Source organism: Streptomyces sp. NPDC005141 (assembly GCF_053599975.1).
In genome coordinates, this window is record NZ_JBSFYW010000011.1 from 117,646 (window position 1) to 175,316 (window position 57,671).

Consider the following 57,671-nt stretch of genomic DNA (forward strand, 5'->3'; position numbering starts at 1 on the left):
TCCTCGGACCACTCCCGGGGCGACGCCGCCGAGCTGGCGCGGCGGACGGGCCTCAACTTCCGTACGGTGTCGATCGAGCCGATGTTCGACGCGTACATGTCGTCGGTGGGGCTGACCGGTCTCGCCGAGGAGAACCTCCAGTCCCGGCTGCGCGGCACCCTGCTCATGGCGCTCTCCAACCAGGAGGGCCACATCGTGCTGGCCCCCGGCAACAAGTCCGAGCTGGCGGTGGGGTATTCGACGCTGTACGGCGACTCGGTGGGCGCGTACGGGCCGATCAAGGACGTGTACAAGACGTCGATCTTCCGCCTCGCCGAGTGGCGCAACCGCTCGGCCGCCGAGCGGGGCCAGACCCCGCCGATCCCCGAGGCGTCCATCACCAAGCCGCCGAGCGCCGAGCTGCGTCCCGGGCAGGTCGACACCGACTCCCTGCCCGACTATCCCGTCCTCGACGCGATCCTCGAACGCTATGTGGACCGGGACGAGGGTGCCGACACCATCGTCGCCGCCGGCTTCGACCGCGATCTGGTCGTGAAGACGCTCCGGATGGTCGACACCGCGGAGTACAAGCGCCGGCAGTACCCGCCGGGCACCAAGATCTCCGCCAAGGGCTTCGGCAAGGACCGTCGCCTGCCCATCACCAACCGCTGGCGCGAACACGCCTGACGGTGATCGTCGGGCGCCGGCCGCGAGGCCCTTCCGGCGCCCGGACAGACGTACGCCCGCCCCCCGACCGACCGGGGAGCGGGCGTACTCGTGCTGACGGGTCGCGTCAGCGGCGGCTGTACGAGTCGACGTAGCCCGGGGCGGGGGAGCCCACACCGGTGACGTCGTCATAGCCCTTCACGGCCTTCAAGGAGCTGTCCTTGCCGAGGCTGCGGACGGAGGTGAGGACACCGTCCGCGGCGTCGAAGCCGTTCGCGAAGTCGACACGCGCCACGGCGAGTCCGGAGCCCGTGGGCTTGTCCGTGACGTCGTGGTACGCCTTCGAGCCGATCTTGGAGTAGATCGACGGGTTGGCGAAACCGATCGCCTTGCCGCCGCGCGCCTCCTGGGCGAGCGCCTGGACGGCCGCGATCACCGGCGCGGCGAGCGAGGTGCCGCCGATCCGGTACTCGCTGTACTGCTCCGTCCCGTCCGGGAAGGTCTGCGTCTGGCCGACCTTGAAACCGGTGTTGGGGTCGGCGATCGCCGCGATGTCCGGGACGACCCGGTTGCCCGCGGCGTTGTTGGCCTTGGCCAGCGCGTTCGGGACGACACCCTTCTGGTAGAAGGGCTCCGCCACCGTCTTGCTGGTGCCGCCGCCCGCTCCCGAGGTGAACGCGCCCGGGAACCCGGTCCAGCTCTTGCCGTCCTCGGACAGCGAGGCCTTCTCAGTGCCCCAGCCGGTCTCCCACAGGTACTTGTCGCCCTTGCCGACCGCCAGCGAGGTGCCGCCGACCGCCGTCACCCATGCCGAGTTGGCCGGGGTGTCGACCTGCTTCGTCCCGGTGTTGGCGACCTCGTCGCCGTTGTCGCCGGAGGAGAAGTAGAAGCCGATGCCCTCGACCGCGCCGAACTGGAAGACCTGGTCGTAGGCCGCCGCGAGGTCCGGGGTCTGGTTGGCCTCGATGTCGCCCCACGAGTTGGAGACGATGTCGGCCAGGTGCCCGTCGACGATCTTGTTGAGCGAGTCGAGCAGATCGTCGTCGTAGCAGGAGGCGGCACCCACGTAAGTGATGCTCGCGCCCGGCGCGACCGCGTGCACGGCCTCGACGTCGAGGGTCTCCTCGCCGTACCAGCCGGCCGCCCCGCACTCCTCGGTCTTCGTGTACGTCGCGGGCAGCACCTGACGGAGCTGACCGCTGGTGTACCTGGCATCGCCGTGCTTCGCGGCGTAGGTGGCCGCGTCGAAGGCGATGGTCGGCGAGGCGTACGCGTCGGTGATGGCGACCCGCACGTTCTTGCCGGTGCGCTTGCCCGCGCCGTAGGCGGCGCGCAACTGCTTGCCCGTGTACCCCTTGACCGCGTACGGGATCTTCTTTCCGTTCGCAGTCGGCAGGGTGCTCGCGACGTTCGAGCCGTAGTACGAGGAGAACGGCCCGGAGTTCTTGAACACCGCGTCCGGAGGCGGCAGTTGATCGGCGTGCGTCGCCTTGTGCGGGGCGTTGTCCAGGCCGGTGACGGTCAGGACGGCGCCGTTCAGGGCGGCGGGCGCGGAGGCCGTCTTCGACGGCGCCCGGTAGGTCTTCTTGCCCTTGCTGTAGTTGTGCAGCTGCGTGCCGAACGCCTTCTCGGCGGCGGCCACGTCACCGGTCACGGAGACGTAGTGCTGCGTCGTCCCGGTGACCTTCAGACCCGCCGACTTCAGCCACGAGGCCACGGCCGTGACCTGGGCCTTGGTGGCGCCGAAACGTGCCTGCGCCTTCTTGGCGCTGAGGTATTTCCCGTACGAAGCCGAGTGCGGGTCGGACACGGACCTGGCGTACGCGGCCAGTCCCTTGGCGTCCCGTCCGGCGAGGTACACCCGGGCCGAGACCTGGGAGCTGTCGGACGCCGCTCCCTTGTCCGCTTTGGCCGTCGCCCACGCGGGCCTGGTGCCCGCGAGGGTGTCCCGGCTCGGGCCGTCCGCGGCGTGGGCCGCGGGTATGCCGAGCGCCAGCGCACCGGCGAGCAGAGGCAGTGTCGCCGCCATGCTCACTCCGGCGCGCACGGTGGCGCGGTTGGATCTCATAGAGCCCCCTGCGATGCGGTTCGTCGCATGTAGTGGTTGGTCGGTGATCCACGCGAGACCCTCGGGCCCCACCAGGGCGGGAGGAATGGATCACGGATGGGGGTCACTCTTTCGGTGAACCGTTCATGCCAGGGGAATGAACAAGCCAAGGAAAGCCCAAGTGGCGTCGTTCGGCGATCATTTGGGATGGTTTGAAGTGGGTCGTTGCCCACAATCGAGGGTTTTCCCTCTATCTCGTCCCGGGCTCTGTAAAGAGGTGCCCGACTTCTGTAGGCGGATCGAGTCCCCAGGGCGTGTTGCCGGTGTGAAGCAGCTGGTGTTCGAGGCAGCTGGAGTTCGAGGGGTTCTGCCGCCCACGCCCAGCTCTTCATCGGCTGCCTGAACCGGGCTCAGCTCGCCGTCACCCGGGGACGGCCCGGCTCGGGGGAGCCGCTCGTACCGACCGGCGTCCACCTGACATGCGGTACGGAGTGGTGCGGCTGACCACACGGCGGCGGAGGGGGCGGCGGCGGGGGCGGGGGTGAACGGTCCGGGGCGCCGCCCCGGACCGTTCCACGTACCCGGCACCGCCGCCCACCCCGGACAGGTCCTAGTCGCCCGCCTTCGCGCCCCGTTCCTCGAGCATGTCCGCCATCAGCCTGATCTCCGACTGCTGCGCGTCGACCATGCCCTGCGCGAGCCGCTTCTCCACGCCGACGGTGCACTTGGCGGCACAGCCCTCGGCCATGTGGATGCCGCCCTTGTGGTGGGCGGTCATCAGCTGGAGATAGAAGACCTCGGCCCGCTTCCCGTCGAGCGTGCCGAGCCGCTTCATCTCGCTGTTGGTGGCCATGCCCGGCATCAGCGAGCCGTCCTTGCCGGACGCCATGTCCCCCATGCCCATCCAGGTCATCGGCGCGTCCGAGGACACCTTCGGCAGCTCCCACAGGTCGAGCCAGCCGAGCAGCATGCCGCGCTGATTGGCCTGCGTCTGGGCGATGTCGTACGCGAGACGCCGTACCTCCACGTCCTTGGTGCGGTCACGCACGATGTACGACATCTCGACGGCCTGCTGGTGGTGGACCGCCATGTCCCGCGCGAAGCCCGCGTCCGCCGAGTCGGCGGCGGGTACCCGCGTCCCGGAGTCGTCGCCGTCGGCGACCGCGTAGGTGATCGCCCCGGCCGCGACGAGCACGGTCGCCGCGGCGCCCGCGATCCAGCCGACCTGCCTCACTGGGCCAGACCGTTGGTGCAGGCCGCGCCCGGTTCGGGCGTCTGCTTGCCCTGAACGAACTCGGAGAGGAACGCGTCGACGCTCTTGTCGCCCGCGCCGGTCACCGTGCGCTGCTTGCCCCAGGCGCTCAGCATGATCGGGGCCTTCTGGTCATCGACCGGGCTCATCAGCGTGTACGGGGTCTTCTTGACCTTCGCCGCGAGCGCCTTCACATCGGCGTCCGACGCCTTGCTGTTGTACGTGATCCAGACCGCGCCGTGCTCCAGGGAGTGCACGGCGTTCATGTTGTTGACCGCCTTGGCGTAGACGTCGCCGTTGCAGTTCATCCAGACCTGGTTGTGGTCACCGCCGACCGGCGGCTCCATCGGGTAGGTCACGGTCTTCGTGACGTGGTTGCGCGCCAGCGTGCCCTTCCAGGTCTTCACGCCGTCCGCGCCCGTGACGAAGTGCCCCGACGCCGCCTTCGAGTCGCTCGCCGTGTCCTTCTTGTCCGACTGCGACCGGACGAGTACGACTCCACCGGCGACGAGTCCGGCGACGACGACCGTGCTCGCCGCGATCACGAGGATCCGGTTGCGCCGCTCACGATTGCGCTCGACGCGGCGCAGCTCTTCGATGCGCGCCTGGCGCGAGGCGGTGCTGGTGTTCTTGGCGGAACCCATGGTGAGTCCTTATGAGGATGGGACGGTCGGGTTCGCCGATCGTAATCGGGAAGGGAGGGGCGTAGGCACGGAGGGCACGGGATTGGCCGAAGAAAGGGCGGGTGGGGAGGGGCAGGGGCGCGCGGCGACGGCGGAGGGATGCGGGACGGGGACCGGAGGGAAAATTTGAACCTGAGATGCGCATTACCTACGCTGTCGGGCATGCGGTTGTTGCGATCCACCGACCTGGCCCTGCGCGTCCTGATGCGACTGGCCGTCGTCGGCGACTCGACGCCCACCACGCGCGAGGTCGCGGCCGGCATGAGTGTCCCCTACACGCACGCCGCCAAGGTCGTCGCGGAGCTCCAGCACCTCGGGCTGCTCGACGCCCGGCGCGGCAGGGGAGGCGGTCTCGCGCTCACCGAGAAGGGGCGCGTCGCGTCCGTCGGCGCGATCGTGCGCGTCTTCGAAGGGGACGGCGAGGTCGTCGAATGCGAGGGGGACGCACCGTGCCCGCTCGCCTCCGCGTGCCGGCTGCGGGGTGCCCTGCGGCGCGCCCAGGAGGCCTTCTACGCCTCGCTGGACCCGCTGACCATCGCCGACGTCGTCGCCGAGCCGACGGGGCCCTTGCTGCTGGGCATCAGCCGGAGACCGTAGCCTGGCCCGGTGGCCCGGTGGCCCGGTGGCCCGGTGGCCCGGTGGCCCGGTGGCCCGGTGGCCCGGTGGCCCGGTGGCCCGATGGCCGTACCTGGTGCCCGTCTGTTCCCGCCCTTTGGCTGTTTCCGCGGCCTGGCCGTTCCCGCCGCCCGGCGACCCCTCGTCGGGCTCCGCCTCCGTGCCCGGCCGGGCGCAGGGCCTTGTGGGACTCAGGGCCCTGCGGGGCTCCGTGCTCTGCCGTGCCGGGCGTCCGACGATCTGCGGGGGCGTTGCCGGCCCCCCCGCTTCCGCGACTGGATCCGCCGGATCTGCTGGACACGCCCTAGTCCTGGGCGAGCCAGAGGTCCGGACCGAACACCTCGTAGTGGATGTCGGCGGCCGGTACGCCCTTCCCGAGGAGCTGGGTCCGTACAGCGCGCATGAAGGGCAGCGGACCGCACAGGTAGGCCTGTGTGCCCGGCCGCACGGTCACTCCGGAGAGGTCGACCAGACCGGTCCGGCCGGCGGGGTGGCCCGGCTCCGGGTGCTCGTACCAGAAGTGGGTCTCCGCGTCGGCGAGTTTGCCCGCGAACGCCCCGTGGTCGGCGCGCAGCGCGTGTTCGGCGGGGGAGCGGTCGGCGTGCACGACGGTGACGGGCGCCTTGTGACCGGTGACCACCAGCTGTTCCAGCATGGCGATCATCGGGGTGACGCCGATGCCCGCGGAGACGAGAAGGACGGGGGCGTCCGTGTCGTCGAGGACCAGGTCGCCGTACGGCGCGGAGACCTCGAGGACGCTGCCCTCGTGGACGTGCACGTGCAGATGGTCGGAGACCTCGCCCCCGGGGCTCGCCGCGGCGCCGGGGTTCTCCTCCGCGGGCACCCGCTTGACACTGATCTGGCGTACCGGTGAACCGGGCGCGCTGGAGAGGCTGTACTGACGTATCTGGCGGGCGCCGTCCGGGAGCCGGACGCCGACCGAGACGTACTGGCCCGCCCGGAAGTCCGGGAGGGGGCCGCCGTCGGCCGGACGGATCCGGAAGGTGGCGACGTCGGCGGTCTCCTCGACGCGCTCGGTGACCACCCAGGGGTGCAGGGCCCCGTCGTCCGCCCGCTCTTCGTACAGGCGCTTCTCGATGGCGATCAGGGCGTTCGCCATGAGCCAGTAGACCTCGTCCCAGGCGGCGGCGACCTCCGCGGTGACCGCGTCGCCCAGCACCTCGACGATGGCGGCGAAGAGATGCTCGTGCACGACCTTGTACTGATCGGGCGCGACCCCCAGGGAGCCGTGCTTGTGCGCGATGCGGTTCAGCATCGCGTCGGGCCGCTCGTCGGGGTGCTCGACCAGGTGGGTGGCGAAGGCGGCGATGGATCCCGCCAGGGCCTGACGCTGAGTGCCCGCGGCCTGGTTGCCGCGGTTGAACAGGTCACGGAGCAGCTCGGGGTGGGCGGTGAACAGCCCGGAGTAGAAGCGCTCGGTGATCTCGCCGATGGCGGCGCCGACGACGGGGAGAGTGGCGCGCACGGTCGAGGCGGACGGTTCGGACAGCATCAGGACTCCTCAAAGCCAGGGCGGAAACGGTGGGTTGCGGCCCCCTTGTACGCACCGCACAGTAGTAAAACTTGCATCTGAGATGCAAATTAAAGGCCGTGGGGCGAGAGAGTGAGGGTCGGCTATTACGGGGGCGGGCGTGAGCAGGCAGTATGTGCAGCAGAGCAGGACACCTGCCGTACGCGAGGCGTTCAGACCGAGGTCGCCCGGCCGATCAAGGTCCGCAACGCGCATGAAATGGTGTTGTGGTGGGATGCTCAGGTGCGCCGATCGTCTTCGAGGCGTGGAAGCAGGCGGCCTGACCAGCAAGGATGGGTGGAAGCGGAAGATGGACAAGCAGCAGGAGTTCGTGCTCCGGACGCTGGAGGAGCGTGACATCCGGTTCGTACGTCTGTGGTTCACGGACGTACTCGGCTTCCTCAAGTCGGTGGCCGTGGCCCCGGCGGAGCTGGAACAGGCCTTCGACGAGGGCATCGGCTTCGACGGCTCGGCCATCGAGGGCTTCGCCCGCGTCTACGAGTCGGACATGATCGCCAAGCCGGACCCGTCGACCTTCCAGGTGCTGCCCTGGCGCGCCGAGGCCCCCGGCACGGCCCGCATGTTCTGCGACATCCTCATGCCGGACGGCTCCCCGTCCTTCGCGGACCCGCGGTACGTCCTCAAGCGCGCCCTCGCCAAGACCTCGGACCTGGGGTTCACCTTCTACACCCACCCCGAGATCGAGTTCTTCCTGCTGAAGGACCGCCCGCTGGACGGCTCGCGACCCACCCCCGCCGACAACTCCGGCTACTTCGACCACACCCCGCAGAACGTCGGCCAGGACTTCCGGCGCCAGGCCATCACGATGCTGGAGTCGATGGGCATCTCGGTCGAGTTCAGCCACCACGAGGGTGCCCCCGGCCAGCAGGAGATCGACCTGCGCTACGCCGACGCGCTCTCCACGGCCGACAACATCATGACCTTCCGGCTGATCATGAAGCAGGTCGCGCTGGAGCAGGGCGTGCAGGCCACCTTCATGCCGAAGCCGTTCTCGGAGTACCCGGGCAGCGGCATGCACACGCACCTCTCCCTCTTCGAGGGCGACCGCAACGCGTTCTACGAGTCCGGCTCGGAGTACCAGCTCTCCAAGGTCGGCCGCTCCTTCATCGCCGGCCTCCTGAAGCACGCCGCGGAGATCTCCGCCGTCACCAACCAGTGGGTCAACTCCTACAAGCGCATCTGGGGCGGCTCGGAGCGCACCGCGGGCGCCGGCGGCGAGGCTCCCTCGTACATCTGCTGGGGCCACAACAACCGCTCCGCCCTCGTCCGCGTGCCGATGTACAAGCCCGGCAAGACCGGTTCGGCGCGGGTCGAGGTCCGCTCGATCGACTCCGGCGCGAACCCCTACCTGGCGTACGCGCTGCTCCTGGCCGCGGGCCTGAAGGGCATCGAGGAGGGCTACGAGCTTCCGCCGGGCGCCGACGACGACGTCTGGGCCCTCTCCGACGCCGAACGCCGAGCCATGGGCATCGAGCCCCTCCCGCAGAACCTCGGCGAGGCGCTGGCCCTCATGCAGCGCAGCGAACTCGTCGCCGAGACCCTCGGCGAGCACGTCTTCGACTTCTTCCTGCGCAACAAGAAGTCGGAATGGGAGGAGTACCGCAGCGAGGTGACCGCCTTCGAGCTGCGGAAGAACCTGCCGGTGCTGTAGGCGCGGGTCAGGGACGCTTTTTTCTTGTCCAGCCCCGGGGCCCACGGTCGGTGACCGTGGGCCCCGCGGCTGTCTTCAGGATCCCTGGGCCGTCTGTGGGCCGTCCGCCCCAGAAACGCTGCCCTCGTCCATGCTGTCCACGGCCCGCCGGGCGCGACCAGCCAATACAAGTCGCCTCGACCTGCGGGAATCCGCGTCTTCGGATCTGTGCGCGTACGCTTTCCGCGCTCTGATCAGGCAAGATTCTCTGGCTCATTTTCACCCGACCCACGGCGCCCTGCTCCCAGGTGGAAGCCTTGGCGCTACTACTAGTGTTCCAGAAGCCACTGTCAACGCTGAATGGCTGTCGCTCGGGGCGGTAGCTAGCTGCGTGATCGGCGCCGAGCCTGCTGCCGCAGTACTCGATTCTGCGACCCAGCTGGTCACAGTGATCATCGTGCTGCTGCTTGTCCGAGCCCGGTTGGGGAGCCCGATCACTGCTCCGGAATCGGATTGTCAAGCCCGCCGCTGAGGTCTGACATCAGCGGCTGACACCAACAGAGGCGAACAGCCGCAGCTAACGCCGAACCTCACCGGACCAGCAATCCGGCTAGAAGGTCGATCGGCACTCCGAACCGCCGTGATCGACCTGATAAAGATGAGGCCAAACTCCAAAGTTGGCCTCAACCCCGGGGCGCCATCCTCAGCCGAGGGGTGTCGCCCCGTCGGCTTGACTCGAGGCCTAGGCGCAGGAGCGGTTGGCCGACGTTGGCAGATCCCTGTGATCGACCCGGGTGGGATGGCGCTGGCATGGGGCAGCGCTGAAGATCACCAGAGGGGCCCACGGGGCTCTTATGCCAACTTCGCCCCGATCGACCCACCTGTCTGAAATTCTTAACTGAGCTATACGGCGCCATCGCCGAGGGGGGGAGCGGCCATGGAGTGGACGATGTCCATCACATACGGCGCACTGGGTGGCCTTGTCGTGGAGATCGTCGTCCTCTATGGCCGGATAGCGGCATGGCAGACGGCTCGGCATCGCGCCTTGGCAGGGAATAAGCGGCGGAAGCAACTTCCGCGGCTCGACAAATACGTCGATCCCCCGTCCGACATGCTGGCAGCCGTGACTCGTCTTTCCCTCGGCGCCGTGGCCGGATGGATTTTCTCCCCACAAGTAACGGGAGCCTTGGCCACAGTCGCTGTGGGAGCCACGGCGCCAGCGTTGCTGCGCCAGTTAGGCAGCGCGCGCACCGTGCAGGCAGTGTTCGGGGGTGGATACTCCGGTCCCGAGCCAGCCGAGCACGTCGGTGTACCGCCGGGCGGCGCGGAGGTGATCGAGCCGTGAGCAGACTGGTACGGCGGTACTGGGCGTCACTGACGGATACTAACGTCGAATCCGTGGAGTTGCTGATCGAGTATGGGCGGCAGCGGAATGCGACGCTGTGGCGAAGGTACGTGGCTTCCCTGCTTGACATGCCAGTGACTTGCGGAGCCACCACAGAGACGAAACAGATCGAGGGTCCGACACCAGCACCGACGTCAACGATCTTCTACGACATGGAGACAGTCGTCGACATCGGGACCGCTCCACCGAACCGCGGGAGTTGGTGGCGTGGCGCTGGCCTCGCATTTGTGACCCTGCTCGCATTGGCCGTAGCCTTCGGCGTTTCGCGTTTACTGCCACCTGCTCCGGGGGTCGCGACACCTGCCACGTCGGTCGATGCTGTGTACCACAAGGTCAATGACCCGGCTGGCTACGTGATCAGCATCCCTCGAGGATGGGCACGCAAGGAGACGCAGGGGAAGCTGCAACCCGTTGTCACCTATACGGCCCCGAACAGCCTGGCCAGGTTGATGGTGTTCGAGGTCAAGGAGAATTCCGTGACGGAGTCCTCGGCGCAGGCTCAGTCCATCGCAGAGGGGTTCAAGGGTTACCAATACCTCGACCGGCGGACCGGCGCCGACTGGACTGAGTTCAGCTACCGCTACGACAGCAAGCAGTACGGGGCCACCCAGACCGTCGACCACCGTTTCCAGGCCGCCGGCGGGACGCTGTACGCCATCATCGTGTACTCACGGCCCGGCACGGACATGACGGAGCCGCTCACGAAGGCCGTGAACTCCCTCTGCCCGACGGGAGCACACTGCCCCGAACCGGGCTGATGAGCTTGGCGGATGCCTTGGTTCACAGGGACCAGATGCGAATGGGCTCGCCCCCGTGGCTATACAGCCGCGGAGTCCAGCAACCACCGCGACCGCAGCCAACTGGCATCGACCCCAGACGCCCAAGTGACCGGCCCAGCAGATTTCAAATGACCAGCCCGCCCATAATTCCGGATGAAGACGTTCCCCTGTCACACCCGTGCCATATCGTGCGGTCAACGACGCTGCGCAGCAGTCGAGACGTGCTGTTGATCTGGGCTGGCGTGAGAGCCGGAGCAACCTGGGCGTTCCCACCTATGACCATGTCCGCCCTTACAAAGCGGCGGTGTTCGGTATGCGGCTAGGGCCGACGCAGTCGTCCAATAGCCTCCGATCAGCAGCCGTTGCCGACCTTGGAGGCTCCGTGGCCCATGCCGCTCTCACCGCACCGGATCGGCTGTGGTCGGCGCAGGAGGTCTTGTCGCGTCCCAACCCGGTGCCGGCGGTTGCTGGGGTTTACGGGTGGTACTTCGAACAGGCTCCCTGTGTAGACCTCGATGCCGGGCGCCTGCTCTACGTCGGTATAGCCCCGAGTTATATGGCGAATCGGACCAGCACGCAGAACCTGCGTAAGCGCGTGCGGAATCACTACCGGGGCACTGCTGCCGGATCGACGCTTCGCCTCACACTCGGTTGCCTGCTCGGGATCGAGCTGCGTCGCGTAGGCCGCAGCGGGACGCGCATGACCTTCGGCAAGGCTGGCGAAGCCGCCCTCAGCCAGTGGATGGCGGAGAACGCCCGCGTGTGCTGGATCGAGCACGACGAACCGTGGACCCTGGAGTCGGAACTCATCTCTCAACTCGACCTGCCGCTGAACCTCGACCAGAACCGACACAACCCATTCCACAGCCGACTCAAGGAACTCAGATCCCAAGCCCGGCAGCGTGCACGGGAGTTGCCCGTCAGCGCATAGACCGTCCGCCGGTCTGACATCACCAACTGACATCAACGGCTGCGAACGATGGCACACGGCGGTGGCTGGAGCCGGATCCAACAGCGACCAGCGGGCCCCGTTCCAGCACGCCGCACCGCGCAGCGAGCGAACTTACAAGGCGAGTGTCGGCGGTCCGAAACCGTCCTCGCCCACCATGTGCGAGTTCCCCCTTGTGCCTCCGATCTCGTCTTTAGACTTGAGGGGAGAATCGGGTAATCTGCCGGCACCTTGCATCATGCGGTGGCGCAGCCAGTACGTTCCGGGGGATTCGATTGTCGGTGAAATCACCCTTTCTGGGCGCGATGCTCCTTGTTGTGATCATTCTCGCCACTTTTTCGATTACGTCGCGTGTACCCGCTGTGGAGTACCACTGCCGGAGCAGAATATCCGCCGGCGACGCCCGGCTCTTTTCGCTGCCGGACCTCCCTGACGGCGCGACAGTTCGGCTCTGTACCGCTCCGGACAAAGACGGAATAAGCGGGAACCTGGAATTCGACGCCGATCCGGATGCCACCAGACTGTATCTGAAATCCATGGGAATGAGTTGGGATCTTTTCTTTGACGTTCCAGTCCACAAGGTGAAAGACCTTTCGGCTCCGCGCGGTGAGGGCTGGAACCTGAAGGAGGGGGAAAAATATCGCTGGAATTTCGTGTCCCACTCATGGAAAAATGGATGCCTCATGAGCTATACGGCTTTCATTCCCGCAGAAAAGCAGTGGGACGGAAAAGCTTATATCGGCTTCTTTTGCATGCGGTGACTTAGATGTCGATTCAGTCGCCTTTCGTTATGGTGCGCCACATGATCAGTGATGTCCCGGCCTGTCCTGAGTGCAGCCGGCCGATGAGGTCCGATGGACTCGTGCCCTCCACGCGCGAGGACGACGGTCGGCGGACCTGGCGATCACTGTGGAGGTGCGCTGGCCGACACGTCTGGTGGCGCTGGGCGGATCGACCGGACGAGCCCTTTAAGATCTGCCCCGTGCCGGGACTGTTCCGCTGACATCCGACGCTGACATCGACGACGCGGGCTGCTGACCTGGATGAACGTTCAGAACACGGCTCCCTTCGGCCGGTCCCGCTTCACCGTGAGTTCCCGCGGTTCCCCGCCCGATCTGGTGCGCGAGTGGTGCGGCGGTGGGCGGGGGGATTCGGTGTGCCCGTCTCGGCTCGGCGGGGAGGCCGGACAGAGCTGCTGGCGTACGCCCGCGATGCCGAAGACGAGCGTGAGGACGAAGCAGATCAGGCTCACTGCCGTTGCAAGGCGCGGGACCTCGTGCGTGCGACGGAAGTTGGACATGACGCCGTTCGACCAGAACGGCACGTGGGGCCGACGGTCGGTGACCGTCGGCCCTGCGGCGTTTTCGGGGGCCGGGGGCGCCCCGGGGGATCCGGAGGGCGGCGGAGGCGGGCCGCGGGGGTGTCGGTGTTCGCGGTGAGGTTGGTGATCCGACGTCAACTCCGGCCCTTGTGAGGTCTGTTGGTCGGGGAAGTGGGCCGGTGATGAAGACTGTGGGTATGGAGTTCTTCTGTTATCACCGTGACCGGCCCGGCTCGTTGGAACTGCGCGATGAACTGCTGGAAGAGCACTGGTCGTACATGGACCGGTACGCGGCCGAGATGATCGCCCGCGGCCCGACCCTCGACGGCGACCGGGACGCGCCCACCGGCAGCGTGCACATCGTCGACCTGCCCGATCCCTCGGCCGCGCACGCCTTCGCCTTCGGTGAGCCCGGCTACCAGGCGGGCGTGTACCGCGACGTGCTGGTGCGCCGGTGGCGCAACACGCTGGGGCGCACCATGTGGGAGTTTCCCGGCGGCCGTACCGGTGGCAACCGGTACCTGGTGCTCGGCCTCGGCGCGGGACAGGCCGCCGACCTCGAGGTGCCGCCGAAGCAGGACGGGCTGATCGCCTACGGGCCGCTGCTGTCGGACGACGGTTCCGCCTGGCTGGGTACGGCGGCGCTGGTGCTGGCGCCGGACCCGGACGCGGCCCGCGCCGTCCTCACCCCCGACCGGTACGCCGACATCGAGGTCCACGACTGGCAGTTCGGCGGGCGGCCGTCATGAAATGAGCGGCGCCGGCCCTCGGTGGGGTCCCCGGGGTCACCTCATGGTCCCGCACCTCAGGCGCGTCGCCAGCCCCCCGCTGGGGTACGAGCCGGCGCGGCGGACATCCAGGCCACTCCCTAGCGCACATACGCGGGAGACACGGCCGCCGCGCTGATGCGCCGCGGCTCTCCCGTGCCGTCGGACGGGACCGTGTAGAGGTCGGCTCCGTAGTCGCCGGGGAGGGCGTAGACGAGGGTGCGGTCGTCGCGCCAGACCGCCTGGTCGTCGACGCTGCGGGGCTCGGCGAGCGGGGTTTCGCGCCCGGTGCGCAGGTCGAGGACGTACAGGTGCCAAGGGGCGTCCTGGGGAAGGCCCTTGACGCGCTTCTTGAACGCGACGCGGGTGCCGTCGGGGGAGAGGGAGGGGCATTCGACGTTCGTGCGCAGGGTGGTGACGGTGCGGGTGCGCAGGTCGCCGCGGACCAGGTGGGTGGTGCCGTGCGTGGCCATCGTGGCGTAGAAGGTGCGGTCGTCGTCCGCGAAGGTCACGCCCCAGAAGTTGACGTCGGCCGCGTGGTAGGTCCTGCCTTCCTTCACCACGCGGTACACCTCCAGGGACGGTGTCAGCCTCCCCGTGCGGGTGTCGACGACGGCGGCCCGGGTCGAGAAGTTCGTGCCCGCGTAGGAGTCGCCGCCCACGAACGCCGTCCAGGCCGCGTACCGGCCGCTGGGCGAGACGCGGGCGCGGGACGGGATGCCGGGTACGTCGTAGCGGGCCGTCACGCGCAGACCGGCGTCGAGGATCACCGCCCGGTAGGTGTCCCGGACCGTTCCGTGCACGGCCTGAAGGCACACGCCGGTGCCCGAAGCGGCGTGGAAGCGCAGGCACTTGACCTTGGACGCCGTGCGCGGGCCCGACGGGTCGGACGCCGGGACGGCCGTCAGCTCGTCGCGGTGCGGGCCCCACGCCATGTTCCGGAACACCAGCCGCCGGGAGTCGGTCAGGGAGACCCGCCCCGCGGTGATCCGCGGGCCACCGGGGCGGGCCTCGTTCCTGCGCTCGGCGCGGGCCGAGGCGTGCAGCACGGAGGCCGTCGCGACGCCCGCCAGGACGACCAGGGCGCAGACCAGGACCAGGATGCGGGTTCGCAGCGTCATGCGAGGCCTTCTGAGGGGGTGCGGGTGCGGTGGGTGGGGTGCAGGTTCAGCGCGAACAGGGCGCACAGGGCGAGTGCCACGGCCGACGCGGTGAGCGCCGTACGGTCGCCCCACGCCGTCCACGCCGCGCCGAAGCCGAGCGAGCAGACGAACCGGGCCAGTGCCTGCCCCGTCTGGACCAGCGCGAGCCCGGACGAGCGCAGTTCCGTCGGCACGCTGTCCGAGGCCGCGGCCATGAGCACGCCGTCCGTCGCCGCGTAGAAGCCGCCGTGCAGGAGCAGGACGGCGTACGGCAGCGCCGTACCGTGCCAGGACGTGAGCAGCAGGGTGTACGCGAGGAGCAGGGCGCCGTGTCCGGCCAGGAACACCCGCCACCGGCCGGCCCGGTCCGCGAGCCGGCCGAGCGGGACGGCCAGCAGCAGGAACGCGGCTGCGGTGCCGAGGGGCAGCAGCGCGAACCAGCGGTCCGGCACTCCGAGCCTGCGCTGGAGCAGCAGGAACACGAACGAGTCGCTGACCGTGGCGAGGCCGAGCAGGGTCGCGCAGAGCGCGATGCGGCGCAGTTCCGGGCGGCGCAGCAGGGCCAGGGCGGCGCGCAGGGTGGGGCGCGGCTCGGAGGCCCGTTCGGCCTCGGCCGGGGCACCGGGGCCGGGCGCGGACGGCACCGCGGATTCCCGGCCGGTCTCCGGGCCGACTCCGGCTCCACCGCGGGACTCCGGGCCTGCTCCGGCTTCTCCGCCGGTTCGGGCCGTCGTACGGGATTCCCGTGCGGGTCCGTTCGCGGCACCGGGCTCCCGGTCGTCACGGGCCTCGAACCCAGCCCCAGCCCCGGCCCCAGCCCGGGACCGGGACCTGGATCCGGACTCGGACCCAGCCCCGGACCTGGCCCCGGTCCCAGCGCCGGCCCCGGCACGAACCGGCCGCCCGGTGTCGCCCTGCGAAGCCGCGCCGCCCGGGACGAACAGCACCAGGACCAGGACGCCGACCACGGCCACGCAGAAGCTGACCATGAACACGGCGTCGTAGCCGTCGACGGTGGCCCGGAGGATCAGGAAGGCGGCCAGCGGGCCCAGCAGGGCGCCCGCCGTGTCCATCGCGCGATGGACGCCGAAGGCGCGGCCGCGGGTCTCCGGGGTGCTCGACAGGGAGATGAGGGCGTCGCGCGGGGCCGTGCGCAGGCCCTTTCCGGTGCGGTCGGCCGCGAGGACCAGGCCGATGGGGGTCAGGGTCTGCGCCACCAGGAGCAGGGGTTTGCAGGCCGCCGAGAGGGCGTATCCGGCGCCCGCCACCCACTTGTGACGGCCCCCGCCCCGGTCGGCGAGATGCCCCCCGGCCAGGCGGACCAGGGCCGAGAAGCCGTTGTAGATCCCGTCGAGGAGCCCGAAGCCCAGCGGGGACAGACCGAGGCCCGCCACCAGGTACAGGGGCAGTACCGCCGTCACCATCTCCGAGGAGACGTCGGTGATCAGACTGACCGTGCCGAGTGCCAGCACCGTGGGCGCGACCGCGTTACGGCGCCGCCCGGCGCGGGGCCGGGCGGCGCTCTCCGCGGACGCCGCCGGAGTCTCCGGTGTACCGGCGCGGCTGTCCGCTACGTACATGTCAGGACGTCCAGATGCCCGTGATGTCCTTGGCGGAGGCCGCGTTGCCCGCGTGCGGGAGGCCGTGCATGTCCTCCAGCGTGCGCAGCAGGTCGTAGTGGTTGTAGGTGGTGGTGGAGGAGGAACCCGCGGTCACCTGCTGGCCGTAGAGCACTGTCGGGATCTTGTTGCCGCTGAGCCGGTTGTCCTCGTCGAAGGTGACGACGAGGAGGCTGTTGTGGGTCTTGGCCCAGGTGGCGTACGCGCTCAGCTTGTTCTTCAGCCAGGTGTCACCGGTGGACACCGAGCAGTCGTGCATGTCGCTGCACAGGTTCGGGACGACGAAGGAGACCTGCGGAAGCGTCGTGTAGTCCGTCGGGAACTGGGCGAACGTCCTGGCGCTGGACGTCGGTACGTTGCTGAAGCCGAACCACGGGTTGTGCTTGCGCGCGTACGTGCCGCTGCTGCACGTGGTCGAACCCTGGCTGGGCAGGGTCTCGTTGTAGCTGCCCCACGTCCTGCCCGCGGCGATCAGCTCGGAGGCGAGGTTCGGGGCGGAGGAGAAGCCGGGCGTGTAGCAGCTGTCGTCCGTGATGCCCTGGGTGGAGCCGGAGAACAGGGCGAAGTAGTTGGGCTGGCTCGGGTGCGTCTCGGCGTACGACTGGGAGAGGTTGGCCCCGCCGGTCTTGAGCGAGTTGATGTACGGCGCGCTGGAGGAGCCGATCACCTGGCTGTACGCGTGATTCTCGAAGACCACGACCACGACGTGGTCCGGGGTCGGGACCGCGGCCGCGGCACGGGCGGGCGACGAGCCGGCGAACCCGGTCCACAGCCCTACCGCGGCCGCGGTGAAGGCGAGGGCGGATGCCACGACGGCACGACTGCGGCGGTACACGTTTCTGCCGGACACTTCAGACCTCCGGTGGGGGGAGCGACGACGGTGGCGGTGCGGACAGAGCATGCACACGCCAAGATTCCCGGGGCCCACGCCCCTCAACCGGAGGGATGAAGAGAGGATGAACTGCTGTTGTCAGCGATCGCGGGCCAGTTGGCCCAGCACCTGGTGCAGCGGCTCCTTCGCCCGCCGGCGGTACTCCTGGATCGCCCAGCCGTTCCCGTCCGGGTCCTTGAAATACATGAAGGTGGCCCCGTCCCGCGGGGCGAACGCGACCGGCTCACTGACGTCGAGGCCGCGGCCGGTCAGCTCCTCGTACGCCGCCGCGGCGTCCTGCACACACAGCTGCATCCCGTGGTACGTCCCCGGCTGCGGCGTCCCCGTCGGGACCTGGAGCCCGTCGACGAGCGCGATCGAACAACCGGACCCGGGCGGCGTCAGCTGAACGATCCGCACGCCCTCCATCACCTCCCCGTCCAGGTCGACATGGAAGCCGACCTTGTCCCGGTAGAACTCCTTGGCCCGGTCCACGTCGGAGACCGGCAGCAGGATCACTTCGAGGGTCATGTCCATGGCTTGACTCCCTTGACGTACGGCTCACGGCTCTGTCCACAGAAGCCCAGACCGGCGCGGGGCGCCACCCTGGGGACCGGGGTTAGGCTCGCTTCGCACGACCTTGATCCGATAATCCGTGGAGTCCGATCCGACAGGAGGCCGGGATGAATGCGCCGGGGCGCAGAAGCAGTACCTTCACGCGGCTGCTGCGACACGGCTTCACTGATCCGTCGGCGGCCGAGCGGCTCCTGGAAGGGCCCGAACTGGCGCCCGTACGGTCCGACCCGGTCCTGCTGGACGCGCTGGGCGCCACCGCCGACCCGGACCTCGCGCTGCTCGGACTCGTCCGGCTCGTCGAGGCGCAGGACGGGCACCCCGCCCAGCGGGAGCTCCTCGACACACTGATCGCGGCCAAACCGCTGCGGGACCGGCTGCTGGGCGTGCTCGGCGCCTCCACCGCGCTCGCCGACCACCTCGCCCGGCACCCGCACGACTGGCAGGCCCTCGTCACCTACGAGGCACAGGACCTGCATCCCGGGGTCCAGGAGTTCGAACGGGGCCTGGCGGACGCGACGGACCCCGTCTCGCTGCGCGTCGCCTACCGCCGCTGCATGCTCTCCATCGCCGCGCGCGACGTGTGCGGCACCACCGACCTCGCCCAGACCGCCGCCGAACTCGCCGACCTCGCCACCGCGACCCTGCGCGCCGCGCTCGCCATCGCCAGGGCCGCCGCGCCCGACGACGCCGCGCTGTGCCGGCTCGCGGTCATCGCGATGGGCAAGTGCGGTGGACACGAGCTCAATTACGTGTCCGACGTCGACGTGATCTTCGTAGGGGAGGGCGTCGAGGGGGCCGACGAGCAGAAGGCCGTGCAGGCGGCCACCCGGCTCGCCTCGCACATGATGCGGATCTGCTCCGAGACGACCGTCGAGGGCAGCATCTGGCCCGTCGACGCCAATCTGCGCCCCGAGGGCCGCAACGGACCCCTCGTGCGGACGCTCAGCAGTCATCTCGCGTACTACCAGCGGTGGGCCAAGACCTGGGAGTTCCAGGCACTGCTCAAGGCCCGCCCCGTCGCGGGGGACCTGGAGCTGGGCGAGAAGTACGTGGCCACGCTCTCCCCGCTGGTGTGGCATGCCGCCGAGCGGGAGAACTTCGTCGCCGACGTGCAGAAGATGCGGCGCCGCGTCGTCGAGAACATCCCGGCCGCCGAGATCGAGCGGGAGCTGAAGCTCGCTCCCGGAGGACTCCGGGACGTCGAATTCGCCGTACAGCTCCTGCAGTTGGTGCACGGCCGGGCCGACACCTCCGTGCGCAGCGGTACGACACTGGACGCCCTGAAGGCGCTCGCGGCGGGCGGATACGTGGGACGCGCCGACGCCGTGCAGCTCGACGACGCCTACCGCTTCCTGCGGACGATGGAACACCGCATCCAGCTCTTCCGGCTGCGGCGCACGCATCTGGTGCCGGAGGACGAGGCCGATCTGCGGCGGATCGGGCGGTCGCTCGGGCTGCGGGCCGACCCGGTCAAGGAACTGAACCGGGAGTGGAAGCGGCACGCGGCCATGGTGCGGCGGCTGCACGAGAAGCTGTTCTACCGGCCTCTGCTCGACGCCGTGGCCCAACTGGCGCCGGGCGAGGCCCGGTTGAGCCTGAACGCGGCCCGGGAGCGGCTCGTCGCCCTCGGGTACGCCGATCCGGCCGCCGCGCTGCGCCACCTGGAGGCGCTGGCCTCCGGGGTCACCCGCAAGGCCGCCATCCAACGGACCCTGCTCCCGGTGCTGTTGGGGTGGTTCGCGGACTCCGCCGACCCCGACGCCGGCCTGCTCAACTTCCGCAAGGTGTCGGACGCGCTCGGCAAGACCCCCTGGTATCTGCGCCTGCTGAGGGACGAGGGCGCCGCCGCCGAGAACCTCGCGCGGGTGCTCTCGGCGGGACGGCTCGCCCCGGACCTGCTGATGCGCGCGCCGGAGGCGGTGGCACTGCTGGGCGACGGGGAGAGCGGCGGCCTCGAACCGCGCGGCCGTGCCCATCTGGAACAGGAGATCCTCGCCGCGGTGCGGCGGGCCGACGGTGGCGAGCAGGCCGTGACCGCGGCGCGCGGCGTGCGGCGGCGGGAGCTGTTCCGCACCGCCGCGACGGACATCGTCGCCTCGTACGGAACCGAGGAGACGCCGGCCGTCGCCGATCAGGGGGCGCTGGTCGACCTGGTCGGCGGCGCGGTGTCCGATCTGACGGCGGTGACGCTCGCGGGCACGCTGCGGGCCGTGGTGCGGGACGGCTGGGGGGACACGCTCCCCACGCGGTTCGCGGTCATCGGGATGGGCCGCTTCGGGGGCCATGAGCTCGGTTACGGCTCCGACGCGGACGTGCTCTTCGTGCACGAGCCCCGGGAGGGTGTGGCCGAACAGGAGGCGTCGCAGGCCGCGAACGCCGTGGTGTCCGAGATGCGACGGCTGCTCCAGCTGCCCAGCGCGGATCCGCCCCTGCTGATCGACGCGGACCTGCGACCCGAGGGGAAGTCCGGGCCGCTGGTCCGGACGCTGAATTCGTACGAGGCGTACTACCGGCGCTGGTCGCTGGTGTGGGAGTCGCAGGCGCTGCTGCGCGCGGAGGTCGTGGCGGGGGACGCGGACCTCGGGAGCCGGTTCATCGAGCTGGTCGATCCGCTGCGGTATCCGGCGGAGGGCCTGGGCGAGGAGGCCGTACGGGAGATCCGGCGGCTGAAGGCCCGGATGGAGACGGAGCGGCTGCCGCGCGGCGCCGACCCCACGCTGCACACCAAGCTCGGGCGCGGAGGTCTCTCCGACGTGGAGTGGACGGTTCAGCTGATCCAGCTCCAGCACGGCTGGGCCGAGCCGGGCCTGCGGACGACCCGGACGCGGGAGGCGCTGGCCGCCGCCTGCGCGGCGGATCTGCTGTCCGCCGAGTACGCGGCGACGCTCGACGAGGCATGGGTCCTGGCCACCCGTGTGCGGAACGCCGTCATGCTCGTGCGGGGCCGGGCCGGCGACACCTTCCCCTCGGACGGGAGAGAGCTCGCCGCCGTGGGCCGCTACCTGGGGTACGACCCGGGGCACGTCGGAGACATGCTCGACGACTACCGGCGGACCACCCGGCGGGCCCGGGCCGTGGTGGACGAGCTGTTCTACGGAGCCTGAGGATCTCTGCGGAGTCCGAGGAGCTCTACGGAGCCTGAGGGTCTCGGTGGTCACTGAACGTGACGACGTCCACCGTCACTGAACGTGACGGTGGGCGTCGGTCAGGTCTTCAAAGGCAGGACCGGCGCCCCGCGCGTCCCCGGTACCCACTGCGGCAGGGAGTACGGCAGCGCCCCGTACCACAGGCGGGCCACCAGGAAGCCGAAGGTGAGGCAGAGCAGGCCGCCCACCGCGTCCAGCCAGAAGTGGTTCGCGGTGGCGACGATGACCAGGAGAGTGGCCGCCGGATAGAGGATGCCGAGGATGCGGGCCCAGGGGGCCGAGGCCAGTGCGAAGACGGTCAGGCCGCACCACACGGACCAGCCGATGTGCATGGACGGCATCGCGGCGTACTGGTTGGACATGTGTTTCAGGTCGCCGGAAGCCATCGAGCCCCAGGTCTGGTGGACCATGACCGTGTCGACGAAGGTGCCGCCGGTCATCAGGCGGGGTGGCGCGAGAGGGAAGAAGTAGTAGCCGACGAGGGCCACCGCCGTGGTCGCGAACAGTACGAGACGGGCCGCCGCATAGCGGCCGGGATGACAGCGGTACAACCAGACAAGAACACTCAGCGTCACCACGAAGTGCAGCGTCGCGTAGTAGTAGTTCATGCCGATGATCAGCCATGTCACCGAGTTCACGGCATGGTTGACCGACTCCTCGACGGCGACGCCGAGGTGGTGTTCCACCTGCCAGATCCAGTCCGCGTTACGCAGCGCTTCGCCTCGCTGCTCCGGAACGGCGTTCCGGATCAGCGAATACGTCCAGTAACTCACGGCGATGAGCAGGATTTCGAACCAGAGGCGGGGGCGACGCGGGGCCCGCATACGGCGCAGGACCTTGTTCCCCGCCTTCTCCTCCGCGACGGGCTGTGGAGTGGCCTGCTCCCGGCCTTCCAGTGTCGTCACGGTCGTCTCACCCATAGGCACAGAGTCTGCCAGAAAAGCGTTCCCCCACCGATCATCCCTTGGTCGGGTCCTGGTCGCACGTTCTACACCCGGGGGAGGCGGAAGGCCTTCCGGCCGTCCTCCCTAGGGACGATTCCGGTCCCCAGGGGCAGAAGCGGTCGAACCGCGCACCACCAGTTCCGGCATGAACACGAATTCGCTGTGCGGCGCGGGCGTCCCGCCGATCTCCTCCAGCAACGTGCGCACCGCGGCCTGTCCCATCGCGGGCACCGGCTTGCGGATCGTCGTGAGCGGCGGGTCGGTGAAGGCGATCAGCGGCGAATCGTCGAATCCGACGACCGAGATGTCCTTGGGGACCTCCAGGCCGCGCTGGCGCGCCGCCCGTATCGCGCCGAGCGCCATCATGTCGCTGGCGCAGACGATCGCCGTGCAGCCGCGGTCCATGAGGGCACTCGCGGCGGCCTGGCCGCCCTCGAGCGTGTACAGCGAGTGCTGGACCAGTCGCTCCTCGACATCGGCGGGGCTCAGGTTCAGCTGCTCCTGCATGGTGCGCACGAAGCCCTCGATCTTGCGCTGCACCGGCACGAACCGCTTGGGGCCGAGGGCGAGACCGATGCTGGTGTGCCCGAGCGAGGCGAGGTGGGTGACCGCGAGGGCCATCGCCGCGCGGTCGTCCGGCGAGATGAACGGCGCCTGCACTTTGGGCGAAAAGCCGTCGACCAGGACGAACGGGACACCTTGACCACGCAGTTGTTCGTAGCGCTGCATGTCCGCCGAGGTGTCGGCGTGGAGGCCGGAGACGAAGATGATGCCGGCGACCCCGCGGTCGACCAGCATCTCGGTCAGCTCGTCCTCGGTGGAGCCGCCCGGAGTCTGGGTCGCGAGGACGGGGGTATAGCCCTGGCGCGTCAGGGCCTGCCCGATGACCTGCGCGAGGGCAGGGAATATCGGGTTCTCCAGCTCGGGGGTTATGAGGCCCACCAGGCCTTCGCTGCGCTGTCGCAGGCGCACCGGGCGCTCGTAGCCCAGTACGTCGAGCGCGGCCAGGACGGACTGGCGGGTGGTCGCGGCGACGCCAGGCTTCCCGTTCAGGACGCGGCTGACAGTCGCCTCACTGACCCCCGCCTGGGCTGCGATGTCGGCAAGCCGTGTGGTCACAGGATTGGACTGTACCGGTCGCATCTCACCCTGCCCACCAACCAGACGCCGTGTGCGGGCGGTTGATCGGCCCGCTCCGGGCTGCTGCGTCATCGCGCTCCCTCGTGTTCTGGTCGGCTCGGGGTCCCGTGCGTGCGCCGCGGGAAGGGGGTGGCTCCTGCAAGCGCCAAAGGGCGATGATCCCCCGTACCGGACAGCGATGGCAAGAGCTTGCAGAGTCTTGCACAGGGGCCCACATGTCTGCTGAGCGGCCTGATGCCAGGGTTTCGGGGTGGACGCTACGGGGTCACGGCCGCGTAACTCTCGGCAGCTCTTGCACTTTTTTGCTGCAAGGTCTTTCGCGCCGCTTACATGGCTGTTACGTTCACGTCGCCCGGCGGACGCAACGGCGCAGTCGGCAAGTCGGCAAGGGGATCGGGCGGGACCGATTCCCCACCTACTCGGGCTTTCACCCTCAAGGAGATCTCATGCGGCGTGGCATAGCGGCCACCGCGCTGGTGGCGTCCTTCGCCCTCGCGGCGACGGCCTGCGGCGGCAGTGACAGCAGCGACGGCAAGTCTGCCGGTCCCACCACCATCACCTGGTGGGACACTTCGAACGCCACCAATGAGGCGCCGACGTACAAGGCTCTGGCCAAGGAATTCGAGAAGGCCAACCCCAGCATCAAGGTCAAGTACGTCAACGTGCCCTTCGACCAGGCGCAGAACAAGTTCGACACGGCGGCCGGTTCCAAGGGCGCCCCGGACATCCTGCGTTCCGAGGTCGGCTGGACCCCGGCGTTCTCGAAGAAGGGCTACTTCCTGCCGCTCGACGGCACCACGGCCCTCGCGGACCAGGCGAAGTTCCAGCCCAACCTGATCGAGCAGGCCAAGTTCGACGGCAAGACGTACGGTGTGCCGTTCGTCACCGACACCCTCGCGCTCGTCTACAACAAGGCGCTGTACAAGAAGGCCGGCATCACCGAGGCCCCGAAGACCTGGGCCGACCTGAAGACCGCCGCCGCGACGATCAAGAAGAAGACCGGCGTCGACGGCTACTGGGGCTCGACCCAGGCCTACTACGCGCAGTCCTTCCTCTACGGCGAGGGCACCAACACCGTCGACGCCGACGCCAAGAAGATCACGGTGAACTCGGCCGAGGCGAAGAAGGCGTTCGGCACCTGGCAGGGCCTGTTCTCCGGCAAGGGCCTGCACAAGGCGGACACCACCGCCGACGCGTACGCCCACATCCAGGACGCCTTCGTCAACGGCAAGGTCGCCTCGATCATCCAGGGCCCGTGGGAGATCACCAACTTCTACAAGGGCTCGGCGTTCTCGGACAAGGCGAACCTCGGTATCGCGACCGTCCCGGCCGGCTCCACCGGCAAGGCGGGCGCCCCGACCGGCGGCCACAACCTCTCCGTGTACGCGGGTTCGGACAAGGCCCACCAGGAGGCCTCGCTGAAGTTCGTGAAGTTCATGACCTCCGCGAAGTCGCAGGCGACGATCGCCCTCAAGAACTCCACGCTGCCGACGCGTGACGACGCCTACACCGCCGAGGTCAAGGCCGACCCGGGCATCGCCGGCTACCAGGGCGTCCTCCCCGCCGCCCAGCCGCGCCCGGCGCTGCCCGAGTACGGCTCGCTGTGGGGCCCGCTCGACACCGAGCTGCCGAAGATCGCGGGTGGCAAGGAGTCCCTGGACAAGGGCCTGAGCAACGCCGAACTGGCGATCGCCAAGCTGGTCCCGGACTTCAGCAAGTGAGCCCGTGTGGCCGCCGGATCCTTCCCCGGCCCGACTTCGGTCGGGCCGGGGGGACCCCCTCGAAAGCGGGGGGAACGGATACGGCGGCCACCGGCTGTGTGCGCCCAACTCCTGATCTTGCAGAAGGTGTCGAACCATGACAGTCGCCATCGACCGAGCGACCGGCAAGCGCCGCGGTGACCGAGCACCGCGTCCCGGCCGGATGCAGCGTCTGAAGCACTCGTACCAGAAGTACTGGTATGCGTACGCGATGATCGCACCGGTCGTCGTCGTACTCGGCGGATTGGTGCTCTATCCCCTGGTACGGGGCCTCTATCTGACGTTCACGGACGCCAACAGCCTCAACTCGGCCCGCACGATCGGCGTCAACCACATCGACGCCACCTACAAGTTCATCGGCCTGGACAACTACAAGGACATCCTGTGGGGCCCGACGTCGTACGACCGCTTCTGGTCGCACTTCATCTGGACCATCGCCTGGACCGTCCTGTGTGTCGCCCTGCACTACTGCATCGGCCTGGGTCTCGCGCTGCTGCTCAACCAGAAGCTGCGCGGCCGGACGTTCTACCGGCTGATCCTGGTGCTGCCGTGGGCCGTGCCGACCTTCGTCACCGTCTTCGGCTGGCGCTTCATGCTCGCCGACGGCGGCATCATCAACTCCATGCTCGACGCGGTGCACGTGCCGGCACCGGCCTGGCTGGAGGACACCTTCTGGCAGCGGTTCGCCGCGATCATGGTCAACACCTGGTGCGGTGTGCCGTTCATGATGGTCTCGCTGCTCGGCGGACTGCAGTCCATCGACGCCACGCTGTACGAGGCCGCCGAGATGGACGGCGCGAACGCCTGGCAGCAGTTCCGCTACGTGACCCTGCCGGGCCTCAGGTCGGTCAGCTCCACCGTCGTGCTCCTCGGCATCATCTGGACGTTCAACCAGTTCGCGGTGATCTTCCTGCTGTTCGGCAACACCGCGCAGGACGCCCAGATCCTCGTCACCTGGGCCTACTACCTCGGCTTCGGACAGCAGCCGCGCGACTTCGCGCAGTCGGCGGCCTACGGCATGCTGCTGCTGGCCATCCTGATCGTCTTCACCTCCTTCTACCGCCGCTGGCTGAACCGCAATGACCAGCAGCTCGCGATCTGAGGCAGGAGTCTCCATGAGCACCACCACACTTCAGACGCCTCCGGCCGACCAGACCTCCGGGTACGAGGAAGCGCCGCAGCCGGCCCGCAAGCGCGGTCGGCGCGGCCTCGTCGGCTCGCTCGTCTCCCACGGCATCCTGATCGTCGCGAGCCTGGTCGCGCTGTTCCCGATCGCCTGGCTCGTCTACCTGTCCCTCGGCCCGGACCAGGACGACTACCTGCACCCCGAACGCATCTGGGACACGATGACGTTCGACAACTACTCCTTCGTGCTCCAGCACACGAACTTCTTCGAGTGGATGAAGAGTTCGCTCATCGTGTCGCTCGGCACCACGGTCGTCGGCGTGATGGTCGCGGCCACCACCGGCTACGCGGTCTCGCGCATGCGCTTCCCCGGCTACAAGAAGTTCATGTGGGTCCTGCTGGTCACCCAGATGTTCCCCATCGCCGTGCTCATCGTGCCGATGTACCAGATCCTCTCGGACCTGCAGCTCATCGACTCCTACCTCGGCCTGATCCTCGTCTACTGCTCGACGGCGGTGCCCTACAGTGCCTGGCTGCTCAAGGGCTACTTCGACACCATTCCGTTCGAGATCGACGAGGCCGGCCGGGTGGACGGGCTGAGCCCCTTCGGCACCTTCTTCCGGCTGATCCTGCCGCTCGCGAAGCCGGGCCTCGCGGTGGCCGCGTTCTACAATTTCATCACCGCGTTCGGTGAGGTCGCCTTCGCCTCGACGTTCATGCTGGACGACTCGAAGTACACCTTCGCCGTCGGACTCCAGAGCTTCGTCAGCGAGCACGACGCGCAGCGCAACCTGATGGCCGCGACGGCCGTGCTGGTCGCGATACCCGTCTCCGCCTTCTTCTACCTGGTGCAGAAGAACCTGGTGACCGGACTCACCGCGGGCGGAACGAAGGGCTGATCCGCCGAGGAGATCCCTGTTCGCCCAATTGACTCCCGCGCGCTCGCGCGCGCGGGTGGCGGCCGCGGTGCCCATCCGACCCCGCCGGTACCGCGGCCGCCTCATCCCCCGCCCCGACGCCTCTCGCCCCGTGCCCAGGGCTTCGCGTGAGCAGGGGGTCGCCCCCACAGCCGTTTCCTCCCCACGCCCGACCGCGTTCGGGCGGGAGGACCCCCATCGCATCAAGGACGCCATGAGCCAGCACTCCGCCGACCAGGCCCCGAACTCCGGTCTCGCCACCGTCGCCGCGCACCGCGACTGGTGGCGCGACGCGGTGATCTATCAGGTCTATCCGCGCAGCTTCGCCGACAGCAACGGCGACGGCATGGGTGACCTGGAGGGCGTACGCTCCCGACTCCCGTACCTGCGCGACCTCGGCGTGGACGCCGTGTGGCTCAGCCCCTTCTACGCCTCGCCGCAGGCCGACGCCGGCTACGACGTGGCGGACTACCGGGCCGTCGACCCCATGTTCGGCAACCTGATGGACGCCGACGGGCTGATCCGCGACGCCCACGGTCTCGGCCTGCGGATCATCGTCGACCTGGTGCCCAACCACTCCTCCGACCAGCACGAGTGGTTCAAGCGTGCCCTGCGCGAGGGCCCCGGCTCCTCGCTGCGCGACCGCTACCACTTCCGCCCCGGCAAGGGCGACGACGGCGAACTGCCGCCCAACGACTGGGAGTCCATCTTCGGCGGCCCGGCCTGGACCCGCGTCACCGAGCCGGACGGCACCCCGGGCGAGTGGTACCTGCACCTCTTCGCGCCCGAGCAGCCCGACTTCAACTGGGAACACCCCGCCGTGGGCGACGAGTTCCGCTCGATCCTGCGGTTCTGGCTGGACATGGGCGTCGACGGCTTCCGTATCGACGTCGCGCACGGCATGGTCAAGGCGGAGGGCCTGCCGGACCTCGGCGACCACGACCAGCTGAAACTGCTGGGCAACGATGTCATGCCGTTCTTCGACCAGGACGGCGTGCACGACATCTACCGGCAGTGGCGCACGATTCTCGACGAGTACTCCGGCGAGCGCATCTTCGTCGCCGAGGCGTGGACGCCCACGATCGAGCGCACCGCCAACTACGTGCGCCCCGACGAGCTGCACCAGGCCTTCAACTTCCAGTACCTCGGCACCCATTGGGACGCCGCCGAGCTGCGTTCCGTGATCGACCGCACGCTCGACGCCATGCGTCCGGTCGGCGCCCCCTCCACCTGGGTGCTGTCCAACCACGACGTGACCCGGCACGCCACCCGGTTCGCCAACGAGGCCGGCCTCGGCACCCAGATCCGCACCGCGGGCGACCGGGCGCTGGGTCTGCGCCGGGCCCGCGCCGCGAGCCTGCTGATGCTGGCGCTGCCCGGCTCGGCCTACGTCTACCAGGGCGAGGAGCTCGGCCTGCCCGACGTCGTCGACCTGCCGGACGAGGCGCGCCAGGACCCCGCCTTCTTCCGGGGCGCCGGACAGGACGGCTTCCGCGACGGCTGCCGGGTGCCGATCCCGTGGACCCGCACCGGCTCCTCGTACGGCTTCGGCGACGGTGGCAGCTGGCTGCCGCAGCCCGCCGAGTGGGCGGAGCTGAGCATCGAGGCGCAGACCGGCACGGAGGGCTCCACCCTGGAGCTGTACCGCGCCGCGCTCGCCGTCCGGCGCGAGCGGTCCGACCTCGGCGCGGGCGACACCGTCAGCTGGCTGACGGCGCCGGAGGGTGTCCTCGCCTTCCAGCGCGGTGAGTTCGTCTGCACCGCCAACACCGGGAGCGAGGCCGTGACGGTCCCCGCGTACGGCCGGGTGCTCGTCGCGAGCGGCGAGGTGATCCTGGCGCAGGACGGCGAGGCGAAGCTGCCCGCCGACACGACCGTCTGGTGGGCGGTCTGATCCACGCGTGAGCGGTGTTCCGGTCCTGACCACCGGAGCACCGCTCGCCCGGGGGCGGGTCCGATCCGCACGCGGAAGCGGTGCTCCGGTACCTGACGGCCGGAGCACCGCTTCCGCGTGCGGCTCTTACTTCCAGGTGTCGCTCACGGCGTACCCGGCACCCGAGCCGGTGGTGTAGGCGCGGTTGCTCCCGGACTCCCAGGTCACCGTGCCCGACGCGTCCTTCTTGATGTACTTGTACGTGAACGAGGTCGACTTGGGCACGATCGCCGGCCGGCCCCAGTACGGGTACGAGGCCGAGGACAGCGGGATCGCGTCGGCGGTGTTCCAGGAGCCGAGCGACGGGATCGAACCGACCACGTACACGTTGGTGCCGTAGACGGTGGTCGCGGTCACTCCGAAGGTCAGGTCCGTCGCGTCGGCGTCGGCCACGTTCCAGGAGTTGTCGGCCGCCACGGCCGCCGTGCCGGTGGTGAGCGTCCGGTTCGCGTTGGATTCCCAGGTGACGTTCCCCGAGGAGTCCTTCTTGATGTACTTGTACGCGATCGTGCTGTTCGCCGGGAGCGAGACGTCCGCCTTCCAGACCGGATAGCCGGACGAGGACAGCTTCACCGCTCTCGCCGTGTTCCAGCCGCCCAGCGCGGCCGCCGAACCGACCACGTACACGTCCGTGCCCGAGGTGGTCGACGCGTATTCGCCGAAGGTCGCCGTCACCGTGCCGGTGCCCGGATCGGTGCCGCCACCACCGCAGTTGACGGTGCAGACGTAGTCCGGGTCGTAGAACGCGACGGCCCCCTTGGCGGGCACGGTCAGCGATGCCCTGCCGCCGGTCACCGTGACCGAGGTGGCACCGCCGTCGATCACGTTCGGATAAGTGCCGTCCGCGAGACCGGTCGTATACGTGTGCGTGCCGGCGCCCGAGCTGTTGTTGACGGCCACGAACCCGGCGCCGCCCCGGCCGAAGCCGATCACATTGGCGGCGGGGGACTGCCAGTTGGCGACGGAGTACCCGGCGGCCGCGTTGTGCCAGCCGATCATGCCGGAGACCGCGGTGTCACGGTCCAGGCAGTACCAGCCGGAGGCGCAGTCCGTGTCGGTGACGAAGCCGCCGCCCGAGTTCGGCGGTGCCTGGTCGCTCTGGCCGAAGGTCCAGCCGGCGTACACCGACGGCCTGCCGTAACCGCGCGCCAGCTGGAAGACGTTGGCGAGTACGGCGGTGGCGCCGTCCTTGTAGCCGAGCGAGTAGCCGTTGCGCTCGGTGTCGTGGTTGGTGACGAAGGTGTTGGAGTTCGCCTCGGCCGCCAGTCCCCAACTGCTGCCGAAACCCGACAGGTTGGCGATGTCGCCCTGGAACTGCGCCTTGACCTGCGAGGCGAAGGTGAAGTCGAGGACGTCACCGGTGCCGTAGTACTCGTCGATCGAGGGCGGCGTGCCGGGGTAGATCTCCTGGGTGATGTACGGCGCCGAACCCGATGTCGTGGTGTGCAGTCCGGCGACGATCGCGCTCATGTCGGCGGCCTCGATGTGCTTGGCCGCGTCGACCCGGAAGCCGTCGACGCCCAGGTCGATCTGCTGGTTCAGAAAGCCGATGATCTTCGTGCGGACCCCGCTCTCCGCGGTGTCCAGGTCGGGCAGGCCGAGGAGTTCGCAGTGCTGGACCTGATAGCGGCTGGTCCAGTCGGTGATCGTCGTGGTGCAGTCGTCGCTGTCGGCGGGGTCGTAGTCCGGGGTGTCGTACTTGCTGGAGACGACCGTGCCGTTGTAGCCGGTGCCGGTCTGGGCGGCCGTGTGGTTGATCACCGCGTCGGTGTAGACCTTGATGCCGGCCGCGTGACACGTGTCGACCATGGCCCTGAAACCGGACGCCGTGCCGAAGCGGCTGTTCAAGTTGTAGGAGTACGGCTGGTAGACGTCCCACCAGTAATAGTTGGCCTGCTTCAGGGACTCGGCGGGCGGGGCCACCTGCACCGCCCCGTATCCGGCCGGGTCGAGGACGTTCACGCACTCGGACGCGACCGACTTCCAGTTCCACTCCCACAGATTCGCGATCACATCGCCGTTGGGAACGCCGGTGTCGGCCGCGGCGGCCTGCTGGGCCGGCAGCGCGGCCAGCCCGCCGAGTGCCAGCGCGACGGTGACCAGCAGCCGGGGGACCCTTCTTCGTCGTAAGGCCATCGGGGTGCGGCTCCTCTCCGGATCCGGTCGGCACGGCCGCGGGGTGCGGGGCCGACCCGTGTGGAGCGTGGGACTGCCGAAGGGGGCGCGTCAATAAGGGAGTTGGAAGTTCTTTCGACATCTTGCTGAAACTTGATTGCAAGCGGTACGTTCCGATCCCCCCACCCGCACGACGAAGTGCAGGAGTACACACACATGGCAAGGAAAACGCTTGCGGCCTCGTTCGCCCTCGCGGCGGGCCTGGCGGTCTCGGTGACCGTTCCCCCCGGTACGGCGGCGGCCTCGCCGCCGGGCACCAAGGACGTCACCGCCGTCATGTTCGAGTGGAAATTCGACTCGGTCGCCAAGGAATGCACCAACACGCTCGGTCCCGCCGGTTACGGCTACGTCCAGGTGTCCCCGCCCGCCGAGCACATACAGGGCTCGCAGTGGTGGACCTCGTACCAGCCCGTGAGCTACCGGATCGCCGGACGGCTCGGCGACGCCACCGCCTTCAAGAACATGGTCAGCACCTGCCACACGGCCGGCGTGAAGGTCGTGGCGGACACGGTGATCAACCACATGGCGGCCGGTTCCGGCACCGGCACCGGCGGCTCTTCGTACACGAAGTACAACTACCCGGGCCTCTACTCCTCCGCCGACATGGACAACTGCACGTCCAGCATCAGCGACTACACCAACCGGGCCAACGTCCAGAACTGTGAACTCGTCGGTCTCGCCGACCTGGACACCGGCGAGGACTACGTCCGGTCGGCCATCGCCGGATACATGAACACCCTGCTCGGCTACGGCGTCGACGGCTTCCGCGTCGACGCGGCCAAGCACATGCCGGCCGCCGACCTCGCCAACATCAAGTCCCGGCTGAGCAATCCGTCGGTCTACTGGAAGCAGGAGGCGATCTACGGCGCGGGCGAGGCCGTCCAGCCCACCGAGTACACCGGCAACGGCGACGTCCAGGAGTTCCGCTACGCCTACGACCTCAAGCGCGTCTTCAACAACGAGAACCTCGCCTACCTGAAGAACTACGGCGAGGGCTGGGGCTACATGAGCAGCTCGGTCTCGGCCGTCTTCGTCGACAACCACGACACCGAGCGCAACGGCTCGACGCTCAACTACAAGGACGGGGCGAACTACACCCTGGCCAACGTCTTCATGCTGGCCCACCCCTACGGCGCCCCCGACGTCAACTCCGGCTACGAGTGGTCCGACGCGGACGCCGGACCGCCCAACGGCGGTACCGTCAACGCCTGTTGGCAGGACGGCTGGAAGTGCCAGCACGCCTGGCCGGAGATCAAGTCGATGGTCGCCTTCCGCAACACCACCCGTGGGCAGTCCCTCACCAACTGGTGGGACAACGGCGGCGACGCCATCGCCTTCGGCCGCGGCAGCAAGGGCTTCGTGGCCATCAACCACGAGACCTCCACGCTCACCCGGACGTACAGCACCTCGCTCGCCGCGGGCGCGTACTGCAACGTCCAGAACAACACGAGCATCACGGTGAACAGTTCCGGCCAGTTCACGGCGACGCTGGGTGCCAACACGGCCCTCGCGGTCTACGCGGGCAAGTCGAGCTGCTGAAACCTCTTTCTGCACGTTGCAAGACTCTTGCTGTAAACCTTGCGTGAGCGATACGGTCACGCGGGCGTTCGGCATCGTGGCCGAAACGCTGCGCGGGGTCGGACCCGAGTACGCCGTAATCGCTAGGAGTTCACAACTGTGGACCTGATACCGAGAGGGCCGGCGCGCCGCATCGGCCGCCCCAGGCTGCGCGCAGCCGTCCTCGCCGCCGCATTGGCCGTATCGCTTGCGCAACCCCTCGTGGCGCGGGCCCAGACCCCGCCCGCACCGCCGTCCGACGCGAAGCTCGCCGCCGAGCCCTCGCGACACGACGCCACCCGTGACCAGTTCTACTTCGTGATGCCGGACCGCTTCGCCAACGGCGACACGTCCAACGACGAGGGCGGGCTGACCGGCTCCCGGCTGTCGACCGGCTACGACCCCACCGACAAGGGCTTCTACCAGGGCGGCGACCTCAAGGGTCTGACCAAGCGGCTGGACTACATCAAGGGCCTCGGCACCACCGCCATCTGGATGGCGCCGATCTTCAAGAACCAGCCCGTCCAGGGCACCGGCAAGGACGCCTCGGCCGGCTACCACGGCTACTGGATCACCGACTTCACCCGGGTCGACCCGCACTTCGGCACCAACAAGGACCTGGAGACCCTGATCTCCAAGGCCCACGCCAAGGGCATGAAGGTCTTCTTCGACGTCATCACCAATCACACGGCCGATGTCGTCGACTACGAGGAGAAGTCCTACGGCTACCTCTCCAAGGGCGCCTTCCCGTATCTGACCAAGGACGGGAAGCCGTTCGACGACGCGGACTACGCGGACGGCACGAAGGGATTCCCGTCGGTGGACGCCGACTCCTTCCCCCGTACGCCGACGGTGCCCGCGGCGAAGAAGAACGCCAAGGTGCCGTCGTGGCTCAACGACACGACGATGTACACCAACCGCGGTGACTCCACCTACGCCGGCGAGTCCACCACCTACGGCGACTTCTCCGGCCTCGACGACCTGTGGACCGAGCGTCCCGAGGTGGTCAGCGGCATGGAGAAGATCTACGAGAAGTGGGTCCGGGACTTCGGCATCGACGGCTTCCGGATCGACACCGTGAAGCACGTGAACATGGAGTTCTGGACGCAGTGGGCGACCGCCCTCGACGCGTACGCCGCCAAGCACGGGCGCAAGAACTTCTTCATGTTCGGCGAGCTCTACTCCGCCGACACGTCGATCACCTCGCCGTACGTCACCCAGGGCCGTCTCGACTCCACCCTCGACTTCCCCTTCCAGGACGCGGCCCGTTCGTACGCCTCGCAGGGCGGCAGTGCGCAGAAGCTGGCGTCCGTCTTCGGTGACGACTACAAGTACACGACCGACAAGGCCAACGCGTACGAGCAGGTCACCTTCCTCGGCAACCACGACATGGGCCGCATCGGGTACTTCCTGAACCAGGACAACCCCAAGGCGACCGACGCCCAGCTGCTGAAGAAGGACAAGCTGGCCAACGAGCTGATGTTCCTCAGCCGCGGCAACCCCGTCGTCTACTACGGCGACGAGCAGGGCTTCACCGGCTCCGGCGGTGACAAGGACGCCCGCCAGACGATGTTCGCCTCCAAGGTCGCCGACTATCTCGACGACGACGAGATCGGTACCTCCCGGACGCACGCGAGCGACGCCTACGACACGAGCGCACCGCTCTACAAGCAGATCAGCGCTCTCTCCAAGCTCCGCAAGGACAACCCCGCCCTCACGGACGGAGTCCAGACCGAGCGGTACGCCGCGGACGGCGCCGGCGTGTACGCCTTCTCCCGTACGGACGCGAAGACCGGCACCGAGTACGTCGTCGCCGTGAACAACGCCGACGAGGCGAAGAAGGCGACGTTCGCGACGGGTTCGGCGGACATGAACTTCCGCGCCGTGTACGGGACCTCGGCCTCGGTGAAGAGCGACGCGGACAAGAAGGTCGACCTCACCGTCCCGGCGGGCTCGACGGTCGTCCTCAAGGCCGCAGGCCGGCTCGCCGCCCCCGCGTCGAAGCCGACGCTGACGCTGAAGGCACCCGCCGCGGGCGCCACCGGCACCGTCGAGCTCTCGGCGGACGTCGACGGCGGACGGCTCGACCGTGTCGTCTTCGCCGCCCAGGTCGGCAACGGCACCTGGCGCACGCTCGGCTCCGCCGACCACGCCCCCTACAAGGTCACCCAGGTCATCGGCGAGGACGTGCCCGCCGGAACCGCCCTGCGCTACAAGGCCGTCGTGATCGACTCGGCCGGACGCACGGCGAGCGCGACAACCGCCTCGACCACCGGCACCCCGCCCGCCGAAGAGATCCCCGCGGCCTCCTCCCGCGACTACGCGGTCGTCCACTACAAGCGCACGGAGGGCGACTACACCGACTGGCGCCTGTACGCCTGGGGCGACATCGCCGACGGCGAGTCCACGACCTGGCCGGCGGGCCACGACTTCATCGGCCGGGACGCCTACGGCGCCTTCGCCTACGTGAAGCTGAAGCCCGGTGCCTCCAGCGTGGGCTTCCTGGTCATCGACAAGGACGGCAACAAGGACGTCTCCGCCGACCGCACCATCGACGTCACCAAGACGGGCGAGGTCTGGGTCGAGCAGGGCAAGGAAGCCGTTCTCACCGAGCGGCCCGACCAGCCCGCCCAGGACAAGACCAAGGCGGTCCTCCACTACCACCGCGCCGACGGCGACTACAGCGGCTGGGGTCTGCACACCTGGACCGGGGCGGCGGCGCCCACGGACTGGACGAAGCCCCTAGAGCCGGTGCGGACCGACGCCTACGGAGCTGTCTACGAGGTGCCGCTCGCCGAGGGTGCCACCAGCCTCAGCTACATCCTCCACAAGGGCGACGAGAAGGACCTGCCCACCGACCAGTCGCTGGACCTCACGGCCAACGGCCACGAGGTGTGGCTGCTGAACGGCCAGGAGAAGTACCTGCTCCCGCAGCCCGCGGGCAGCGCGGCGGCGCTCGACCTGACCACCTCCAAGGCGGTCTGGATCGACCGGAACACGGTCGCCTGGAACGGCTCCGAGGCCGCAGTCTCCACCCAGCTCCTCTCCTCCCGCGACGGTTCCATCGCCGTCAAGGACGGCGGGCTGACCAGCGACGACGAGCGCTGGCTGCGACTGGAGAAGACCACCCTCACCGATGCCCAGAAGGCGAAGTTCCCGCACCTGAAGGCGTACACCGCCTGGACCGTCGACCCGCGCGACCGCGACCGGGTGCGCTCGGCGCTCGGCGGCCAGCTCGTCGCCTCGCAACGGGCCGCGAACGGCGCCGTGCTGGCGGCGACCGGTGTCCAGATCGGCGGCGTTCTCGACGATCTGTACAACGCGAAGAGCGCGCGGCTCGGGCCGGTGTTCCGCGACGGCGTCCCCACCCTCTCGGTGTGGGCCCCGACCGCGCAGTCGGTCAGCCTCGACCTCGACGGCTCCACCGTTGCCATGAAGCGCGACAGCGCCACCGGCGTCTGGTCCGTCACGGGCAAGCGGTCCTGGACGAGCAAGCCCTACCGCTACGCCGTGAAGGTGTGGGCGCCGAGTGTCCGGAAGATCGTCACCAACAAGGTGACCGACCCGTACTCGGTGGCCCTGACCACCGACTCGAAGCGCAGCCTGGTCGTGGACCTGGACGCCAAGTCCCTGGCCCCGTCCGGCTGGTCCTCGCTCAAGAAGCCCAAGGCCGTGCCGCTGAAGGACGCGCAGATCCAGGAGCTGCACGTCCGCGACTTCTCGGTGGAGGACAAGACCGTCCCCGCGAAGGACAAGGGCACCTACCGCGCCTTCACCGACAAGAACAGCGACGGCTCGAAGCACCTGAGGAAGCTGGCCGCGTCCGGCACCTCGTACGTCCACCTGCTGCCCGCGTTCGACATCGCGACGATTCCCGAGAAGAAGGCGGACCAGCAGACCACCGACTGCGATCTGGCCTCCTACGCCGCAGACTCCCAGAAGCAGCAGGAGTGCGTGGCGAAGACCGCCGCCAAGGACGCCTACAACTGGGGCTACGACCCGTACCACTACACGGTCCCCGAGGGTTCCTACGCCACCGACCCCGACGGCACCAGGCGCACGGTTGAGTTCCGCGACATGGTCAAGTCCCTGAACGAGGACGGCCTGCGGGTCGTCATGGACGTGGTCTACAACCACACCGCCGCGAGCGGCCAGGCCGACACCAGCGTCCTCGACCGGATCGTCCCCGGCTACTACCAGCGGCTCCTCGCCGACGGCAGCGTGGCCAACTCCACCTGCTGCGCCAACACGGCGACCGAGAACGCCATGATGGGCAAGCTGGTCGTCGACTCGATCGTCACCTGGGCCAAGGAGTACAAGGTCGACGGCTTCCGCTTCGACCTGATGGGACACCACCCCAAGGCCAACATCCTCGCGGTCAGGAAGGCCCTCGACGCGCTCACCCTCGCGAAGGACGGCGTCGACGGCAAGAAGATCATCCTGTACGGCGAGGGCTGGAACTTCGGCGAGGTCGCCGACGACGCCCGGTTCGTCCAGGCCACCCAGAAGAACATGGCGGGGACCGGGATCGCGACGTTCTCCGACCGCGCCCGTGACGCCGTACGCGGCGGCAGTCCCTTCGACTCCGACCCCGGCATCCAGGGCTTCGCGTCGGGCCTGTTCACCGACCCCAACTCCTCCACCGCCAACGGCACCCCGGCCGAGCAGAAGGCCCGCCTGCTGCACTACCAGGACCTCATCAAGGTCGGCCTGACCGGCAACCTGGCCGGATTCCGGTTCACCGACTCCGCGGGCAAGGAGGTCAAGGGCTCCGACGTCGACTACAACGGCCAGCCGGCCGGCTACGCGGACGCTCCGGGCGATGCGCTCGCCTACGCCGACGCGCACGACAACGAGTCGCTGTACGACGCGCTGACGTACAAGCTGCCCGCGACGACCGGCGCGGCGGACCGGGCCCGGATGCAGGTCCTGGCGATGGCGACGGCCACCCTCTCGCAGGGACCGTCCCTCTCCCAGGCAGGCTCCGACCTGCTGCGCTCCAAGTCCCTGGACCGGAACTCCTTCGACAGCGGTGACTGGTTCAACGCCATCCACTGGAACTGCCAGGACGGCAACGGATTCGGGCGCGGGCTGCCTTTGGCCGCCGACAACGCCTCCAAGTGGCCCTACGCCACGCCGCTGTTGACGTCCGTCAAGGTGGGCTGCGCACAGATCGACGGCACCTCGGCCGCCTACCAGGACCTGCAGCGGATCCGTACGAGCGAGGACGTCTTCTCGCTCTCCACGGCCGGTCAGGTGCAGTCCAAGCTCTCCTTCCCGCTGTCCGGGAAGGACGAGACCGCCGGGGTGATCACCGTGAGTCTCGGCGACCTCGTGATCGTCTTCAACGCGACCCCCGAGAAGCAGAAGCAGATCGTCGGCTCCCTGGCCGGGAAGGCGTACGCGCTGCACCCGGTGCAGGCGTCGGGCGCGGACTCTGTCGTCAAGTCCTCGTCCTACGCGGAGAAGACGGGCACCTTCGCCGTTCCGGGCCGGACGGTGGCGGTTTTCACCCGCACCTCGTGACAGCGGGCTAGCCCGGTGAGGGCGGCTTCGGACACCCGGACCGGATCCGGTGGCCGGAGCCGCCCTCACCGGCACCTGTGCCCCGATGGACTGTTCCCCTGGACGCCGACGACACGACGTCCACTCTGCTTCGGCAGGGGCGGGGCAAGGGGCAGGGACAGGGAGGGCGACATCGCGCTGCCGGCGATGCGGCTAGGGTGATCGGGACCGTCCCTGGAATCAGGAGTGCTCATGCCGCAGATCACCGTCGACTACTCCGCGCCGCTCGAAGACGCCTTCGACCGGCCCGGGTTCGCCCTGGCGCTGCACGCGGAGGTCGTCCGGACGGTCGCCGCGAAGCTCGGCGGCTGCAAGACGCAGTTCCGTCGGACGGAGGATACCGTCGTCGGCGCGGACACCGGCGGGCACGCCGTCGTCCATGTCACCCTCGGTCTGCTCGCCGGGCGGACCGAGGAGGCCAGGGCGAAACTGACCGAGGCCGTGCTGGAACTGCTGAAGACGCATGTGAAGCCGGCCGAGGGCCTGGAGCTGCACGCCTCGGCCGAGGTACGCGACCTCGACCCGTCGTACCGCAAGTTCGAGGCATAGTCCCCAGGGCGGAGTCCCCAGGCTCCGGCCGAGTCCGGCCGTACGGGTCGGGCCCCCGCGCCCGTTCCTAGGGCGCGGGCGGCGAGGCCAGCGCGAGCAGCCGGACGACGAGGTCGCTGAACGGCCCGTCGCCCGGCTCGTTCGTGAGCCCCTTGCGCAGCAGTTCGGCGACTTCGGCGTCGTAGGCGGCGCTCACCGCCGCCAGGGCCGCGAAGTCGTGCACGAGCTGGACCTCCAGCTCGCCGCGCGGAATCCGCCGCCCGTCCAGCCAGATCAGCGCGGTCGACTCGACGAGCGAGATCCAGGAGCGGACCACGAGTTCCAGCCGCGCGGGCGGGTTCTCGACGTCCAGATGCGACAGGATCTGGAGGTACGCGGCCTGCCGTACGGCGTCGACGAGGGCGTTGGTGGTGGACGAGCCGACGGCTGGGCCACCCCGCATCAACGCCGCGAAACCGGGCCCGTGGTCGTCCACGAAGTCGAAGAACCGGCGCATCACCCGCAGCAGCCGTGCTCCCAGCGGCCCTTCGCGGGACTCCACGAACCGGCCCGCGAGATCGTCGGCCGCACGCTGCAACGCGGCCTCGTACAGACTGAGTTTGCCCGGAAAGTAGTGGTACACGAGCGGTCGCGAGATGCCCGCGGTCGCGGCTATCTCGTCGATGGAGACCTCGTCGGGCGAGCGTCGGCTGAACAGTTCGAGGGCGACGCCGATCAACTGCTGCCGTCGCTCCTCGACACCCATCCTGCGGCGTACCCCGGTTGTCATGCGAACACCTTACCGATCGGATCCGTCCCGGAACGGGCCGGTCCGGTCCGGGAACGTTCACATGTCCAGCACGATTCTCCCACCCCGCGTACGCGAGACACAGATCAACATCGAGTCGTCACGCTCCGCGTCCGTCAGCAGCTCGTCCCGGTGCTCGATCTCTCCCTCCAGGACCCGCTGTTGGCAGGTCCCGCAGAATCCCTGCTCACAGGAGTAGAGCGTGTCGGGCAGTTCCGCGCGCACCGCGGCGAGGACCGTCGAGTCGGCGGGCACGGTCACCGTGCGTCCGCTGCGCCGCAGTTCGACCTCGAAGGGGCTGTCGCTCTCGCCGGACGCACGGGCCGTGAACCGCTCCAGGTGCAGCGTGCCGCCCTCCGGAATCCGCGCCTCGACCGCCGCCGTCAGCCCGTCCGGACCGCAGCAGTAGACCGCCGCTCCCCGGGGGAGGTCCTCGAACAGCGCGTCCAGGTCCGGCAGCCCGTCCTCGTCCTCCGCGACGACGGTGACCTTCGTACGGTCCAGCTTCTCGATCTCCTCCAGGAACGGCATCGAGGCGCGCGTTCGGCCGCCGTACAGCAGCCGCCAGTCCGCGTCCTCCCGCAGTGCCCGCAGCATCGGCAGGACCGGGGTGATCCCGATCCCGCCCACGACGAAGAGGTAGGCCGGCGCGTCCACGAGCGGGAAGCGGTTGCGCGGTCCGCGCACCTCGACCGCCATGCCCTCCCGGAGCTGTTCGTGCACCTCGCGCGATCCGCCCCGACCGTCCTCGACCAGCCGGGTCGCGACCGTGTACGAGGAGGTGTCCTCGGGGTCACCGCACAGCGAGTACTGCCGGACGAGCCCCGACGGCAGCACCAGATCGAGATGGGCCCCCGGCTCCCAGGGCGCCAGGTCCGCTCCTTCCAGGCGCAGCTGGACGACGCCGTCGGCGACCCGCTCGTGCCGGGCGACCAGCAGCCGAAGGGCCCGGGAGCGGGGCCGGCCGGAGACCGGGTTCTCCAGGGCCGGCAGCGGCCACAGCGGTGACGCCCCGATCCGGCGGCGCAGCGCGCGCCGGACGACCAGCGCCGCACCCGCGACGGCCACGACGGTCCGCACCTTGGGCATCACGCGGCACCAGCGCCCTTCCCGGCGGCCGAGGCAGCCGTCGCGGCCGGCGAGGAGGCCAGATACGCGACCGCCTGCTCGGTGGAGCCCTCCTGCGAGGGGTGATACGCGCGGCTGAGATAGCGGGGGATGGACTTGAGCATGTCTCCGGTGGACGGCAGCACGCCCCGCTTCCCGCCGACGTAGAAGTCCTTGAAGCTCGCCCGGCCGTTCGCCAGGGTCGGGTCGTTCTCCATGAAGAACCGGGCACCGCGCTGCCACAGGAAGACGAGCGCGGTGAACGCGGTCGCCCAGGTCCGCGCGCGCCGCCGGTAGCTGCCGTCGACGTGCAGGAACAGCTCGAACGCCACCGAGCGGTGCTCGACCTCCTCCGCGCCGTGCCAGCGCAGCAGGTCCAGCATGGTCGGATCGGCGCCCCGCCGGTCCAGCTCCTCGGCGTTCAGGACCCAGTTGCCGAGGAAGGCGGTGTAGTGCTCGATCGCGGCGATCAGGGCGACCCGCTCCAGCAGCCACCACTTCCGTGCCTTGCCCGGGGGCAGCGTCCGGTCGCCGAGCAACTTCTCGAAGAGCCAGTCGACCTGCGCGGTGTACGGCGTCGGGTCGAGCCCCAGCTCCTTGAGATGCGGCAGCACCTCGTCGTGCGCCTGCGAGTGCATCGCCTCCTGCCCGATGAACCCGATGACGTCCGCGCGCAGCCGCTCGTCGCGGATGAGGGGCAGTACCTGCTGGTACACGTGCACGAACCACCGCTCGCCGGCCGGGAGCAGCAGGTGCAGCACATTGATGGTGTGCGTGGCGAACGGATCGTCCGGCACCCAGTGCAGCGGTGTGTCCTCCCAGGAGAACGACACCTTCCGCGCCTTGAGCGCCGTCCACTCGGACTCGACCGGCAGGGGCAGCCGGGCCTGCGTGTTAGACATGGCGTCAATGTACTGACGGGTAGGCGCGTGGGAGAACCCCTGTGCGCCCACTTATTTACATCCGTGTCAGCAATGGGTCCGACGTGACGGCGGCCGGGTCCGGGAAGGGTGCCGAGTCCGGCAGCCGTGCCGGGTCCGCGAGGGCCGCGCGGGGTGCCGGCGTCCCGGTCAGGCGCGGCACCCGGTGGGCGCGGGCATCCCGGTGAGGTGTCGGCGTCCCGGTGAGGCCGGAGTGGCGGCGCCGCCCGCCGCCCCGGGAAACGTGCGGGGCGGCGGGTGGCCGGGTTCAGCGCAGTCCGGTGATGCCCCGGCCGTCCGACAGGGTCCCCTTCAGCTCGGCCCGCGCCCCCTGCTTCGTCCGTACGGCGAGCTGGGAACCCTCCGACGAGCCGCGCACCCCGCCCGTCGCGTCGACCGACGCGGTGTCCTTGCTGCCGGCCGCGAGGAGATACCAGGCCCCCGCCCCCGACTTCCACAGCACACCGGCCAGCACATGCGGGTCGCGGGAGCCGCACGCCGGGGAGTTCTCGGCCTTCGCGACGACCGCCCCGTACGTCCCGCCCGGGGTGCGGAACTGGGCCAGCACCCGGGTGCCGCCGCCCCGCCAGGTGTCCGCGCGGGTGCACACCCACTCCGCCGATCCGCTCGCGTCGGGCAGCGGCTGCCGCGCGTACTGCCAGGTGTTCACGGACCGAATGCCCTGCGAGCGCACGGAGGCGAGGGAGCACGCGAACGGCGCCCACCCCCGCAGGTCCTGGGCGCCCGACGCCTCCCGGGACGCGGTGGGCCGGCCCGAGGAGAGGCGGGCCGGGGTCAGCTCGCCGAGGTCGGTCAGCAGATGCGTGCCGGAACCGTCCTTGATCTGGAGCACGTTCCACGAGGTGCACGCGCCGGTCTGCGGCGGACCGGCCAGCGGGGAGGTGGCGCCGTCCGCGGACAGGGTGAGGTCCATCGCCCCGGCGGAGGGCTTCAGCAGGTCGCGCTCGGCGGCCTTCTTCACCCAGGGAGCCGTCAGATAGCGGACGTTGCCGTCGGCCCGGCCCAGCACCACCGCGCTCGCCTCGGCCCCGCTCGCCGCGTCGACCCGCGCGAAGTCGAGCGCCGCTCCGCCCGTGCCGTCCCTCGGCTCGGCGTAGCGCGCGATGCGCAGACCGTCGTAGAGCAGCACCACACGCGCCTGGTCGACCTCGCCCGCGTAGAGGAGCTGGGGCGGGCCGGGCGGGGCACCGGAAGGTGTGCCGGGCGTCGCCGAGACCTGCACGGATTCGCCGGGCCTGGCCCAGACGGCGAGCGCGCGGCGCAGCAGCGCGGTGTCCTCGACGAGGTCGCCGCGGGCCGGCCACACGGAGAAGTCGGTGCGCGCCGAGGACTCCCAGGCCGCAGCCGCGACCCGCTCCAGCCTGGCGGGGTCGAGGGCGGCCTCGGCGGCCGGGTTCTGCGCGTAGGAGGGGGCCGCGGCGCCGTCCGGGCCCCAGCCGTCGCCCGGCAGTCCGAGCAGCGCGCCGCACACGGCCACGGCGGCGGTTGCGGCGAGGGCGGCCTTCATGTGCTGCCTGCGCCGCATCAGGTCGGTGGGCCGGGCGTGCAGCGAACAGGGGTCGAACTCGGGGGAGTCGAGCAGCGCGTCCCGCGCCTCGACGCCCGCGGCCTCCTTCAGCGCGGCGGCCGGGTCCGCGACGCCCGCCGCCGCCAGCATCCTGTGCAGGTTCGCGTCGGACAGCTTCTCCAGGCCGCGCAGCACGTAGGCGGCGCGGGCCGGCCCCGACAGTGCGGACAGCTGCTGGTCCAGGGCCAGTTCCTCGGCGCCGCCCGAGCGCGGGAAGAGCCGCAGGCCCCACACATGGGGGAGGAGGGGCGGCAGCTGGGACCGCTTGGGCCACGCCCGCCGCTTCAGCGGCAGCCCCGCCTCCAGTGCCGTACGCACCACCTGCAGGCGTACGAAGGCGTAGCCCGGGTCGGTGTCGCGGCCGCCGCCGCTCTGCTGCGCCGGGATGACCGACGCGTCGCCCGAAGCGCGGCCGCGCGGCAGCGCGCGCTGGGTGAGGGCGTGCGCGGTGAGTACCCGGCGGTTGCGGCCGAGGCTCGGCGGAAGCACGAGATAGGCCAGCCGGACCAGCCGCGGGTAGTGCTCGACGAGCGCGGCCTCGGCCTGCTCGACGTCGACGACCGCTCCGGAGGAGGCTGCGGGGCGCGGGGCTACATCCTGTGACTGCACGTTCAGCAGAACGAGCGAATCGGTGGATGGTCACCGGCGCCCCGCCGAGGGCTCAGTCCCCCGAGCCCTCGGGCTCCACGAGCAGTCGCGCGTAGTTCGCCATCGACCGCTGGTAGCGCGGCAGATGGGGGGCCAGCGCGCCGATCACCAGGGACAGGCCCTCGCGTTCGCGGCCGAGGTCGGCGAGGCAGAGCGCCAGACAGGCCCGCACCGCGTCGTCCAGCTCGTCCGAGGGCCCGACCAGTTCGGGGGTGAGGAGCTTGACGCCCTCGTCCGCCTGTCCGATGTTCCGCAGCGAACTGGAGAGCTGGATCTTCGCGCGCCGGCCCTTGTACCCGTTCAGGCCGAGGGCCAGCGCCTCCCGGTACAGCGGTACGGCCTTGTCCGAGTGGCCCGTCGAGTCCCAGGCGCAGGCCTGCTCGAAGGGTCCGAGGGGGCTGTGCGCGGGCAGTTCGGCGACCAGGATGTCGATCACCGCCCGGAAGTCCGCCGCCCGCTCTTCCTCGTAGTCGTCGAAGGTGGCCCAGGCCGCCGCCGTACGCTCTTCCCAGTCTTCGTTCACAGGTGACACCCTCGCACAGCTGTACCCCTGGCGGTATCGGGTTCACCACCCGGAACGGCGGCCGATTGAGCACGGGGCCGCCGGGAGCCGTATCGAAGGCAGAGCCCTCGCCGGGGCTCTCCTCGGCGTGAACGCCGACAGGTACCGGAGGAACGTATGAGGTTGACACGCGAGAAGCTTCTGGCCGGGGCGGCCGTGGCCGCTCTGCTGGCACTGACCGGCTGCGGCGGCGGCTCGGACGACAAGGGCGCGGGAGCGAAGGAGACCGTCCCGGCCACGGCGACCGGCAGCCTGGAGGACCTGGCGGCCGAGGTGAAGTGCAAGCCGGACATCCAGACCGACGCGGACGAGATCCGCCAGGGCGTCTGCAAGATCAGCGCCGGCAAGTTCATCCTGGCGACCTTCGCCACGGACCGCGGCCAGCGCGACTGGCTCAACGGGGCCAAGGACTACGGCGGGTCGTATCTCGTCGGTGCCAAGTGGGTCGCCGTCGGGGACCAGAAGATGGTCACGACACTGCGCGGTCAGCTCGGCGGGACCTTGGAGGAGGGGGCCTCGCACCACTCGGGAGGTAGTGGTGGTGGGGGAACCGAGACCGAGCACTCCGGTCACCACAGCGGCTGACCGCGCAGGACTTGGGGAGAAAAGAGAGCCGGTGGCGGGAGATCCCGCCACCGGCTCTCTCATGGGGGCTACTTACAACGCTGGCCGTTGTTGATGCAGGTGACCATCTTGTTCATCAGCTTGTCGTCGAAGACGTTGATGAAGTCGTCGTGGTCGGTGGTGGCCTTGTGCAGCTGCTCGGGGAAACCGTCCACCGCGTAGGCGTTCTTGATCTGCCCGTTGGTGAGGGTCGGGGCCCGGAAGCCGTAGACCAGTCGCATCGTCAGCTGCGGGATGGCCTTGAAGCCGTTCGCGCAGTTGCCCTGGGCGTCGGCGAAGGCCACGTGGGTGCGGTGGTTCGCGCTGTCGGCGTTCACCCCGTCCCAGCAGCTCTGGAAGGCGAAGGTGCGGACCACGGTGCTGCCGCGCGGGCAGATCGGGTACTGCGCCGTCAGCTGCACCTTGTTCTCGAAGCCGGTGCAGCTCCAGTGGGCGTTGGCGTTCGCGAGGCCGTTGGTCGTGGTCTTCGCGTCGCCGGTGATGATGCGCAGGAACTTCGGCATCGCGACGACCTTGCTCTTCGCGTTGCCGACGAACTTGATCTGCGCCTGCTTCACCTGCTGGATCTGGCCGACGTTGAGTTCCTTGCCGCCGCCGTCGTTGTTCTGGTCGAAGTCCTGCGTACCGTTCTGGATACGCACGACCGGCCAGTAGTACGACGACTTGTCACCCTGGTTGGCGCAGGAGGTCTGGGCCGCCGCGAAGGTGTCGTTGTTGGCGAAGGCGTCGTTCGACTGATTGCCGACGTAGTCGTGCAGGTGGTGCGCGCCGTTGGTGACACCGGGCGCCACGATCACGTTGTCGGTGTTGAACTTCTTGTTCGCGTTGACACCGCAGGACGACGAGAAGGTACCCGCCGAGCCGGCTGCCTGGGTCCGGGCCTTGCGGGCCACATTCGGCTGGACCTTCGTGATGTCCACGAAGTCGGCTGCCACCGGACCGTTTCCGGCCTGGCCGCCGTTGCCCGCCTGCGCACCTCCGGCACCGGCACCGGCACCGGCACTGGCGCTCGCGCTGGCACTCGCGCCGGTGCCTGCTCCGGCACCTGCGCCCGCACTGGCACTCGCCGACGGACTGGCAGCGCCGCCGCCGTTGTTCTGGCCACCGGCGTTCGTCTGGTCCGCGGGCGCACCCGTGCAGGTGGAGAGACCGTCGAGCCAGCCCGGAGCCCTTCCGCCGACCCGGTTGATCTCCAGCTTGATCCGGTCGATGATCACCGACCGGTTGTTCTTCAGCGGATTGAGGATGGAGTTCTGAACGAAACTCGCGTCCCTCGTCTGCGCGTCACGGGTGGTGGCCAGTCGCTGGTAGGCGGCGGTGATCTGCTGGTCGAGCGTGGCCAGTTCTCCGTCGACCTCACCCCGCGCCTGCTTCGGAACGTTGGTCAGCTTCTGACCGACATCCGGACAGGTGATCGTCGCGACCTGCGCGCCGGCGGCCTTGGTGGTGTTGGTAGACGAGTTCTTCTCGTGTGCCGAGGCGTAGAAATTCGCCCAGACCAGCCCACCCCCGCCGATCGCGAGCGCAGCCGACGCGGCAATGGCACGAACGGCCAGCGGCGAACGGCGTTTTCGTATGTTGCGTCCCATGGAACTCCTCTGACTTCCTTGCGGGGCAGCGAGGCGCCCGACAGGAGTGAAGCGGCTCCATTCCATACGCACGAGGCGCGTGAGGTGTTCAGGAGCCTCCAAAGAAACTTAGAAGTTCGTGAGACCAATTCGGGCACAATGGGCTCAGAAGCCCGCGAATTCACGAGAGTTGATCTGCGTATTCAGGTTTGACGGCGCTTTTTGACTGAAATTCAGTGAGCCGCTTCGATCCGAATGGGCGAGCCCCGTGAGGACACTTCGGTGGCCGTCGTCCCGGGACCTCCGCCTTGGCAAGGACGGTGGAGGGTGCCGGGTGATCGTCCGCCCAGGGAGCGGGAGTTGGGCAGTGATCGCCCACTCGGCCGCCCTCGTGCCAGCAGGTAGGGCCCTTCCCGTTCGCGGGGCGTGAACCACCCGCGGAGGCGATCGCGAAGCCGTGTGCCCGGAGTATCCGGCGCGGGCCGTCGCGGCGGGAACAGATCCGCCGACCGAGAGGGCGGTCATCGGGCCGGGCACCGTGATGGGGGAGGCCGAAGCCCACCCCCATCACGGGCGGGAATGTCCACGGGGTCAGGAATTCCCGGGCGTTCAGATCCCGAGGACCTTCGCCTCCACCGCCGGATCCAGTCCCACCGGCGGCCGGTCGGCCCGCACGGGCGCCACCCCGCCGCGTGACCGGAGCCAGCTCCAGGTGTCGGCGACCGTCTCCTCGACCGGCCGGCACCGCAGCCCCGCGTTCACCGCCCGGGAGACGTCCGCCGAGAACAGCGCGGCCTCGAAGTCGCTCCCGGCCGGCACCCACACCGGCAGCTGGGTCCACGGCTCGATCCCGGCGGCGAGAACGGCCTCGGGCTCCGTCCAGCGGAGCTCGGCCCGCGCCCCGGTGACCCGCACGCACGCGTCGAGCAGTGCGCCCATCGTGCTGTGCCCCGAGGGGCCGGCCAGGTTGTACGCCCCGTGGAGTTCCGCGTCCACCGCCCCGAGCGTCCACTCCGCGAGGTCCCGGACGTCGATGTACTGGAGCGGCAGATCCCGCGGCCCGGGAGCGAGCACGGGACCGCCCGCCGCGATCCGGTTCAGCCACCAGGGCAGCCGCCCGATGTTCTCGTACGGCCCGAGGATCAGTCCGGACCGTACGAGCAGGGAGCGCCCGGTGCCGAAGGCGTCGAGCGCGGCCAGCTCCCCGCCCCGCTTGTCCCGGGCGTAGTCGGTCCCGTCCGCGTCGGCCGACGCCCCGTCCACGAGCTTCGTGTCCTCGTCGTATCCGGCTTCCGGGGGCCACGCGTACACGGAGGAGCTCGACACGTACACATGACGGGACACCCGCCCGGCCAGCAGCCGCGCCGCGTCCCCGACGACCCGGGGCGCCCCCGACCAGGTGTCGACGACGGCATCCCACTCGTCCGAGGTGCCGGCGAGCGCCGCGAGGCCTTCCGGCGCCGTCCTGTCGCCCAGCAACGACCGGACCCCGGAGGGGGGCCGGTGCCGTCCGCGGTGGAAGACGGTGACCTCCCACCCCCGGCCGAGCGCCGCCTCCACGACGGCCCGCCCCACGAACTCCGTACCGCCCAGCATCAGAAGTCTCCGTGTCATACGGACGACTCTGCACGGACTCCCCGCCCGGTGGCACGGGAATCTGCTGACAGGCGAATCAAGAAGGCGTCCACGCCCGGCCGGAGCGGTCGACGCCGGACGGAGGCGTCGACGTCCGGCCGGGGGTGTCAACGACCGGTCGGCGGAGCGTACTTGTAGCCGACTCGGCGCACCGTCTGGATCGCCTGGCGGTGCAGCGCCCCGAGCTTGCGGCGCAGCCGGGCGACATGGACGTCGACGGTCCGCCCGTCCCCGACGTGCCCGTAGCCCCACACCGTGGAGACCAGCTGGTCGCGGGTGTGCACCCGGTGCGGATGCCGGACGAGATGCGCGAGCAGCTCGAACTCCAGATACGTGAGGTCCAGCACCTGCCCGTCGATCTCGGCGGTGCGCTGCACGGTGTCGATGCGCACCAGCGGCTCGGCGCCGCCGTCACGGGCGGCCGGCGGCTCGGCCCGGTCCGTCACGGCGAGCGGCAGGAGGGGCTGCTGGTCCGCCGGTACGAGGACCAGGTAGCCGATCATCGGCGGCTGCCCCGGCAGGACCGGCAGCGCGTGCTGGGGAGCGGGCAGCCAGGTGGCGCCCGGCGGCAGGAAGTCGGCGACGTTCACGACCTCGTCCGGGTCCACGGCACGCAGTCGGTGCCGTCCCGGGGTGGTCGAAGGGGTGGGGGCCGTCGCGACGGATGAGAAGGAACGAGTGGTCGCCATGAGAGGTCAGCTCTTTCGCGCGAAGAAGTTCGTCGGGAAGGTCGACGACCGCGAGTTCGTGGTCGGGGCCGTCGAGGACGTACGTCGTGCGCGCTGGCCGAAGGCCGGGGGTGTACGGCTTTAGAGGGCCGGCGCGTTCATCGCGCGGCAACACACCCGGTCGAAGTCGTGGTGCTGACGAGAAGGCCAGAAGGGCTCGAGGTCATGGCGACCCGTCGCGGTGTACTTCTGGAAGCTGGCCATGGCTCCATTGAAGCAGAAGCCGGAGCCCGGCAGGAGACCTCTCTCAAGGGCCGGACACTCCCTTGGCGTGAACTTGACGGTGCCAACCCCTAGCCGACCAGGCGCTTGTGCCATGTCAGCGCCGTGACGTGGACAGCGGTGCCGGGGGAGCCGTCCCACTGGGCGGACAGCCCGGCCGCGCCGAGCGCCGCGACGACCTCGCGCCCGACGGACGCCGTGGTCTCGGCCGACCCGTCGAACCCGCCGTAGAGCAGGGTCAGTCCGTGCCCCGCGGCGGCGCTCTCCGTGCACTGGGTGTGGAAATAGACGAAGCCGCGGTCTCCCTCGCCGCGCTCCCCGGCCATCTCGGCGGTGCCGCAGCTGCGGCAGCAGGTGAAGTTCTCGCGCGCGGTGATGCCCTGCGCGTCGAGCCCCTCGAAGACCCCGGTGAGGCGCTCGGGATCGGTGACTCCCTCCCACGCCTCCTGCTCGGCCAGCCGCTCCGTCCACAGCCGGTCCACGAGTTCCCTGGCCTGCGCCTTGGACACCGGACGGTGGTCGCCGTCGACGAGATATTCCTCGGCGTCCTCGGTGAGCCGCGCCCGGTCGTCGTACCCGCAGCGCAGCAGCTCGCGGATCCGGGCCTCGACCTCCTCCCGTACGTCCCCGGGGAGTTCCGGGATCTCCTGCGGGGCGTCATGGCCGAGCGGCTCCCACGGGATGCCCGCGTTCCAGCCGTCTTCCTCGCGGGCCCACCCCGCCATGGCGTCCGCGACCCGGTCCCGGTCGCCGAGAACCGTGCCGAAGAAGCGGTCCCGGCCCTCGCGGTGCTCCAACTGGTAATCCCCGCCGTGCTCGTGCCACACCTGGACGAAGACGTCCGGGAGGTCGGGTATCCGTTGCACGATCACGTAGTGGTCGCCGTCACCGCCGATCCGGTGCACCAGCTCCCGCAGCCGCCCGGCCGAAATCCGCGCGTGCTTCTGCCCGTTCTCGGTCTCGGCCTTGATGGCGAGGGACTCGTCGCTCTGCATGCGTCAAGACTGGCACGCCCCACTGACAACGCGACGGGCCGGACGGACCGGCTGGACCGACCGAAGGGCTGGACAACCGAAGGGGGCGCCCGCCGATTCGGCGGGCGCCCCCTTCGCGGGTGAGCGGGATCAGACCTGGTCGGCCTTCTCCAGGGCGGTGCAGCAGGTGTCGACGATGAGGCGCGTCACGACGTACGGGTCGACGTTCGCGTTCGGGCGGCGGTCTTCGATGTAACCCTTGCCGTCCTTCTCGACCTGCCACGGGATGCGGACCGAGGCACCGCGGTCGGAGACGCCGTAGCTGTACTCGTTCCACGGGGCGGTCTCGTGCAGGCCCGTCAGGCGGTCGTCGATGCCGGCGCCGTAGTTCTTGACGTGGTCCATCGGCTTGGAGCCCTCGCCGAGCGACTCGCAGGCGGTGATGATCGCGTCGTAGCCCTCGCGCATCGCCTTGGTGGAGAAGTTGGTGTGCGCGCCCGCGCCGTTCCAGTCGCCCTTCACCGGCTTCGGGTCGAGCGTCGCGGAGACGCCGAAGTCCTCGGCGGTGCGGTAGAGCAGCCAGCGGGCGACCCACAGCTGGTCCGAGACCTCCAGCGGTGCCAGCGGACCGACCTGGAACTCCCACTGACCGGGCATGACCTCGGCGTTGATGCCGGAGATGCCGAGACCCGCCTTGAGACAGTTGTCCAGGTGCGCCTCGACGACGTCACGGCCGAAGATCTCGTCCGCGCCGACACCGCAGTAGTAGCCGCCCTGCGCGGCGGGGAAGCCGCCCTCGGGGAAGCCGAGGGGGCGCGAACCCTTGAAGAAGGTGTACTCCTGCTCGATGCCGAAGATCGACTCCTGCGCGGCGAACCTCTCCGCGACCTCGGCCAGCGCGGCACGGGTGTTGGACTCGTGCGGCGTCATGTCGATGTTGAGGACCTCGCACATGACGAGGATGTCGTCGCCACCACGGATCGGGTCCGGGAAGCTGGCCACGGGCTTGAGTACGCGGTCCGAGGCGTGCCCCTCGGCCTGGTTCGTGGAGGAACCGTCGAAGCCCCAGATCGGCAGCTCAGCACCCTTGGCGTCGTCGGCCAGGATCTTCGTCTTGGAACGGAGCTTGGCCGTCGGCTCGGTGCCGTCGATCCAGATGTACTCAGCCTTGAAGCTCACGGGCCACATCCTTCGGGGTGGGTCTTGAGTCGCACTTGCGGGTGCTGCGGCGCTGCGGCACTGGGGCGCCGCTGGGGATGCCCGGCAGCCTGTCAACCAGCGATTTCCCGATCATTGCCCGAATGTGAACCCCGTGTTACCTGAGTTGTGTGTGCCTGGTCTCACACCACCTGTCCCGCTGCCGCCGTACGCGTGCGAGCGTTCGCGACCGCGATCGGCCGGCCCGTCGCCCGCCCGGGTCCCGCAGGTCCGGGGGAGAGGGCGAGCGGACGGCTCGTATGCGATGCGCGTGGGAGCGGTACGGGGGATGTGGTCCGGTTCCGCCCCGGTTGCCCGCCCATGCGAAGGCCCTGCCGCTTCCGATCCGGGGGAATCGGCGACGGCAGGGCCTTCGACCCGTTCTGCCCGTTACCCCACCTTCTCGATACGGGCCTTGCGGATCAGGAACTTGCCCGGTTCCCGGACCTGCTCGAAGGCCGCGTTGTTCAGCAGGACACAGCTGCCGGAGACCGAGGTGACCTCGACGGTCGTGGACTTGTTGTTGTCCAGGTTGGTGACCTTCAGCTTCGTCCCGGCCGGGAACTGGTTGCTGGACGCGGCCGGTGCGCCGCCCTCGCCGGAGAGCGTGACGGTCGAACCGTTGCAGACCTGCTGGCCGGTGGCGGCGCCACCGCCACCGCCGGCGTTGTTCGCGGGGGCGGACTGCGCCGGGGCCGAGGGAGCGGGCGCGGCCTGCGCCGGTGCGGACTGCGCCGGCTGCGGGGCGGTCTGGGAGTCCTGAGCCGATTCCCCGACCGCGCAGTTGGACGCTTCCTGCTGAACCTTGATCTGCGCGATGACGGCCTCGCGGTTGGCGATCCGTGCCTGCGACTGCGCGTCGGGGGCGGCCCGCTGGCCCTCGATGAACTTCTGGTTGTTGCCGAGCGCGGTGGCCAGACCCTTGCAGACCGTCGAGGTCTGCGCGTTCTGCACCGACGCCGCGTTCGAGGTGGCGGCCAGGGCGAATGCCCCACTGCCGGCCACGGTCACCGCGCTGACCAGCAGAGCGATCTTCTTCTTGGTGCTGAGAGTTCTCCTACGCGACATGCGCGCCTCCAGAGCGGGGGGGAGCGTTACGCCGCTATGTACGAGATACCGAACGCAGTTACTCAACGGTTTCGGCAATCACTTAAGTAACCTGGGTCACACGGGAGTTGAGCGGGGCGAGGACCGGCCGAGGACCGGCGGTGCATCCGCCGTGCACCTGCCGGGCGTCGGTCGGGCGTCCGTCGGGCGCCGGTCGGAGGTCGCCCTGGCGCCGCTCCGTGCCGCCCGGCCCGCTACCGGGACAGGGCGTCCCGTACCGCCTCGTCCGTGCGGCCCACCACGGCCGTCCCGTCCTCCGCGGTGATGATCGGCCGCTGGATGAGCTTCGGGTGCTCGGACAGCGCCTTGATCCACCGGTCCCGTGAACCGGCGTCCCGTGCCCACTCCTTGAGCCCCAGTTCCCTGGCGTCGGCCTCCTGGGTCCGCGTGATGTCCCACGGTTCGAGGCCGAGGCGGTCGAGGACGCCGCGGATCTCGTCCTCGCTCGGCACGTCCTCCAGGTAGCGGCGGACGGTGTAGTCGGCGCCCTCCGCGTCGAGCAGGCTGATCGCGCTGCGGCACTTCGAACAGGCCGGATTGATCCAGATCTCCATGCCGCACACGTTACGGGAGACACCTTCGTGTTCTGGTGTCACGGCAGCCTCAAAGGCCCTGTGGCCAGCGGCTCTTGTCAGTGCTCGGCGGTAGAATAGAAGCAGTGTTCGAGGGTGTCGCCGGGGGGTCCGGACGGCGCCCTGACCGCGACAGGAGGATGCCTGTGCCCGCTGCCGCACTGAAGCCGCTGCCCACTCAGTCCACATCCAGGAGGGCGGTCCCGCTGGATCTCCCGTACGAGCCCGTGGAGAAGCGCCCGCTGCCGCCGGGGCGCCCCCGCGACTGGTATGTCACGCACAACCGCCGGCTCAAGGCGATGCGACTCGCCATCGCCCTGCTCGACTCCGGTGTGTACGTGCCGAATCAGGCCCGCAACGAGAAGATCCGCGGCGCCGCGGAACTCATCGGCGTCCACCCGCCGTCGGACACCACGTGCCACATGGTGCGTGCGCTGATGAGGTACGCGCGCTGAGGAGTCGAGCGCGCTGATCACCGGTGCCGGGTGGCTCGCGCCCCGAGGCGGGGCCACCCGGCCCCGGAACCGGCGGTCACCCGGAACGGCTCCGGTCGCCGTTCGCGACCGGCACCGGCGCCGACGACCGTCGTCACCCGGTACCGGCACCGGCGGTCACCCGGCGTCGGTATCCGTCGTCATCCGGCAACCCGCGTCGGTCCTCACCCGGCCGACAACTCCCGCTCCAGGGGCGTCCGGAAGCGAGGAGTGACCCGGGTCCGCCCCACCCATGCCTGAAGGCGCTCGGCCTCCGCGGAGATCGCGGTCCGCGCCTCGCGGCCGACACCCCCGGAGTCCAGCAGCCGCCAGACCACCTCGCCGTCGGGCCGCTGCGCCCACCCCCCGACCACCCGGCCGTCCCACCACACCGTCGGTCCGACATTGCCGCTGCCGTCGAAAAGGGCGGGCCGCAGGGACGGGTCGAGGTACCAGTCCCGCTCCTGCCGGCTCATGGGCGTCGGATCGAGGCCGGGCAGCAGAGCGGCCCAGGGTGCCTCCGGCCCGGCGACCGGGTTCTCGTCGTCGGCCGCCACGTACCCCGTGAGCCCGTCGTCGAGCGAGACGGCCACCGCCCCGATCGCGGCAAGAGTCCGCCGTACGTCGGTGACCTTCCACCCCGTCCACCACTTGAGGTCGGCCTCCGTGGCGGGCCCGCACGCCATGAGCCAGCGGCCCAGCAGCTCGGATCGCGCCTCGGCGGGCGGGAGGTGCGGATGCGGTGGCGCGACCGCCCAGCGGAACTGGCTCGACGTCCAGGAACCGAGCGGGCGCCCGCGCACCACCCGGCCCTCGACGCCCAGCACCCGCATCAGCCGGGACGACACCGTCTGCGGACTCTCGTAGCTCTTCCCGGCCCCGTAGACGAACTGCTCCTTCAACCGCGGCTCGTCCCCGGTGAGTTCGTTCACCGTGGCCTGTCCGCGCCGGGCCAGCGCGGCGAGCGCGGACGCCTCGACCTCCGTGAGCCACTCCTCGGTCAGCCGTCCGTCGCTTCCGGTGACCATGTCCTTGACCAGCCCCGCCCGGGCCTTCGCGGCGATGTCGAGCCCGGTCGAGGCGTGCACCACGGCGGCCAGGCCGGTGGGGAACACGAACACGGTGTGCCGCATGCCGTGCATCCGTACGAGTGTCCGGTCCTCGTACAGTGCCCGGTCGACCTGCGCCACCGTCGCCCCGCCGTCCGTGAGCCGCGCGCCGACCGCCAGGTACACCGTCGCCGGGTCGGTGCCGTGCAGCGCCACCAAGGAGTCCGCGACCTCCTCGGGGGCCGCCGCCCGCGCGGAGCCCACGAGCCGCTGCCGCAGCCCGAGCCGTGCCCGTCGCTCCGCCACCCCGATGTGCCGCGGCTTCCCCGTCACGTCGCCTCCGTCCCGTCGCCCAGCACTCCCCGCTCCTCATCCTCTCGAACGCCCGCCCGTCACAGGGCGGGACTCACCCGTTCGCCGTAGCCGGGCATGCGGCGGCCCAGCCCGCGGCCTTGACTGGGGCCACCGCGAGGAAGCGGGATCCGGAGGCGAACCAGGACCACGTGGGGAGAGACGATGCATCAGAGGAACGGCATACGAGGACCGGTCCGTCTCATCCTGGCCGTGGCCGTGGTGGCGGCCCTGGCCGCGCAGCTGACCGCCTGTTCGGACGACAGCAGCCCCTCCGACACCGCCTCCAAGGCCGCGTCCGCCGCTTCCAAGGCCGCCTCCGCCGTCTCCGAGGCCGCGTCCGCCGCCACCGAGGCCGGTGACGCCCTCGCGTCCGCGACCGCCGAGGCCGGCAAGAAGTTCGACGAGTTCAAGAACGGCGCGGACGCCAAGGACGAGGTGAAGCTCGACGGCGGCGCGAGCCCCGACTCCGACGGGCGCGCCACGGTCAAGGTGACCGTCACCAACCCCACCTCCTCGGCGAAGTCCTATGTCGTCCAGGTCGACTTCCGCGACCAGAGCGGCAATCTCCTCGACACGACCGTCGTGACGGTGAACGACGTCGCGGGGGGCGCCTCCAAGGACGTCACCGCCCGCAGCAACCGTTCCCTCACCGGCGACGTCAAGACCGATGTCGCCCGCGCTGTGAGGCACTGACGGATGCTCCGGAACAGTGTCACGGCCACCTCGGCAGACCACGCCGCCCGGGGCCGGGCGGCGCGCAAGCGCGTCACCCGTTCCGCGCACGGCACCTGGATCCCCGCCGCCGACCGCCCCGATCCGGTCGGCCTCCTGCAACAGCAGGGCAGGGACCGGCTTCCGGAACTGCTGCCGATCCGGTACGCGCGGATGGCGGCGTCACCGCTCGCGTTCCTGCGCGGGGCCGCCGCCGTCATGGCCGCCGACCTCGCCGCCCAGCCGCACACCGGGCTCACCGTCCAGCTGTGCGGCGACGCCCACCTGCTGAACTTCGGTCTTTACGCCTCCCCGGAACGCTCCCTCCTCTTCGACCTCAACGACTTCGACGAGACCTTCCCCGGACCCTTCGAGTGGGACGTCAAACGGCTCGCGGCCAGCGTCACGGTCGCGGCCCGGGAGAACGGGCACAAGGAGGAGCACGTCTTCGGCGCGGCACGGGCCGCGGCAGGGCAGTACCGGGAGGCGATGCGACGGCTGGCCCGGCAGGGCGAGCTGACCGTCTGGTACGAGCACATCGACGCGGATCTGCTGCTGCCGCTGGTCCGCTCCGGCCGTCGGAGCCGGCGCGTCGAGGCGACCCTCACCCGGGCCCGCCGCCGCACCAGCCTGCAGGCGCTCGGCAAACTCACCGAGATCGTCGACGGACGCCGCCGCATCGTCCACGACCCGCCGCTGCTCGAACCGGCCGGAAGCCTCGACATGGCCTCGCTCCGCAAGATCTTCAGCGACTACCGTTCCACGCTCCCCGAGGAACGCCGACTGCTCCTGGACCGCTACCGGTTCGTCGACGCCGCCCGCAAGGTCGTCGGTGTGGGCAGCGTCGGCACCCGCTGCTTCATCGTGCTGCTCGCCGGGCGGGACGCCGACGACCCGCTGTTCCTGCAGATCAAGCAGGCGGGACGGTCCGTGCTCGAAGAGCATCTGCCCATCGGCCCGTACGCCCATCCGGGGCGCCGCGTCGTCGCGGGGCAGCGGCTGATGCAGGCCGCCGGCGACATCTTCCTGGGCTGGACGACCGGTCCCGAGGGGCGGGCGTTCTACTGGCGCCAGTTGCACGACATGAAGGGGTCCGCGGACATCGCCGGCATGAACCCGGGCGAACTGCGCACCTACGCCCGGCTGTGCGGCACGGCCCTGGCCCGAGCGCACGCCCGTTCCGGTGACCGCATCGCGATCGCCGCCTATCTCGGCGGCGCCGACACCTTCGACCGTGCCGTCGCGGACTTCGCGCTGCGCTACGCGGACCGCAACGCCGCCGACCACGCGGTACTGGGCGCGGCGGTGATCGCCGGCGTGGTCCCGGCGGCCCCCGGCGTGTGACATCTGCCGGCGCCCGCCGCCGGGGGCCGGATGCGGGACCCCGGGACCCCCGGACGGAGCCGGCCTCCGTGCCCCGGGGACCCGGTACGCGCGCGGCCGTTCAGATCCCGGCCGCCGCCCGCACAGGGTCGCCGAGTCCGGTGAGGACGAGGTCCACGAGCCGCCGCCGGTCCTCGGCGTGGTCGCGGAACCAGAGGCCCAGCATGTGCTCCGCGTCGGGCAGTTCGAAGCGGGTGAAGCGGGCCCGCGCGGTGAGCGCGTCCGCGATGGCCTCCGTCACCTCGGGCGGGATGACCGTGTCCGTGCCGGGTACGGCGAGGACCGCCCGGCCCCCGTACGCCCGCAGGACGTCGAGCGCGGGAGCCCGCCGCCAGCTGTCCGGGGTACGGATGATCCGGCTGAAGCGGCTCTCCGCCGCCCCCGTGCCGCCGTGCCCGGAAGCCGGCTCTTCGTCCTCGAAGGGAATGGGCCAGGCCTCGGCGTCGTACACCGCGGGCGCGCACAGCACGAGCGCCACCGCGCGGTCCCCGTAGTGCCGCGCGAGATCGGCCACCGTCTGGCCGCTCATGCTGAACCCGACGAGGATCAGCGGGGCGCCCGCCGGAACCGTCGTGTCGATGACCGACACGGCTTGCTCGAACCGCCGCCGAAGGCTCAACTCGCCCAGCTCGCCGGTGCTTTCACCGTGCCCGGAGAAGTCGAAGGCGAGCCCCGCGCAGCCGCGGGCGGCGAAGTCGTCGAGCAGCGGGAGCAGTCGCTCCTTGCTGCCGTTGCCCGCGCCGTGCAGAAGGACGGCGGTGGCCGCCCCGCCACCTCCGTCGTTCCCGCTGCCGCTGA

The 57,671-nt window shown here is 69.8% G+C and carries 47 protein-coding genes (2 of these 47 only partly in view); 21 read left to right on the forward strand and 26 right to left on the reverse strand.

Features of this window, described 5'->3' with window-relative positions; genetic code table 11:
• Window positions 1-666 carry the 3' portion of an NAD+ synthase gene (locus tag ACWD68_RS11735; protein WP_451806256.1) on the forward strand. It extends 1,089 nt beyond the left edge of the window, so the window shows 666 of its 1,755 coding nt (coding positions 1,090-1,755); its start codon lies off the left edge, out of view; the stop codon is at window positions 664-666.
• Window positions 667-772: 106 nt separating this feature from the next.
• Here the strand turns inward: ACWD68_RS11735 and ACWD68_RS11740 are convergent, their stop codons facing one another.
• From ACWD68_RS11740 to ACWD68_RS11750, 3 genes are all read right to left on the reverse strand, one after another.
• On the reverse strand, window positions 773-2,713 hold the full coding sequence (locus ACWD68_RS11740) for a S53 family peptidase (RefSeq protein WP_451806257.1): 1,941 nt from the start codon (window positions 2,711-2,713) through the stop codon (window positions 773-775).
• 589 nt (window positions 2,714-3,302) lie between these two features.
• Window positions 3,303-3,926 carry a DUF305 domain-containing protein gene (locus ACWD68_RS11745; protein ID WP_451806258.1) on the reverse strand — a complete coding sequence of 208 codons (624 nt, stop codon included), beginning with the start codon at window positions 3,924-3,926 and terminating at the stop codon, window positions 3,303-3,305.
• Window positions 3,923-4,588: a DUF3105 domain-containing protein gene (locus tag ACWD68_RS11750; protein ID WP_451806259.1), complete on the reverse strand. Its 666-nt coding sequence runs from the start codon at window positions 4,586-4,588 to the stop codon at window positions 3,923-3,925. The genes ACWD68_RS11745 and ACWD68_RS11750 overlap by 4 nt, the downstream gene beginning before the upstream one ends.
• Before the next feature lie 201 nt (window positions 4,589-4,789).
• Here ACWD68_RS11750 and ACWD68_RS11755 point away from each other — a divergent pair, with 201 nt between their 5' ends.
• The gene (locus ACWD68_RS11755; RefSeq protein WP_451806260.1) at window positions 4,790-5,224 is read left to right on the forward strand and encodes an RrF2 family transcriptional regulator; all 435 of its coding nucleotides are present in this window, start codon (window positions 4,790-4,792) and stop codon (window positions 5,222-5,224) included.
• 322 nt (window positions 5,225-5,546) lie between these two features.
• On the opposite strand, the gene ACWD68_RS11760 is transcribed toward ACWD68_RS11755, so the two are convergent.
• Window positions 5,547-6,755 (reverse strand): globin domain-containing protein, encoded by a 1,209-nt coding sequence (locus ACWD68_RS11760; protein ID WP_451806261.1) that lies wholly within the window; start codon window positions 6,753-6,755, stop codon window positions 5,547-5,549.
• 328 nt (window positions 6,756-7,083) lie between these two features.
• Here ACWD68_RS11760 and glnA point away from each other — a divergent pair, with 328 nt between their 5' ends.
• From glnA to ACWD68_RS11790, 6 genes are all read left to right on the forward strand, one after another.
• Complete coding sequence (gene glnA / locus ACWD68_RS11765) at window positions 7,084-8,445, forward strand: type I glutamate--ammonia ligase (protein WP_266758054.1); 1,362 nt, start codon at window positions 7,084-7,086, stop codon at window positions 8,443-8,445.
• Window positions 8,446-9,373: 928 nt separating this feature from the next.
• A complete protein-coding gene (locus ACWD68_RS11770) occupies window positions 9,374-9,769 on the forward strand; it encodes a hypothetical protein (protein ID WP_451806262.1) in 396 nt (131 codons plus the stop codon).
• A gap of 53 nt (window positions 9,770-9,822) precedes the next feature.
• Window positions 9,823-10,587, forward strand: a complete 765-nt coding sequence (locus tag ACWD68_RS11775; RefSeq protein WP_451806263.1) for a hypothetical protein — start codon at window positions 9,823-9,825, stop codon at window positions 10,585-10,587.
• A 403-nt stretch (window positions 10,588-10,990) separates the two neighbouring features.
• Complete coding sequence (locus tag ACWD68_RS11780) at window positions 10,991-11,539, forward strand: GIY-YIG nuclease family protein (RefSeq protein WP_451806264.1); 549 nt, start codon at window positions 10,991-10,993, stop codon at window positions 11,537-11,539.
• Window positions 11,540-11,874: 335 nt separating this feature from the next.
• Window positions 11,875-12,318: a hypothetical protein gene (locus ACWD68_RS11785; RefSeq protein WP_451806265.1), complete on the forward strand. Its 444-nt coding sequence runs from the start codon at window positions 11,875-11,877 to the stop codon at window positions 12,316-12,318.
• 757 nt (window positions 12,319-13,075) lie between these two features.
• Window positions 13,076-13,627, forward strand: coding sequence for a YciI family protein (locus ACWD68_RS11790; RefSeq protein ID WP_451806305.1), 552 nt, complete (start codon window positions 13,076-13,078; stop codon window positions 13,625-13,627).
• 119 nt (window positions 13,628-13,746) lie between these two features.
• On the opposite strand, the gene ACWD68_RS11795 is transcribed toward ACWD68_RS11790, so the two are convergent.
• From ACWD68_RS11795 to ACWD68_RS11810, 4 genes are all read right to left on the reverse strand, one after another.
• The gene (locus ACWD68_RS11795; RefSeq protein WP_451806266.1) at window positions 13,747-14,766 is read right to left on the reverse strand and encodes a TolB family protein; all 1,020 of its coding nucleotides are present in this window, start codon (window positions 14,764-14,766) and stop codon (window positions 13,747-13,749) included.
• Entirely contained in the window at window positions 14,763-16,367 is a 1,605-nt protein-coding gene (locus ACWD68_RS11800) for an MFS transporter (protein ID WP_451806267.1), read from the reverse strand. The genes ACWD68_RS11795 and ACWD68_RS11800 overlap by 4 nt, the downstream gene beginning before the upstream one ends.
• Window position 16,368: 1 nt before the next feature.
• Window positions 16,369-17,256, reverse strand: coding sequence for an alkaline phosphatase family protein (locus ACWD68_RS11805; protein ID WP_451806268.1), 888 nt, complete (start codon window positions 17,254-17,256; stop codon window positions 16,369-16,371).
• Between the two features lie 120 nt (window positions 17,257-17,376).
• Window positions 17,377-17,814: a VOC family protein gene (locus ACWD68_RS11810; protein ID WP_451806269.1), complete on the reverse strand. Its 438-nt coding sequence runs from the start codon at window positions 17,812-17,814 to the stop codon at window positions 17,377-17,379.
• A gap of 146 nt (window positions 17,815-17,960) precedes the next feature.
• Here ACWD68_RS11810 and ACWD68_RS11815 point away from each other — a divergent pair, with 146 nt between their 5' ends.
• Window positions 17,961-20,957, forward strand: a complete 2,997-nt coding sequence (locus ACWD68_RS11815) for a bifunctional [glutamine synthetase] adenylyltransferase/[glutamine synthetase]-adenylyl-L-tyrosine phosphorylase (protein WP_451806270.1) — start codon at window positions 17,961-17,963, stop codon at window positions 20,955-20,957.
• A gap of 101 nt (window positions 20,958-21,058) precedes the next feature.
• Here ACWD68_RS11815 and ACWD68_RS11820 read toward each other — a convergent pair whose 3' ends face one another.
• The gene (locus tag ACWD68_RS11820) at window positions 21,059-21,919 is read right to left on the reverse strand and encodes a phosphatase PAP2 family protein (RefSeq protein ID WP_451806271.1); all 861 of its coding nucleotides are present in this window, start codon (window positions 21,917-21,919) and stop codon (window positions 21,059-21,061) included.
• A gap of 108 nt (window positions 21,920-22,027) precedes the next feature.
• Window positions 22,028-23,062 carry a LacI family DNA-binding transcriptional regulator gene (locus ACWD68_RS11825; protein ID WP_266757983.1) on the reverse strand — a complete coding sequence of 345 codons (1,035 nt, stop codon included), beginning with the start codon at window positions 23,060-23,062 and terminating at the stop codon, window positions 22,028-22,030.
• 467 nt (window positions 23,063-23,529) lie between these two features.
• Between ACWD68_RS11825 and ACWD68_RS11830 the strand changes: the two genes are divergently transcribed.
• The 4 genes from ACWD68_RS11830 to ACWD68_RS11845 all read left to right on the forward strand — a co-directional run bounded on the left by ACWD68_RS11830 (window position 23,530) and on the right by ACWD68_RS11845 (window position 28,779).
• On the forward strand, window positions 23,530-24,804 hold the full coding sequence (locus ACWD68_RS11830) for an extracellular solute-binding protein (protein ID WP_451806272.1): 1,275 nt from the start codon (window positions 23,530-23,532) through the stop codon (window positions 24,802-24,804).
• A gap of 136 nt (window positions 24,805-24,940) precedes the next feature.
• Window positions 24,941-25,945 (forward strand): carbohydrate ABC transporter permease, encoded by a 1,005-nt coding sequence (locus ACWD68_RS11835; RefSeq protein WP_451806273.1) that lies wholly within the window; start codon window positions 24,941-24,943, stop codon window positions 25,943-25,945.
• Between the two features lie 13 nt (window positions 25,946-25,958).
• On the forward strand, window positions 25,959-26,867 hold the full coding sequence (locus tag ACWD68_RS11840) for a sugar ABC transporter permease (protein WP_451806274.1): 909 nt from the start codon (window positions 25,959-25,961) through the stop codon (window positions 26,865-26,867).
• Window positions 26,868-27,099: 232 nt separating this feature from the next.
• Window positions 27,100-28,779, forward strand: coding sequence for a glycoside hydrolase family 13 protein (locus tag ACWD68_RS11845; RefSeq protein ID WP_451806275.1), 1,680 nt, complete (start codon window positions 27,100-27,102; stop codon window positions 28,777-28,779).
• A 126-nt stretch (window positions 28,780-28,905) separates the two neighbouring features.
• Here ACWD68_RS11845 and ACWD68_RS11850 read toward each other — a convergent pair whose 3' ends face one another.
• Complete coding sequence (locus ACWD68_RS11850; protein WP_451806276.1) at window positions 28,906-30,954, reverse strand: carbohydrate-binding module family 20 domain-containing protein; 2,049 nt, start codon at window positions 30,952-30,954, stop codon at window positions 28,906-28,908.
• Between the two features lie 195 nt (window positions 30,955-31,149).
• Here ACWD68_RS11850 and ACWD68_RS11855 point away from each other — a divergent pair, with 195 nt between their 5' ends.
• The 3 genes from ACWD68_RS11855 (at window position 31,150) to ACWD68_RS11865 (ending at window position 38,664) form a co-directional block, all read left to right on the forward strand.
• Window positions 31,150-32,532 carry an alpha-amylase gene (locus ACWD68_RS11855; protein WP_451806277.1) on the forward strand — a complete coding sequence of 461 codons (1,383 nt, stop codon included), beginning with the start codon at window positions 31,150-31,152 and terminating at the stop codon, window positions 32,530-32,532.
• Window positions 32,533-32,676: 144 nt separating this feature from the next.
• On the forward strand, window positions 32,677-38,076 hold the full coding sequence (gene pulA, locus ACWD68_RS11860; RefSeq protein WP_451806306.1) for a pullulanase-type alpha-1,6-glucosidase: 5,400 nt from the start codon (window positions 32,677-32,679) through the stop codon (window positions 38,074-38,076).
• 231 nt (window positions 38,077-38,307) lie between these two features.
• Entirely contained in the window at window positions 38,308-38,664 is a 357-nt protein-coding gene (locus tag ACWD68_RS11865; RefSeq protein ID WP_451806278.1) for a 5-carboxymethyl-2-hydroxymuconate Delta-isomerase, read from the forward strand.
• A gap of 67 nt (window positions 38,665-38,731) precedes the next feature.
• Here the strand turns inward: ACWD68_RS11865 and ACWD68_RS11870 are convergent, their stop codons facing one another.
• From ACWD68_RS11870 to ACWD68_RS11890, 5 genes are all read right to left on the reverse strand, one after another.
• On the reverse strand, window positions 38,732-39,433 hold the full coding sequence (locus ACWD68_RS11870) for a TetR/AcrR family transcriptional regulator (protein WP_451806279.1): 702 nt from the start codon (window positions 39,431-39,433) through the stop codon (window positions 38,732-38,734).
• A gap of 57 nt (window positions 39,434-39,490) precedes the next feature.
• The gene (locus ACWD68_RS11875) at window positions 39,491-40,540 is read right to left on the reverse strand and encodes a PDR/VanB family oxidoreductase (RefSeq protein ID WP_451806280.1); all 1,050 of its coding nucleotides are present in this window, start codon (window positions 40,538-40,540) and stop codon (window positions 39,491-39,493) included.
• Window positions 40,540-41,460, reverse strand: coding sequence for a metal-dependent hydrolase (locus ACWD68_RS11880; RefSeq protein ID WP_451806281.1), 921 nt, complete (start codon window positions 41,458-41,460; stop codon window positions 40,540-40,542). Before ACWD68_RS11880 ends, ACWD68_RS11875 begins: the two co-directional genes overlap by 1 nt.
• 286 nt (window positions 41,461-41,746) lie before the next feature.
• Entirely contained in the window at window positions 41,747-43,675 is a 1,929-nt protein-coding gene (locus tag ACWD68_RS11885; protein WP_451806282.1) for a hypothetical protein, read from the reverse strand.
• Window positions 43,676-43,727: 52 nt separating this feature from the next.
• Window positions 43,728-44,237 carry a tetratricopeptide repeat protein gene (locus ACWD68_RS11890; RefSeq protein ID WP_451806283.1) on the reverse strand — a complete coding sequence of 170 codons (510 nt, stop codon included), beginning with the start codon at window positions 44,235-44,237 and terminating at the stop codon, window positions 43,728-43,730.
• A gap of 156 nt (window positions 44,238-44,393) precedes the next feature.
• On the opposite strand from ACWD68_RS11890, the gene ACWD68_RS11895 reads away from it, so the two are divergent.
• Complete coding sequence (locus tag ACWD68_RS11895; protein ID WP_451806284.1) at window positions 44,394-44,861, forward strand: hypothetical protein; 468 nt, start codon at window positions 44,394-44,396, stop codon at window positions 44,859-44,861.
• A gap of 68 nt (window positions 44,862-44,929) precedes the next feature.
• Here ACWD68_RS11895 and ACWD68_RS11900 read toward each other — a convergent pair whose 3' ends face one another.
• The 3 genes from ACWD68_RS11900 to ACWD68_RS11910 form a co-directional block, all read right to left on the reverse strand.
• Complete coding sequence (locus ACWD68_RS11900; RefSeq protein WP_451806285.1) at window positions 44,930-46,489, reverse strand: DUF1996 domain-containing protein; 1,560 nt, start codon at window positions 46,487-46,489, stop codon at window positions 44,930-44,932.
• Window positions 46,490-47,077: 588 nt separating this feature from the next.
• Window positions 47,078-48,064 (reverse strand): NAD-dependent epimerase/dehydratase family protein, encoded by a 987-nt coding sequence (locus ACWD68_RS11905; protein ID WP_451806307.1) that lies wholly within the window; start codon window positions 48,062-48,064, stop codon window positions 47,078-47,080.
• Window positions 48,065-48,210: 146 nt separating this feature from the next.
• The gene (locus ACWD68_RS11910; protein WP_451806286.1) at window positions 48,211-48,792 is read right to left on the reverse strand and encodes a winged helix-turn-helix domain-containing protein; all 582 of its coding nucleotides are present in this window, start codon (window positions 48,790-48,792) and stop codon (window positions 48,211-48,213) included.
• On the opposite strand from ACWD68_RS11910, the gene ACWD68_RS11915 reads away from it, so the two are divergent.
• The gene (locus ACWD68_RS11915; protein WP_451806287.1) at window positions 48,791-48,916 is read left to right on the forward strand and encodes a hypothetical protein; all 126 of its coding nucleotides are present in this window, start codon (window positions 48,791-48,793) and stop codon (window positions 48,914-48,916) included. The genes ACWD68_RS11910 and ACWD68_RS11915 overlap by 2 nt on opposite strands.
• Here the strand turns inward: ACWD68_RS11915 and ACWD68_RS11920 are convergent.
• From ACWD68_RS11920 to ACWD68_RS11940, 5 genes are all read right to left on the reverse strand, one after another.
• A complete protein-coding gene (locus ACWD68_RS11920) occupies window positions 48,913-49,035 on the reverse strand; it encodes a hypothetical protein (protein WP_106981153.1) in 123 nt (40 codons plus the stop codon). The two genes, ACWD68_RS11915 and ACWD68_RS11920, sit on opposite strands and share 4 nt — an antisense overlap.
• Window positions 49,036-49,124: 89 nt before the next feature.
• The gene (locus ACWD68_RS11925; RefSeq protein WP_451806288.1) at window positions 49,125-50,048 is read right to left on the reverse strand and encodes a DUF6891 domain-containing protein; all 924 of its coding nucleotides are present in this window, start codon (window positions 50,046-50,048) and stop codon (window positions 49,125-49,127) included.
• A 129-nt stretch (window positions 50,049-50,177) separates the two neighbouring features.
• The gene (gene glnII, locus ACWD68_RS11930) at window positions 50,178-51,206 is read right to left on the reverse strand and encodes a glutamine synthetase (RefSeq protein ID WP_351122122.1); all 1,029 of its coding nucleotides are present in this window, start codon (window positions 51,204-51,206) and stop codon (window positions 50,178-50,180) included.
• Between the two features lie 408 nt (window positions 51,207-51,614).
• Window positions 51,615-52,292 carry a hypothetical protein gene (locus ACWD68_RS11935; RefSeq protein ID WP_451806289.1) on the reverse strand — a complete coding sequence of 226 codons (678 nt, stop codon included), beginning with the start codon at window positions 52,290-52,292 and terminating at the stop codon, window positions 51,615-51,617.
• Window positions 52,293-52,525: 233 nt separating this feature from the next.
• A complete protein-coding gene (locus ACWD68_RS11940; RefSeq protein WP_451806290.1) occupies window positions 52,526-52,885 on the reverse strand; it encodes an arsenate reductase family protein in 360 nt (119 codons plus the stop codon).
• 164 nt (window positions 52,886-53,049) lie between these two features.
• Between ACWD68_RS11940 and ACWD68_RS11945 the strand changes: the two genes are divergently transcribed.
• Entirely contained in the window at window positions 53,050-53,358 is a 309-nt protein-coding gene (locus ACWD68_RS11945; RefSeq protein WP_451806291.1) for a hypothetical protein, read from the forward strand.
• Window positions 53,359-53,561: 203 nt separating this feature from the next.
• Here the strand turns inward: ACWD68_RS11945 and ACWD68_RS11950 are convergent, their stop codons facing one another.
• Window positions 53,562-54,758 carry a winged helix DNA-binding domain-containing protein gene (locus tag ACWD68_RS11950; RefSeq protein WP_451806292.1) on the reverse strand — a complete coding sequence of 399 codons (1,197 nt, stop codon included), beginning with the start codon at window positions 54,756-54,758 and terminating at the stop codon, window positions 53,562-53,564.
• A gap of 183 nt (window positions 54,759-54,941) precedes the next feature.
• Between ACWD68_RS11950 and ACWD68_RS11955 the strand changes: the two genes are divergently transcribed.
• Window positions 54,942-55,472, forward strand: a complete 531-nt coding sequence (locus ACWD68_RS11955) for an FxLYD domain-containing protein (RefSeq protein WP_451806293.1) — start codon at window positions 54,942-54,944, stop codon at window positions 55,470-55,472.
• A 3-nt stretch (window positions 55,473-55,475) separates the two neighbouring features.
• Window positions 55,476-56,834 (forward strand): DUF2252 domain-containing protein, encoded by a 1,359-nt coding sequence (locus ACWD68_RS11960; RefSeq protein WP_451806294.1) that lies wholly within the window; start codon window positions 55,476-55,478, stop codon window positions 56,832-56,834.
• 100 nt (window positions 56,835-56,934) lie between these two features.
• On the opposite strand, the gene ACWD68_RS11965 is transcribed toward ACWD68_RS11960, so the two are convergent.
• On the reverse strand, window positions 56,935-57,671 hold the 3' portion of the coding sequence (locus ACWD68_RS11965; RefSeq protein ID WP_451806295.1) for an alpha/beta hydrolase. 49 nt of this gene lie beyond the right edge of the window; 737 of the gene's 786 nt are visible here — the last part of the coding sequence; the start codon falls outside the window, past its right edge; it ends in the stop codon at window positions 56,935-56,937.

What these genes read in the sequence shown, in the direction of transcription:
- ACWD68_RS11740 (WP_451806257.1), bottom strand. Translation starts at nt 2,713, where the DNA reads ATGAGATCCAACCGCGCCACCGTGCGCGCCGGAGTGAGCATGGCGGCG.
- ACWD68_RS11750 (WP_451806259.1), bottom strand. Translation starts at nt 4,588, where the DNA reads ATGGGTTCCGCCAAGAACACCAGCACCGCCTCGCGCCAGGCGCGCATC.
- ACWD68_RS11755 (WP_451806260.1), top strand. Translation starts at nt 4,790, where the DNA reads ATGCGGTTGTTGCGATCCACCGACCTGGCCCTGCGCGTCCTGATGCGA.
- ACWD68_RS11760 (WP_451806261.1), bottom strand. Translation starts at nt 6,755, where the DNA reads ATGCTGTCCGAACCGTCCGCCTCGACCGTGCGCGCCACTCTCCCCGTC.
- glnA (WP_266758054.1), top strand. Translation starts at nt 7,084, where the DNA reads ATGGACAAGCAGCAGGAGTTCGTGCTCCGGACGCTGGAGGAGCGTGAC.
- ACWD68_RS11770 (WP_451806262.1), top strand. Translation starts at nt 9,374, where the DNA reads ATGTCCATCACATACGGCGCACTGGGTGGCCTTGTCGTGGAGATCGTC.
- ACWD68_RS11790 (WP_451806305.1), top strand. Translation starts at nt 13,076, where the DNA reads ATGGAGTTCTTCTGTTATCACCGTGACCGGCCCGGCTCGTTGGAACTG.
- ACWD68_RS11795 (WP_451806266.1), bottom strand. Translation starts at nt 14,766, where the DNA reads ATGACGCTGCGAACCCGCATCCTGGTCCTGGTCTGCGCCCTGGTCGTC.
- ACWD68_RS11800 (WP_451806267.1), bottom strand. Translation starts at nt 16,367, where the DNA reads ATGTACGTAGCGGACAGCCGCGCCGGTACACCGGAGACTCCGGCGGCG.
- ACWD68_RS11810 (WP_451806269.1), bottom strand. Translation starts at nt 17,814, where the DNA reads ATGGACATGACCCTCGAAGTGATCCTGCTGCCGGTCTCCGACGTGGAC.
- ACWD68_RS11815 (WP_451806270.1), top strand. Translation starts at nt 17,961, where the DNA reads ATGAATGCGCCGGGGCGCAGAAGCAGTACCTTCACGCGGCTGCTGCGA.
- ACWD68_RS11820 (WP_451806271.1), bottom strand. Translation starts at nt 21,919, where the DNA reads ATGGGTGAGACGACCGTGACGACACTGGAAGGCCGGGAGCAGGCCACT.
- ACWD68_RS11830 (WP_451806272.1), top strand. Translation starts at nt 23,530, where the DNA reads ATGCGGCGTGGCATAGCGGCCACCGCGCTGGTGGCGTCCTTCGCCCTC.
- ACWD68_RS11835 (WP_451806273.1), top strand. Translation starts at nt 24,941, where the DNA reads ATGACAGTCGCCATCGACCGAGCGACCGGCAAGCGCCGCGGTGACCGA.
- ACWD68_RS11840 (WP_451806274.1), top strand. Translation starts at nt 25,959, where the DNA reads ATGAGCACCACCACACTTCAGACGCCTCCGGCCGACCAGACCTCCGGG.
- ACWD68_RS11845 (WP_451806275.1), top strand. Translation starts at nt 27,100, where the DNA reads ATGAGCCAGCACTCCGCCGACCAGGCCCCGAACTCCGGTCTCGCCACC.
- ACWD68_RS11850 (WP_451806276.1), bottom strand. Translation starts at nt 30,954, where the DNA reads ATGGCCTTACGACGAAGAAGGGTCCCCCGGCTGCTGGTCACCGTCGCG.
- ACWD68_RS11855 (WP_451806277.1), top strand. Translation starts at nt 31,150, where the DNA reads ATGGCAAGGAAAACGCTTGCGGCCTCGTTCGCCCTCGCGGCGGGCCTG.
- ACWD68_RS11865 (WP_451806278.1), top strand. Translation starts at nt 38,308, where the DNA reads ATGCCGCAGATCACCGTCGACTACTCCGCGCCGCTCGAAGACGCCTTC.
- ACWD68_RS11870 (WP_451806279.1), bottom strand. Translation starts at nt 39,433, where the DNA reads ATGACAACCGGGGTACGCCGCAGGATGGGTGTCGAGGAGCGACGGCAG.
- ACWD68_RS11875 (WP_451806280.1), bottom strand. Translation starts at nt 40,540, where the DNA reads ATGCCCAAGGTGCGGACCGTCGTGGCCGTCGCGGGTGCGGCGCTGGTC.
- ACWD68_RS11880 (WP_451806281.1), bottom strand. Translation starts at nt 41,460, where the DNA reads ATGTCTAACACGCAGGCCCGGCTGCCCCTGCCGGTCGAGTCCGAGTGG.
- ACWD68_RS11895 (WP_451806284.1), top strand. Translation starts at nt 44,394, where the DNA reads ATGAGGTTGACACGCGAGAAGCTTCTGGCCGGGGCGGCCGTGGCCGCT.
- ACWD68_RS11900 (WP_451806285.1), bottom strand. Translation starts at nt 46,489, where the DNA reads ATGGGACGCAACATACGAAAACGCCGTTCGCCGCTGGCCGTTCGTGCC.
- ACWD68_RS11905 (WP_451806307.1), bottom strand. Translation starts at nt 48,064, where the DNA reads ATGCTGGGCGGTACGGAGTTCGTGGGGCGGGCCGTCGTGGAGGCGGCG.
- ACWD68_RS11915 (WP_451806287.1), top strand. Translation starts at nt 48,791, where the DNA reads ATGAGAGGTCAGCTCTTTCGCGCGAAGAAGTTCGTCGGGAAGGTCGAC.
- ACWD68_RS11910 (WP_451806286.1), bottom strand. Translation starts at nt 48,792, where the DNA reads ATGGCGACCACTCGTTCCTTCTCATCCGTCGCGACGGCCCCCACCCCT.
- ACWD68_RS11920 (WP_106981153.1), bottom strand. Translation starts at nt 49,035, where the DNA reads ATGGCCAGCTTCCAGAAGTACACCGCGACGGGTCGCCATGACCTCGAG.
- ACWD68_RS11925 (WP_451806288.1), bottom strand. Translation starts at nt 50,048, where the DNA reads ATGCAGAGCGACGAGTCCCTCGCCATCAAGGCCGAGACCGAGAACGGG.
- ACWD68_RS11935 (WP_451806289.1), bottom strand. Translation starts at nt 52,292, where the DNA reads ATGTCGCGTAGGAGAACTCTCAGCACCAAGAAGAAGATCGCTCTGCTG.
- ACWD68_RS11940 (WP_451806290.1), bottom strand. Translation starts at nt 52,885, where the DNA reads ATGGAGATCTGGATCAATCCGGCCTGTTCGAAGTGCCGCAGCGCGATC.
- ACWD68_RS11955 (WP_451806293.1), top strand. Translation starts at nt 54,942, where the DNA reads ATGCATCAGAGGAACGGCATACGAGGACCGGTCCGTCTCATCCTGGCC.
- ACWD68_RS11960 (WP_451806294.1), top strand. Translation starts at nt 55,476, where the DNA reads ATGCTCCGGAACAGTGTCACGGCCACCTCGGCAGACCACGCCGCCCGG.